The sequence below is a fragment of the Herminiimonas sp. KBW02 genome (genome assembly GCF_003852535.1).
GTDB lineage: Bacteria > Pseudomonadota > Gammaproteobacteria > Burkholderiales > Burkholderiaceae_D > Oxalicibacterium.
Genome location: NZ_QAJP01000004.1, coordinates 230,686 through 288,356 on the forward strand (window position 1 = coordinate 230,686; position 57,671 = coordinate 288,356).

Annotated in this window: 52 protein-coding genes and 2 tRNA genes (2 of these 54 only partly in view); 26 read left to right on the forward strand and 28 right to left on the reverse strand. The window is 53.6% G+C overall.

Annotated features, from left to right (window positions below; all coding sequences use genetic code 11):
* On the forward strand, window positions 1-156 hold the end of the coding sequence (murB, locus tag DBR37_RS05485; RefSeq protein ID WP_124573475.1) for a UDP-N-acetylmuramate dehydrogenase. It extends 873 nt beyond the left edge of the window; 156 of the gene's 1,029 nt are visible here — the last part of the coding sequence; its start codon lies beyond the left edge, outside the window; the stop codon is at window positions 154-156.
* Between the two features lie 9 nt (window positions 157-165).
* Window positions 166-474: a DUF1294 domain-containing protein gene (locus DBR37_RS05490; protein WP_124573476.1), complete on the forward strand. Its 309-nt coding sequence runs from the start codon at window positions 166-168 to the stop codon at window positions 472-474.
* A gap of 72 nt (window positions 475-546) precedes the next feature.
* Here DBR37_RS05490 and DBR37_RS05495 read toward each other — a convergent pair whose 3' ends face one another.
* From DBR37_RS05495 to DBR37_RS05535, 9 genes are all read right to left on the reverse strand, one after another.
* Window positions 547-1,851 carry a histone deacetylase gene (locus tag DBR37_RS05495; protein WP_124573477.1) on the reverse strand — a complete coding sequence of 435 codons (1,305 nt, stop codon included), beginning with the start codon at window positions 1,849-1,851 and terminating at the stop codon, window positions 547-549.
* A 21-nt stretch (window positions 1,852-1,872) separates the two neighbouring features.
* Window positions 1,873-3,531, reverse strand: coding sequence for a hydantoinase/oxoprolinase family protein (locus DBR37_RS05500; RefSeq protein WP_124573478.1), 1,659 nt, complete (start codon window positions 3,529-3,531; stop codon window positions 1,873-1,875).
* A 461-nt stretch (window positions 3,532-3,992) separates the two neighbouring features.
* On the reverse strand, window positions 3,993-5,027 hold the full coding sequence (gene trpS / locus DBR37_RS05505) for a tryptophan--tRNA ligase (protein ID WP_124573479.1): 1,035 nt from the start codon (window positions 5,025-5,027) through the stop codon (window positions 3,993-3,995).
* Between the two features lie 92 nt (window positions 5,028-5,119).
* Complete coding sequence (locus DBR37_RS05510) at window positions 5,120-5,434, reverse strand: pyrimidine/purine nucleoside phosphorylase (protein ID WP_012078710.1); 315 nt, start codon at window positions 5,432-5,434, stop codon at window positions 5,120-5,122.
* Window positions 5,435-5,481: 47 nt separating this feature from the next.
* Window positions 5,482-6,822 (reverse strand): argininosuccinate synthase, encoded by a 1,341-nt coding sequence (gene argG, locus DBR37_RS05515; protein WP_124573480.1) that lies wholly within the window; start codon window positions 6,820-6,822, stop codon window positions 5,482-5,484.
* A gap of 73 nt (window positions 6,823-6,895) precedes the next feature.
* Window positions 6,896-7,810, reverse strand: a complete 915-nt coding sequence (gene argF / locus DBR37_RS05520; RefSeq protein ID WP_124573481.1) for an ornithine carbamoyltransferase — start codon at window positions 7,808-7,810, stop codon at window positions 6,896-6,898.
* A 98-nt stretch (window positions 7,811-7,908) separates the two neighbouring features.
* Window positions 7,909-8,802, reverse strand: coding sequence for a ribosome small subunit-dependent GTPase A (gene rsgA / locus DBR37_RS05525; protein WP_124573482.1), 894 nt, complete (start codon window positions 8,800-8,802; stop codon window positions 7,909-7,911).
* Window positions 8,802-9,164 carry a 4a-hydroxytetrahydrobiopterin dehydratase gene (locus tag DBR37_RS05530; RefSeq protein WP_124573483.1) on the reverse strand — a complete coding sequence of 121 codons (363 nt, stop codon included), beginning with the start codon at window positions 9,162-9,164 and terminating at the stop codon, window positions 8,802-8,804. Before DBR37_RS05530 ends, rsgA begins: the two co-directional genes overlap by 1 nt.
* Window positions 9,165-9,175: 11 nt before the next feature.
* On the reverse strand, window positions 9,176-10,435 hold the full coding sequence (locus tag DBR37_RS05535) for a M48 family metallopeptidase (protein ID WP_124573484.1): 1,260 nt from the start codon (window positions 10,433-10,435) through the stop codon (window positions 9,176-9,178).
* A gap of 50 nt (window positions 10,436-10,485) precedes the next feature.
* On the opposite strand from DBR37_RS05535, the gene orn reads away from it, so the two are divergent.
* Window positions 10,486-11,073, forward strand: a complete 588-nt coding sequence (gene orn / locus DBR37_RS05540; protein WP_124573485.1) for an oligoribonuclease — start codon at window positions 10,486-10,488, stop codon at window positions 11,071-11,073.
* Between the two features lie 64 nt (window positions 11,074-11,137).
* Here orn and DBR37_RS05545 read toward each other — a convergent pair whose 3' ends face one another.
* Window positions 11,138-11,842: a UPF0149 family protein gene (locus DBR37_RS05545; protein WP_124573486.1), complete on the reverse strand. Its 705-nt coding sequence runs from the start codon at window positions 11,840-11,842 to the stop codon at window positions 11,138-11,140.
* A gap of 133 nt (window positions 11,843-11,975) precedes the next feature.
* Here DBR37_RS05545 and DBR37_RS05550 point away from each other — a divergent pair, with 133 nt between their 5' ends.
* From DBR37_RS05550 to DBR37_RS05560, 3 genes are read left to right on the forward strand one after another with little or no spacing between them, the layout of a single operon-like run.
* Window positions 11,976-12,968 (forward strand): serine/threonine protein kinase, encoded by a 993-nt coding sequence (locus DBR37_RS05550; protein WP_124573487.1) that lies wholly within the window; start codon window positions 11,976-11,978, stop codon window positions 12,966-12,968.
* A gap of 7 nt (window positions 12,969-12,975) precedes the next feature.
* Window positions 12,976-13,722: a sulfite exporter TauE/SafE family protein gene (locus DBR37_RS05555; protein ID WP_124573488.1), complete on the forward strand. Its 747-nt coding sequence runs from the start codon at window positions 12,976-12,978 to the stop codon at window positions 13,720-13,722.
* A gap of 45 nt (window positions 13,723-13,767) precedes the next feature.
* Window positions 13,768-14,850: a GGDEF domain-containing protein gene (locus tag DBR37_RS05560; RefSeq protein WP_124573489.1), complete on the forward strand. Its 1,083-nt coding sequence runs from the start codon at window positions 13,768-13,770 to the stop codon at window positions 14,848-14,850.
* Between the two features lie 37 nt (window positions 14,851-14,887).
* On the opposite strand, the gene DBR37_RS05565 is transcribed toward DBR37_RS05560, so the two are convergent.
* Together DBR37_RS05565 and DBR37_RS05570 are read right to left on the reverse strand one after the other, a co-directional pair.
* Window positions 14,888-15,226 carry a hypothetical protein gene (locus DBR37_RS05565; RefSeq protein ID WP_199739048.1) on the reverse strand — a complete coding sequence of 113 codons (339 nt, stop codon included), beginning with the start codon at window positions 15,224-15,226 and terminating at the stop codon, window positions 14,888-14,890.
* 149 nt (window positions 15,227-15,375) lie between these two features.
* The gene (locus tag DBR37_RS05570) at window positions 15,376-16,947 is read right to left on the reverse strand and encodes a response regulator (RefSeq protein WP_233588287.1); all 1,572 of its coding nucleotides are present in this window, start codon (window positions 16,945-16,947) and stop codon (window positions 15,376-15,378) included.
* Between the two features lie 385 nt (window positions 16,948-17,332).
* Here DBR37_RS05570 and DBR37_RS05575 point away from each other — a divergent pair, with 385 nt between their 5' ends.
* The 3 genes from DBR37_RS05575 to DBR37_RS05585 are packed head-to-tail and all read left to right on the forward strand — an operon-like array spanning window position 17,333 to window position 20,193.
* The gene (locus tag DBR37_RS05575) at window positions 17,333-17,953 is read left to right on the forward strand and encodes a hypothetical protein (protein ID WP_124573491.1); all 621 of its coding nucleotides are present in this window, start codon (window positions 17,333-17,335) and stop codon (window positions 17,951-17,953) included.
* A 2-nt stretch (window positions 17,954-17,955) separates the two neighbouring features.
* Window positions 17,956-18,651 (forward strand): hypothetical protein, encoded by a 696-nt coding sequence (locus DBR37_RS05580; RefSeq protein ID WP_124573492.1) that lies wholly within the window; start codon window positions 17,956-17,958, stop codon window positions 18,649-18,651.
* 12 nt (window positions 18,652-18,663) lie between these two features.
* On the forward strand, window positions 18,664-20,193 hold the full coding sequence (locus tag DBR37_RS05585) for a peroxidase (RefSeq protein WP_124573493.1): 1,530 nt from the start codon (window positions 18,664-18,666) through the stop codon (window positions 20,191-20,193).
* A 66-nt stretch (window positions 20,194-20,259) separates the two neighbouring features.
* Here the strand turns inward: DBR37_RS05585 and DBR37_RS05590 are convergent, their stop codons facing one another.
* Window positions 20,260-21,270 carry a catalase family protein gene (locus DBR37_RS05590; protein WP_124573494.1) on the reverse strand — a complete coding sequence of 337 codons (1,011 nt, stop codon included), beginning with the start codon at window positions 21,268-21,270 and terminating at the stop codon, window positions 20,260-20,262.
* A gap of 114 nt (window positions 21,271-21,384) precedes the next feature.
* Between DBR37_RS05590 and DBR37_RS05595 the strand changes: the two genes are divergently transcribed.
* The 7 genes from DBR37_RS05595 (at window position 21,385) to DBR37_RS05625 (ending at window position 36,340) form a co-directional block, all read left to right on the forward strand.
* A complete protein-coding gene (locus DBR37_RS05595; RefSeq protein ID WP_233588288.1) occupies window positions 21,385-26,541 on the forward strand; it encodes an AAA family ATPase in 5,157 nt (1,718 codons plus the stop codon).
* Window positions 26,542-26,549: 8 nt separating this feature from the next.
* Window positions 26,550-28,658: a response regulator gene (locus DBR37_RS05600; protein WP_124573495.1), complete on the forward strand. Its 2,109-nt coding sequence runs from the start codon at window positions 26,550-26,552 to the stop codon at window positions 28,656-28,658.
* Between the two features lie 213 nt (window positions 28,659-28,871).
* Window positions 28,872-32,600, forward strand: a complete 3,729-nt coding sequence (locus tag DBR37_RS05605; protein WP_233588289.1) for a hypothetical protein — start codon at window positions 28,872-28,874, stop codon at window positions 32,598-32,600.
* A gap of 320 nt (window positions 32,601-32,920) precedes the next feature.
* Window positions 32,921-34,093, forward strand: a complete 1,173-nt coding sequence (locus DBR37_RS05610; protein WP_124573496.1) for a tetratricopeptide repeat protein — start codon at window positions 32,921-32,923, stop codon at window positions 34,091-34,093.
* 95 nt (window positions 34,094-34,188) lie between these two features.
* Window positions 34,189-35,349: a murein L,D-transpeptidase family protein gene (locus tag DBR37_RS05615; protein WP_233588326.1), complete on the forward strand. Its 1,161-nt coding sequence runs from the start codon at window positions 34,189-34,191 to the stop codon at window positions 35,347-35,349.
* Between the two features lie 246 nt (window positions 35,350-35,595).
* Window positions 35,596-36,000: a glycine zipper 2TM domain-containing protein gene (locus tag DBR37_RS05620; protein ID WP_124573498.1), complete on the forward strand. Its 405-nt coding sequence runs from the start codon at window positions 35,596-35,598 to the stop codon at window positions 35,998-36,000.
* Between the two features lie 85 nt (window positions 36,001-36,085).
* Window positions 36,086-36,340 (forward strand): hypothetical protein, encoded by a 255-nt coding sequence (locus tag DBR37_RS05625; protein ID WP_199739049.1) that lies wholly within the window; start codon window positions 36,086-36,088, stop codon window positions 36,338-36,340.
* A 125-nt stretch (window positions 36,341-36,465) separates the two neighbouring features.
* On the opposite strand, the gene DBR37_RS05630 is transcribed toward DBR37_RS05625, so the two are convergent.
* The 3 genes from DBR37_RS05630 to DBR37_RS05640 form a co-directional block, all read right to left on the reverse strand.
* Window positions 36,466-36,843 (reverse strand): hypothetical protein, encoded by a 378-nt coding sequence (locus DBR37_RS05630; protein ID WP_124573499.1) that lies wholly within the window; start codon window positions 36,841-36,843, stop codon window positions 36,466-36,468.
* A 113-nt stretch (window positions 36,844-36,956) separates the two neighbouring features.
* Window positions 36,957-37,409, reverse strand: a complete 453-nt coding sequence (locus tag DBR37_RS05635; RefSeq protein WP_124573500.1) for a universal stress protein — start codon at window positions 37,407-37,409, stop codon at window positions 36,957-36,959.
* Between the two features lie 93 nt (window positions 37,410-37,502).
* Window positions 37,503-38,714, reverse strand: coding sequence for an MFS transporter (locus tag DBR37_RS05640; protein ID WP_124573501.1), 1,212 nt, complete (start codon window positions 38,712-38,714; stop codon window positions 37,503-37,505).
* A 359-nt stretch (window positions 38,715-39,073) separates the two neighbouring features.
* On the opposite strand from DBR37_RS05640, the gene DBR37_RS05645 reads away from it, so the two are divergent.
* Together DBR37_RS05645 and DBR37_RS17135 are read left to right on the forward strand one after the other, a co-directional pair.
* Complete coding sequence (locus tag DBR37_RS05645) at window positions 39,074-39,505, forward strand: hypothetical protein (RefSeq protein WP_124573502.1); 432 nt, start codon at window positions 39,074-39,076, stop codon at window positions 39,503-39,505.
* 36 nt (window positions 39,506-39,541) lie between these two features.
* Window positions 39,542-39,712, forward strand: coding sequence for a hypothetical protein (locus tag DBR37_RS17135; protein ID WP_158610230.1), 171 nt, complete (start codon window positions 39,542-39,544; stop codon window positions 39,710-39,712).
* 89 nt (window positions 39,713-39,801) lie between these two features.
* Here the strand turns inward: DBR37_RS17135 and DBR37_RS05650 are convergent, their stop codons facing one another.
* From DBR37_RS05650 to DBR37_RS05670, 5 genes are all read right to left on the reverse strand, one after another.
* Window positions 39,802-40,008, reverse strand: coding sequence for a DUF6494 family protein (locus DBR37_RS05650; RefSeq protein ID WP_124573503.1), 207 nt, complete (start codon window positions 40,006-40,008; stop codon window positions 39,802-39,804).
* Between the two features lie 56 nt (window positions 40,009-40,064).
* Window positions 40,065-40,727 (reverse strand): thiaminase II, encoded by a 663-nt coding sequence (tenA, locus tag DBR37_RS05655; protein ID WP_124573504.1) that lies wholly within the window; start codon window positions 40,725-40,727, stop codon window positions 40,065-40,067.
* 46 nt (window positions 40,728-40,773) lie between these two features.
* A complete protein-coding gene (locus DBR37_RS05660; protein ID WP_124573505.1) occupies window positions 40,774-41,472 on the reverse strand; it encodes a TenA family protein in 699 nt (232 codons plus the stop codon).
* Between the two features lie 39 nt (window positions 41,473-41,511).
* Complete coding sequence (locus DBR37_RS05665; protein ID WP_124573506.1) at window positions 41,512-41,841, reverse strand: nucleotide pyrophosphohydrolase; 330 nt, start codon at window positions 41,839-41,841, stop codon at window positions 41,512-41,514.
* A gap of 75 nt (window positions 41,842-41,916) precedes the next feature.
* Complete coding sequence (locus DBR37_RS05670) at window positions 41,917-43,374, reverse strand: carboxylesterase (protein ID WP_124573507.1); 1,458 nt, start codon at window positions 43,372-43,374, stop codon at window positions 41,917-41,919.
* Between the two features lie 308 nt (window positions 43,375-43,682).
* Here DBR37_RS05670 and DBR37_RS05675 point away from each other — a divergent pair, with 308 nt between their 5' ends.
* Window positions 43,683-43,892, forward strand: coding sequence for a hypothetical protein (locus DBR37_RS05675; protein ID WP_124573508.1), 210 nt, complete (start codon window positions 43,683-43,685; stop codon window positions 43,890-43,892).
* A 188-nt stretch (window positions 43,893-44,080) separates the two neighbouring features.
* Complete coding sequence (locus DBR37_RS05680) at window positions 44,081-44,407, forward strand: hypothetical protein (protein ID WP_124573509.1); 327 nt, start codon at window positions 44,081-44,083, stop codon at window positions 44,405-44,407.
* A 148-nt stretch (window positions 44,408-44,555) separates the two neighbouring features.
* Here DBR37_RS05680 and DBR37_RS05685 read toward each other — a convergent pair whose 3' ends face one another.
* The 5 genes from DBR37_RS05685 to DBR37_RS05705 all read right to left on the reverse strand — a co-directional run bounded on the left by DBR37_RS05685 (window position 44,556) and on the right by DBR37_RS05705 (window position 48,639).
* Complete coding sequence (locus DBR37_RS05685; protein WP_124573510.1) at window positions 44,556-45,083, reverse strand: hypothetical protein; 528 nt, start codon at window positions 45,081-45,083, stop codon at window positions 44,556-44,558.
* Window positions 45,084-45,379: 296 nt separating this feature from the next.
* Window positions 45,380-45,455: transfer RNA gene (locus DBR37_RS05690), tRNA-His, on the reverse strand.
* Window positions 45,456-45,562: 107 nt separating this feature from the next.
* Window positions 45,563-46,417 carry a glutamate racemase gene (murI, locus tag DBR37_RS05695; protein WP_124573511.1) on the reverse strand — a complete coding sequence of 285 codons (855 nt, stop codon included), beginning with the start codon at window positions 46,415-46,417 and terminating at the stop codon, window positions 45,563-45,565.
* Between the two features lie 37 nt (window positions 46,418-46,454).
* A complete protein-coding gene (locus DBR37_RS05700) occupies window positions 46,455-47,993 on the reverse strand; it encodes a fumarate hydratase (protein ID WP_124573512.1) in 1,539 nt (512 codons plus the stop codon).
* 25 nt (window positions 47,994-48,018) lie between these two features.
* The gene (locus DBR37_RS05705) at window positions 48,019-48,639 is read right to left on the reverse strand and encodes a YqhA family protein (protein ID WP_124573513.1); all 621 of its coding nucleotides are present in this window, start codon (window positions 48,637-48,639) and stop codon (window positions 48,019-48,021) included.
* 189 nt (window positions 48,640-48,828) lie between these two features.
* Here DBR37_RS05705 and acs point away from each other — a divergent pair, with 189 nt between their 5' ends.
* Together acs and DBR37_RS05715 are read left to right on the forward strand one after the other, a co-directional pair.
* Window positions 48,829-50,811 carry an acetate--CoA ligase gene (acs, locus tag DBR37_RS05710; RefSeq protein ID WP_124573514.1) on the forward strand — a complete coding sequence of 661 codons (1,983 nt, stop codon included), beginning with the start codon at window positions 48,829-48,831 and terminating at the stop codon, window positions 50,809-50,811.
* A gap of 173 nt (window positions 50,812-50,984) precedes the next feature.
* Window positions 50,985-51,075 (forward strand) — tRNA-Ser (locus DBR37_RS05715).
* Between the two features lie 539 nt (window positions 51,076-51,614).
* On the opposite strand, the gene DBR37_RS05720 is transcribed toward DBR37_RS05715, so the two are convergent.
* On the reverse strand, window positions 51,615-53,345 hold the full coding sequence (locus tag DBR37_RS05720) for a TIGR04141 family sporadically distributed protein (RefSeq protein ID WP_124573515.1): 1,731 nt from the start codon (window positions 53,343-53,345) through the stop codon (window positions 51,615-51,617).
* Window positions 53,346-53,782: 437 nt separating this feature from the next.
* On the opposite strand from DBR37_RS05720, the gene DBR37_RS05725 reads away from it, so the two are divergent.
* Complete coding sequence (locus tag DBR37_RS05725; protein ID WP_124573516.1) at window positions 53,783-54,277, forward strand: hypothetical protein; 495 nt, start codon at window positions 53,783-53,785, stop codon at window positions 54,275-54,277.
* A 310-nt stretch (window positions 54,278-54,587) separates the two neighbouring features.
* Here the strand turns inward: DBR37_RS05725 and DBR37_RS05730 are convergent, their stop codons facing one another.
* Window positions 54,588-55,040, reverse strand: a complete 453-nt coding sequence (locus DBR37_RS05730) for a hypothetical protein (RefSeq protein WP_124573517.1) — start codon at window positions 55,038-55,040, stop codon at window positions 54,588-54,590.
* A 608-nt stretch (window positions 55,041-55,648) separates the two neighbouring features.
* On the opposite strand from DBR37_RS05730, the gene DBR37_RS05735 reads away from it, so the two are divergent.
* The 3 genes from DBR37_RS05735 to DBR37_RS05745 form a co-directional block, all read left to right on the forward strand.
* A complete protein-coding gene (locus DBR37_RS05735; protein ID WP_124573518.1) occupies window positions 55,649-56,254 on the forward strand; it encodes a recombinase family protein in 606 nt (201 codons plus the stop codon).
* A 62-nt stretch (window positions 56,255-56,316) separates the two neighbouring features.
* Window positions 56,317-57,192 (forward strand): hypothetical protein, encoded by an 876-nt coding sequence (locus DBR37_RS05740; protein WP_124573519.1) that lies wholly within the window; start codon window positions 56,317-56,319, stop codon window positions 57,190-57,192.
* 476 nt (window positions 57,193-57,668) lie between these two features.
* Window positions 57,669-57,671, forward strand: partial view of a hypothetical protein gene (locus tag DBR37_RS05745; protein ID WP_124573520.1) — the start only. Its footprint extends 2,370 nt past the window's final position; the window shows 3 of its 2,373 coding nt (coding positions 1-3); the start codon lies at window positions 57,669-57,671; its stop codon lies off the right edge, out of view.

The window sequence follows — 57,671 nt, forward strand, 5'->3', positions numbered from 1 at the left end:
GCAGGCGCAGCCGGGGTCTATGAGAACCAGGCGCTGGTGCTGGTGAACCGTGGCGGTGCCAGCGGTGCCGACATCGCACAACTGGCTGCAGCAATACAGGCCGATGTGGCGCAACGCTTCGATGTGCAGCTGGAACCTGAACCGATTTTTCTTTGAGTTCTAATAATGGATAGCAAGATTTTATTGCAGGTGCTGGGTAGTTATTTCACACTCAGTCTGTTGAGCTTTGCCGCGTACGCGATCGATAAATCGGCTGCGCGCAAAGGCACGTGGCGCATTAGCGAAAACAATTTGCATGTGCTGGATTTCCTCGGCGGCTGGCCGGGCGGATTTGTGGCACAAAGAATGTTGCGGCATAAAACCAGCAAAGCCTCATTCCAGCGTATTTACTGGGTGACGGTGGTGCTGCATTGCGCGTTGGTGGGGTGGTTGCTGTCGCCGTATGGCAGCGATGTCTTGCGGAGTTTGGCTTAATTCATACAGACAGTGTCGGTTCCAGAAAATCTACACTGAAACTGACACTGCCTTTGCTCTGTTCAGAGCGTCTTACTTGGACAAGTAAATATCCTTGTCCTTGTCTTGCAGGAAGACTTGCGTATAGCGTCCGATAGTCGCATTTGCGTATTGATCTTCACCATAGCTACGGCACGGTGCACATGCATAACGCGGGATTTGCACCGCCAGGATGTGGTTGCGGGTATCGTTGCAACGCGAATCGATGACTACCGTACCACCGCAATCCGGGCAGGAACGCACCGTTTCATTGATGTTTTCGCGGATGCCGTCGGTGTCGTAATATACGTCCATGCTGCGCTTGTGGAATTCCTGTTCCGGATAAACCTGCTCACGCAACTCATGTCGGTTGTTCCAGTGATGGAAGGTCGCGTCTTTCAGTTTTTCCAGATAGGCGGTGATGTTGGCCGGTTGCTTCTGACTTTCCGCATCGTAGTCCGGTTCCTTGATATGGCTGAAGTCCATGCCTGCCATCGCCAGGATGATGCCGGTGTTGATATAAGGCAGCGCCGTTTCTATCGAGTAGCCACCTTCCAGCACGGCCAGGTCCGGTGCCAGTCGCTGATTCAGTACCGCGTAGCCACGCGCGGTGAATTTCATGTTGGTGATCGGATCGGAGTAGTGGTTATCCTGTCCGGCCGAGTTGATGATGAGGTCGGGTTTGAATTCGTCGAGGATAGGCATGACGATTTCATCCAGCACATACAGGAAACCTTCTTCGCAGGTGTCCGGTGGCATCGGCAGGTTGATGGTGGTGCCGAAAGCATTCGGGCCGCCGAGTTCATCAGCAAAACCGGAGCCAGGGTAGAGCGTACGACCATCCTGGTGCATGGAAATGAAGAGCGTATTCGGATCGTGCCAGAAGATATCCTGCGAACCGTCACCGTGATGGCAATCGGTATCGACGATGGCGATTTTCTTCACGCCATATTTGTGGCGGATGTACTCGACCATGATGGCTTCCATGTTCAGCGTGCAAAAGCCGCGGCTGCCATGTACCACGCGATAAGAGTGGTGGCCGCAAGGGCGTACCAATGCAAATGCATTGTCCACTTCCTTGGTCATCACCTTGTCTGCCGCCGTGATGCAGCCACCGACCGCGATCAGGTGCGATGCATGCACGATTTCATCGATACCTGGCACGCAGAAATGTACGCGCTGGATATCTTCGACGGTAGCGACGCCGGGTTTGAATTCCTTGATGTTGTCGAAATCCAGCAAGCCTTCTTCAAACACCTGATCCTGCGTGTACAGCAGTCGCTCTTCACGTTCCGGATGTGTGGGTGAAATCGCATAATCAAATGCGGGGAAAAATACCAAACCTGTTTTTTTAGTCACGATGTGTTCCTCACGCTTTGCTTATTGTTGTTGCTTGATAAGTCCGGGTTTGATCTGCAAGCGGACACGTATATTTTTGCCGGTAGTGGCGTAGCCATGAATGACGTTGAATGATTGCAGGTCCGCGACTTCGACTTCAAGGTCTTCATCACGTGCACCGGCAGCCCGGGCGATTTCCAGCAATCGTTCCTTGCCAATCTCGACGATTTCATCGACGCTGGTGCGCGAAGAAATTTTCTGTTTGCGGCCGTCTTCGGCGAAGCTCAGTTGCTGCGATTCGGTATCGGCCAGCAAATTCAGTTCGACCGTGGTGCGTGCCATCGCTGCACCGCTGGCATTGATCACTTCCGAGTCCTGCGGCACGATGGCCGGCAAGGCCAGCAACGCACCTACCTGTTCGGCGATATAAGGAGCAGGGCCGCCGACGGCGATCAATTGTTGCGGTTGCAGGACTTTGCCTTCCAGTAGTTCATGGATGGTGTACACCGGTTTGCTGTTGACCTCTGCAATCATTTCATTGACCTTGGTCGCGATGCGGCCGCACATGGTGTCGACGATCGCTTGCGCCACCTGTTGTGGTGTTTGCTGCAGGCTGGCCGCCAGGCCTTCCATCGCACGCAGCGCCTTGGCCGGGTCGCCGATGTTGGCGCGACCAAGTACGATCAATGCATCAGTAGGTGTCGGGAATGGGCCATCGAATGCCATGGCCGAACCTTTGCGTTCCGGACCGATTTGCAATCCGCCATCGACGACCTGTACCTGGCTGTCGCCACCGAGTGCCATCGAATGTGTGAGCAAGCCGCGTATCAGTGTCTTGTGTCCTTCGATCTCTACGCCTTGTGGTTCCAGCAGCGGTGCGCCATCGGCGAACAAGGCGATGTCGGTGGTGGTGCCGCCGACGTCTATCGATACCGAGTCCGCCGTCGAGCTGACGAAAGGCAGTACGCCCATGATGGTCGCAGCCGGGCCGGACAGGATGGTTTGCACCGGATACTTGCGCGATTGTTCGACGCCTATGGTGCCGCCGTCTGCTTTCAGGATGAAGAGCGGGACATCGACGTTCAGTCCTTGCAGGTAGCTGGCCAATTGATCAACCATACGGCTGTGCAGGCGCCAGATCGCCGCATTGAGGTAGGTGGTGGCGATGCGGCGCGGGAAGTTCAGCACGCCGGATTGATGGTGACCCAGCGAAACATGACTGGACTGGCTATCAAAGTAGGCGCCGACTTCCTGCTCGTGTACCGGATTACGGGTAGAGAATTTGCCGATCACGGCCAGGTTCTCGATCTTGTCCTTGCTGAATTGCTGTTTCAGGGCAGCCAGCTCATCGTCGTCCAGCGCTTCTGCTTCTATGCCGCGATGATTCATATAACCGGCGATCAGCGTGGTCTGGTCAGCCAGCGGCAAGTCCCTGGGCGACACGCCCGGGCCGTTCATGACGATCAGGCCGACCGGATCGAGCTGGTTCTGCGCCACTGCATTGGTAGAGATGGTGGTGCTGAGGACGATGCGATGCAGTTGCTTGATATCGTCAGGCGTAGCGACAGCCTGGGTAGCGCGCATGACGCATCCGAGGATATCGTTCTTGTCGGTCAGTACTTTGGATTTGCGGATAATTTTGCGGTTTTGCATCAATACCGAATCGGTATGGGTGCCGCCGACATCAATTCCAAGAATCATGCTTTTCTTTCTTAGTTAAAACACAGCGGGTAGGTCAAGCGATATTAGAACTCATTTCATCAATATCCGTGAGATGCGTTCTTACCAAAAGCGGTGCTGGCAAGGCGTGCGACGCGTCGCATAGCGGGCTATGCGCAAGGAGCACAACGCGGCCAGCGCCGCTTTTGGTAAGAACCCGAAGGGAACGGGCTATTTGGGCGTATTGCTGCGTTGCGCCGCTTGCCAAGGGGACCACCCTTGGCTGCGCGACACGCCTTGCACTACCTCCCAAATAGCCGCGTTCGCACTCGCGGATATTGATGAAATGAGTTCTAGTTAATTCAAACTGGCAGAGAGCAATCTTTAACAGCGTCATTATGGTGGAAGGCATGCAGGGCCGTCCAGACGGCACCGTTTATGAAAAAGCCCGCCTTCATGACGAAGCCGGGCTTTTTGTAAGCTATGCAATCAAATGCGCTAGCTTAGTCAAAGTAGTTCAGTCCCATTGAAGCATTGACTTCAGACAGTGTTTTGGCTGCGACTGCACGTGCACGCTCGGTACCGCGTTTGAGCATGGCGAGCACTTCGCCTTTGTCTTGCGCATATGTTTCGCGGCGGGTACGTATCGGCTCTATCATCGCTTGCAGCTGCGCTTCCAGGCGGCGCTTGACCACGCTGTCACCCAGACCGCCACGGCGATAATGCGCTTTCAGCTCTTCTACTGCAGCCTTGTCGTCATCAAAAGCATCGAGGAAGGAAAACACGACGTTACCGTCAACCTGGCCGGGATCTTCGACCTTCAGGTGATTCGGGTCGGTGTACATCGCATTGACGGCTTTTTTGATCTCTGCCGCAGTGGCGCCCAGCGCGATCGAGTTGCCGAGCGATTTGCTCATCTTGGCTTTGCCATCGATGCCAGGCAGGCGGCTGGTGGCGGACAGCAATTCCTTGCATTCGACCAGGATATCCTTGCCGACCACGCTGTTGAACTTGCGCACCAGCTCATTGGTTTGCTCGATCATAGGCAACTGGTCGTTACCGACTGGTACCAGGGTCGCCTTGAACGCGGTGATGTCTGCGGCCTGGCTGACCGGATAAGTCAGGAAGCCGGCCGGGATGTCGCGTTCAAAATTGCGCAGGCGAATTTCTTCCTTGATGGTCGGATTGCGCTCCAGGCGCGAAACCGTCACCAGATTCAACAGCACCATCGACAGTTCATACAGCTCAGGGATCTGCGACTGGATGAAGATCGTGGATTTCTCCGGATCGATACCGACCGCCAGATAGTCGAGCGCAACTTCGAGGACGTTTTCGGTCACGCGTTGATGGCGGCCGACGTTATCGGTCATCGCTTGCGTATCCGCCAGCAGGATGAATTGCTTGTGGGTGTCCTGCAGTTCCAGGCGCGACTTGAGTGAGCCGATGTAGTGGCCGAGGTGCAAGGGACCGGTCGGGCGGTCGCCGGTCAGGACGATGGCAGGGGAAGCGGCTGCTGCCGATGGGGCGTTCGAAGACATGTTTACTCCGTGATATGCGACTATGCGTCCGGCAAAAAAGCACAAAGACCGGTTGGTTTATCCGGTCTTTGGTTTGCGTCAGACGAAATTTTTTAGACGAAGTGGCAAACGTAGTCCAGGGTATCGATGGTTTCGATATCGAAGCTGGAGTTGGCCGGGACGTTGAATTGCTGACCACCTTCATAGGTTTCCCAGTCAGTTGCGCCAGCCAGACGGATGCGGCATTTGCCTGCATTCAATTCCATGATTTCTGCTGCGCCGGTGTTGAACTTCAGCGTCGATGGGAAAATCACGCCTATGGTTTTTTTGGTGCCGTCAGCAAACAGGACGCTGTGCGATACGCATTTGCCGTCGAAGTAGATATTGGCTTTCTTGATGACGCTGACTTGATCGAATTGTGTGCTCATGAGATCTGCTCTGATAAGGGATAAGTTAAAAATTATTCGTCTAAAAATTATTTGTCGCTGTCTTTGGCTATGCGCGGCAAGGACACCGAAGTGTTACCGGTCAGCAGGCCGACATCGTTGTAGATACCGAGTTTTTGACGGGTGTCGGTGATGTCCAGATTACGCATGGTCAGTTGGCCGATACGGTCAGCTGGCGAGAATGGCGCATCTTCGACTTTTTCCATAGACAGACGTTCCGGCGCATAGGTCAGGTTGGCCGATACGGTGTTGAGGATGGAGTAATCGTTACCACGACGCAGTTCGATGGTGACTTCACCGGTCACTGCACGTGCGACCCAGCGCTGTGCGGCTTCACGCAACATGATGGCTTGCGGATCGAACCAGCGGCCTTGATACAGCAGGCGACCGAGACGACGACCGCTTTCGCGGTATTGCTCGATGGTGTCTTCGTTGTGGATGCCGGTCACCAGGCGTTCGTAAGCGATGAACAGCAAAGCCAGGCCCGGAGCTTCGTAGATACCACGGCTCTTCGCTTCGATGATGCGGTTCTCGATCTGATCGCTCATGCCGAGGCCATGACGACCGCCGATGCGATTGGCTTCCAGCATCAGTTCGACCATATTGGTGTACGGCACGCCGTTCAGTGCAACCGGACGGCCTTCTTCAAAGCGCACGGTGACTTCTTCACGTTTGACTTCGACATCGTCACGCCAGAACGCGACACCCATGATAGGTTCGACGATCTTCATGCCGCTGCTCAGTTCTTCCAGGTCTTTCGCTTCGTGCGTAGCACCGAGGATGTTCGAGTCAGTCGAGTAGGCTTTTTCTACCGACATTTTGTAGTCGAAGCCGGACTTGATCAGGAATTCCGACATTTCCTTGCGGCCGCCCAGTTCCTGGATGAAGGTGTCATCCAGCCATGGTTTGTAGATGCGCAGCGCCGGATTCATCAACAGGCCGTAGCGGTAGAAACGTTCGATGTCATTACCTTTGAAGGTGCTGCCGTCGCCCCAGATATCGACGTTGTCTTCTTTCATCGCAGCGACCAGCATGGTGCCGGTAACAGCGCGACCCAGCGGGGTGGTGTTGAAATAAGTCACACCTGCGGTCGAGATATGGAACGCACCGCTTTGCAGAGCTGCAATACCTTCAGCCACCAGTTGTTCACGGCAGTCGATCAGGCGTGCCAGTTCAGCGCCGTAAGCTTTTGCCTTTTGCGGAATCGCGTTGTAGTCGGTTTCGTCAGGCTGACCCAGGTTCGCTGTGTACGCATATGGAATCGCGCCTTTTTGACGCATCCAGTGCAGGGCTGCGCTGGTATCCAGGCCGCCGGAAAAGGCGATGCCTACTTTTTGATTGACGGGAACGGATTGGAGGATATTCGACATGGTGTTTGCTTCGCGTACTTGGTGTAGTTAGGTCAGTGGTGACTGAGCGGGGAAATGGTTGTGTGGTATCTGATTAATCTAGTCGACCGAGGACGAGGTATTCGAGCAAGGCCTTTTGTACATGCAGGCGGTTCTCTGCTTCATCCCAGACCACGGATTGCGGTCCGTCTATGACTTCGGCTGCGACTTCTTCGCCACGATGTGCCGGCAGGCAGTGCATGAACAATGCATCCGGCTGCGCGCGTTTCATCTTGGCGGCATCGACGATCCAGCCGTCAAAGGCTTTCAGGCGTGCTGCGTTTTCTTCTTCAAAGCCCATGCTGGTCCAGACGTCGGTCGTGACCAGGTGCGCCCCGGCACAAGCGTCCGATGGCGATGCATGCAGCGTGTAATGCGTGTTGTCCATCGCGACCAGGGACTGGTCGATTTCGTAACCTTTCGGCGTCGAGACATTGACGTGAAAGTCGAATACCTGCGCTGCCTGCAGCCACGAGTACAACATATTGTTGGCATCACCGACCCAGGCGACCGTCTTGCCCTTGATCGAACCGCGATGTTCGATAAAGGTAAAGACATCGGCCAGTACCTGGCAGGGATGATGTTCATTGGTCAGGCCGTTGATCACCGGTACGCGCGAATTCGCAGCGAAACGCTCGATGATTTCCTGGCCGAATGTACGGATCATGATGATGTCGCACATGCGGGACATCACTTGTGCTGCATCTTCTACCGGTTCACCGCGGCCAAGCTGGCTGTCGCGGGTGTTGAGGTAGATCGCTGCGCCGCCGAGCTGGTGCATGCCGGCTTCAAAGGACAGGCGGGTGCGGGTGGAATTCTTTTCGAACACCATCACCAGCGTACGGTCGCTGAGCGGATGGTAGGGCTCGTAGTTCTTGAATTTGCGCTTGATAACACGGGTACGTTCTATGACGTGCTCGAATTCATCCAGCGTTAAATCGGAAAACTGCAGAAAGTGTTTGATTGCCATAATTGAAAACGGCGGCTAGGTTGGCGCCTGCCGCCGATTGTTGTAACTGCTTCAATTATAAGGGATTTCGATCTAAAAGCCAGCTTTAAGGCCGGAGCCTAGTACAGCTTTTGTGATGATTCATGCAATAACTGCAGGTAGAGCGCATGCCGCATAGGGGCAATGGCTCCGTCCGCAACTGCGGTACGGATCGCACATTCAGGCTCATTTGTATGATGGCAGTTATAAAACTTGCAGTGTCCCAGATACGATGCAAATTCCGGGAAAGCGCGCTCCAGCATGCCTTCGGTCAAATGATAAAGACCAAATTCCTGGAAACCAGGCGAATCGATAATCGCTGTTTCGTCATCAATTGTGTACAAGCGTGTGAAGGTCGTCGTGTGCTTGCCGGTATCGAGCGCGGCCGAGATTTCGCGTACTGCAATGTCGGCATCCGGCACGATCAGGTTGATGATCGACGATTTACCCATGCCCGACTGTCCGATCAGGATGGTCGAATTGCCTGTTAATAATGGCAAGAGTGCGGCACAGGTCGCTTCCGGTTGCGTGGTGGCTGATACTTCATGTACCGGATAGCCGAGGCTGGCATAGAAGGCGACGCGTTGCCGGGTTTTCTCCAGCGAGGCGACGACGTCTATCTTGTTAAGGATGATGTGTACCTTGACGCCCGCTGCTTCGGCGGCCACCAGCGAACGCGATACCAGGTCATCGGAAAAGCCCGGTTCGGTCGCCACCACGATGAAGAGTTGCGACACATTCGCGGCCAGCAGCTTGGATTTGTACTGGTCGGAGCGATACAGCAGGGTGTCCCGTTCGGTGATTTCTTCGATCACGCCCTGGTTGGCCGAGGTCAGTTTCAGTTTGACGACGTCGCCTACTGCGACATCGCTCTTTTTGCCACGCGTGACACATTGCAGTTTCGCGCTATCGGTTTGCACCAGATAGTGGCGGCCATGTGCGGCTATGACGATACCGGTAATGAGTGTGGTCATCAGGATGCAGTCCGTGCTACTGACTGCGCGTAAATCGCATCGAGTTTGGCAGCGCAAATGAAATCGTTGAGCGACAGGCCACCCAGGCCGTTATTCACGGAATGGGTGTCGTATTTCACTACGCATTGTTTATAAGTGATGACCAGCTCGGGATGATGGTCTTCCGTGTGGATGGTGTAAGCGATGGCATTCACAAAAGCCAGCGTCCGGTAGTAATTCTGGAAGGCATAGACCCGTACGATTTTGCCGTCTTGCAGCTGCCAGTCAGGCAGTGCCTGCAAATAAGTCGCGACTTCCGTTGCAGGCAATGCCGACGTTTGCGGTCGGCATGTTTGCAGGCGTAAGTCGGCGGCGCTGTTCATGATGTCCAGATTCAACCTGCCGCCAGCAGTTTGTTGATACGCACTGTGGCAGGCGGATGGCTATCGTAGAACGCCGAATGCAGCGGATCAGGCGTCAGCGTCGATGCATTGTCTTCATACAGTTTGACCAGTGCCGATACCAGGTCTTGCGAATTGGTATGTTGCGCGGCGAATGCATCTGCTTCAAATTCATGTTTGCGTGAGCTGAGCGAAGTCAGCGGCGAGAACAGGAAGGAGAAGACCGGCAAGACCAGTGCAAACAGGATCAGTGCCATTGCATCATTGCTGGCGCCCATCATCGGTTCGACGCCGAGGCCGGTGTAGAACCAGGTCTGGTTTTTCAGGTAGCCGAGCACGGCGAGGAAAGCGAGCGAAGCGGCAAACATGACGACGATGCGCTTGACGATGTGCTTGAGTTTGAAATGGCCGAGTTCATGTGCCAGTACCGCTTCGATTTCATGCGGGGCCAGGCGCTCCAGCAAGGTGTCGAAGAAGACGATGCGTTTCGCCGCACCGAAACCGGAAAAGTAGGCATTGCCGTGCGCGCTGCGACGCGAGCCGTCCATGACAAACAGGCCGCTGGCCTTGAAGCCGACACGTTGCATCAGGTTTTCGATACGGGTGCGCAGGTTTTCATCTTCCAGTGGCTGGAATTTGTTGAACAGTGGCGCAATAAAGAGCGGTACCAGTACCAGCATCAGCATCTGGAACGAGCACCAGAGTATCCATGCATACAGCCACCACAGGTCGCCGGATTGCTCCATCAGGACAATGGTGACCCAGACCAGGCCGAGGCCGAGAGAGAGCGAGATGACGGTGCTTTTCGCCAAATCGGTAAAGAACAGGCGCGGCGACATGCGATTGAAGCCGAAGCGGGCTTCCAGTACGAATTGACGGAAGTAATCAAACGGCAGTTCGATCAGGCCGGAGATCAGGGCGAAGGCCAGTACCAGCGCCAATTGATAGCGATAGCCGGGGCCGAAGATAAACAGCGCGCTTTCCGACAGCCATTGCAAACCGCCCATCAGCGTAAAGCCGATCAGGGTGGCGGCGTTCAGGATCACGATGAACAGTGCGAATTTGGTTTTGGCGACCGAGTAGTCGGCGGCCTTCTGATGCGCTTCCAGCGGTATTTTCCCGACGAATTGCGGCGGCACGGCGGCACGATGCGCCTGTATGTGGCGGATGTGGCGCGAGGCCAGCCAGAAACGTACCAGCAGGCTGATAAGCAGAAAAGTGACAAACAAAACGGTAAACGCGAGGGATGACATTCTTTTCCTGTGAGAAAATGGCGGATTGAGCAGGCTAAAGGAAAACAATTATGTCACAAGCTACTGAATTAGAGTCGTCATCTGCCACCCCATTGCGCCCGAATGAGTTCAACCTGATCTGGGTCGATATGGAAATGACCGGACTCGATCCAGACAATGACCGCATTATCGAAGTTGCCGTCGTGGTAACTGATTCGAACCTGAACATCCTGGGCGAGGGCCCGGTATTTGCCATCCATCAATCAGATGAAGTGCTGGATGGCATGGATGCCTGGAACAAGGGTACGCACGGCCGCTCCGGCCTGATCGACCGCATCAAGGCGTCCACCGTGACCGAAGCCGAAGCGGAAGCCGCGCTGATCGAATTCCTGAAGAAATACGTCCCTAACGGCAAATCGCCGATGTGCGGCAATACCATCTGCCAGGATCGCCGCTTCATGGCGCGTGGGATGCCGAAGCTGGAAGCCTTCTTCCACTATCGCAACCTCGACGTCTCTACCTTGAAAGAGCTGTGCCGTCGCTGGAAGCCTGAGCTGGTCAACGGCTTCAAGAAACATCAAAAGCACACCGCGCTGGCCGACATCCTCGAATCGATAGAGGAATTGCGCTACTACCGCGAGCATTTCATCAAGGAATAATGCAGGTCATACCTGACGTAAAAAAGCCGGCTAGTGCCGGCTTTTTTATGAGTCACTTATTTGATTACTCTGCGCTGTCGGCATTCGCCGCGCCGCAGCATTTTTTATACTTCTTGCCGCTGCCGCACGAGCAATCATCGTTACGGCCGATTTTCGGTTCTTCGCGCTGTACGGTTTTAACCGCGGATTTGCGATGTGGCAGCCAGAACTTGTGGATTTCCGGAATCGCGGATTCGATTTCGATGGTCAGCTTGTGGCATTTGACCGGATTATCGACCAGCACCATTTCTTCTTCTTCGATTTCTTCCGCACCGAGCAGATAGATAGGGCGCATCAGCGGCGCGATATTTGAGGTATTGATCGGCTCCCAGGCTTCGGCGCGCAGACTCATGCCCAGATTGAAGCCCCAGGCCCACGCTTCACCATCGAGTACCGGCTTGCCTTCCCATTCGTGTTCGCAGAACAGCGGTTCGTATTCTTTCGGTGCGACTTCCAGCGTGATGGCGATTTCATTCATGAAACGTGCGATCAGGCCGACGATGCGATCGTATTCCTTGTCGTTCTTGAATTTCGGTACCGCTTCCGCATTTTCGCCCCAGACATGCGGCAACCATTCGACCAGCGGTACTTCTTCAGGGCCGACCACCAGTGCGGTCAGGTAGCCGTGCAGCGAATCCATCGCCATGCAGTCGTCTGCAGTGCGGTCGGAAAGCAGGAATTTGTCGAGTTCGTCGAATTCCTTGTCGGAGAGGGGCTGGTCGAGATGCATGGCGGGATTTTCTTCAATGATGATCAGGGCGACAGTGTACCAGTACCCCTTAGCCTAAGCGATGGCTGCACAGCAATGAAATCTATTGATATTGAGTAAGAGGCTATGAGGCGCGGCACCGTACAATAGGCAAATGAATGATTCCACCCCTTTGTCCTTTTCCACACTGACGCCGGATTGCGTACTCGATGCGCTGGAAAGCGTCGGCCTGTATAGCGATGGTCGTTTGCTGGCTTTGAACAGCTATGAGAATCGCGTCTATCAGGTCGGCATGGAAGATGGACCGCCGCTGGTTGCCAAATTTTACCGCCCCGCACGCTGGACGGACGCTGCCATCCTGGAAGAGCATGCCTTTGTCCATGAGCTGGTGGAAAGCGAGATCCCGGTGGTACCTGCCACCGCGCTGGCCAACGGCAAGACCTTGCATGCGTTTGCCGGTTATCGCTTTGCCGTCTTTGCCCGCCACGGCGGGCGCGCACCTGAACTGGATGATCCGGCTACCCTGGAATGGCTGGGACGTTTCATCGGCCGCATCCATGCGGTGGGCGCATTAAAGAACTTCGAGCATCGTCCGGCGCTGAATATCCAGACCTTTGGTATCGAGCCACGCGATTATCTGCTGGCGAACAATTTCATTCCCCCCGATTTGCTGGATGCGTATCGCAGCGTAGTGACGCAGGCGCTGGATGGCGTGCAGCGTTGTTACGAGCGGGCGGGAGACGTTTCCACTTTGCGCCTGCACGGCGATTGCCATTGCGGCAATGTGCTGTGGACCGATGCCGGGCCGCACTTCGTGGACTTTGACGATAGTCGCAGCGGACCGGCGATACAGGATTTGTGGATGCTGCTGTCCGGTGAACGACGCGATATGGTGCGGCAGTTTTCTGACTTGTTGGCGGGTTATGAAGACTTTGCCGAGTTTGATACACGCGAACTGCATTTGATCGAAGCCTTGCGTACCTTGCGCCTGATCCATTATGCCGCATGGCTGGCGCGGCGCTGGGATGATCCGGCGTTCCCGGTTGCTTTCCCCTGGTTTAACACGCAGCGTTACTGGCAAGACCGGATACTGGAATTACGCGAACAGGTCGCGTTGATGGACGAAGCGCCGCTGTGGACAAATTGATCGTCTGATGGACGCCATCTATCTCTTCATCATTGTGGGTGGCATCGCTGCAGGCTTCGTGCAAGGCCTCTCTGGCTTTGCCTTCGGCATGACAGCCATGTCGTTCTGGGCCTGGGGTATGGATCCGGTGATAGCGGCATCGCTGGCGGTATTTGGCGCGCTGACCGGGCAAATCATTGCAGCGTTCACCGTGAAGCGTGGCTTCGACTGGCAGTTGTTGTTGCCATTCTTTGTCGGCGGCGCCGTCGGTATCCCGTTCGGAGTGTTGCTGCTGCCACTGTTGAATATGGATATGTTCAAGGCCATGCTGGGTGCGATATTGATCGTTTGGTGCCCGTCCATGCTTTTGGTGTCGCGCTTCCCCAGACTGAAACCGCAAGGGCCGCTGGCTGACGGTGCGATAGGCCTGATCGGTGGAGTGATGAGCGGCTTCGGCGGCTTTTCCGGCATCGTGCCAACTTTGTGGTGCACACTGCAGGGCATGGCCAAGGACAGGCAGCGCGTCATTATTCAAAACTTCAATCTGGGCGCTTTGACATTCACGATGCTGGCCTATTTATATAAGGGCCTCATCACAGTCAGCATGCTGCCTTACTTTGCCGTGCTGGTGCCGGCGATGCTGATACCTTCGTTGTTGGGTGCAAAGCTGTATCATCGGATTTCCGATGTGGCGTTCCGGCGGCTAGTGTTGAGTTTGCTTACGCTGTCCGGCATTGCATTATTGAGTTCATCCTTACCCAAACTGCTAAGCTAAACGCAGCCGCTAATAAAAATCGCGATAAAGAAGATGGTCTGATCTATGCCTAGCTTGAGTTGGTTATCCAGTCTTGCCCCACAGCCGTCCGCGATAGGTACCGAACTTGGTCAGGCCAGGTTTCGCGTCCTGAATGTCACACCTTTTTGTCTGTACCTCATCCTCGCCTGGTATTTCCGCTGGCAGACAGTGCCGCTCAGTGTGGTGCTTGGTGCGGTTGGCTATATCGCCTACGCCATGATCTGGGTCGCGGTCGTCCGTTACTCTGTCTTCAGTACCAATGTGCGTCGTACTCTGGCCACCATATTGGATCAGGCTTTACCCGCGCTGGGCATGTATCTGGCGGGTTTCCTGGCCGGGCTGGTGGCGTGGGTGCCAGCGCTGGGTGCAATCGGCAACGGTCTTCGTTTCGGTACGCGCTATACCTGGTTGTCGTCGGTATTGGGCGGGACGCTGATGTCTGTCGCGTTTTATTTTTCGCCGGAGTGGCGTTCGATACCCGGCGTTGCGACTGGCATCATCCTGATTAATGTCCTGGTGCCGCTATATGTCGTCGTGCTGGTCAAGCGGCTGGAACAGGACAAGCAAGCATTTGAGCAACGCGCCGCACACTTCGAAGAAGCGACCAAGCATGATCATTTGACCGGCTTATTGAATCGCGCCGGGTTTGCCGATGTGTTCGATGATTTATTCAGGCCGCCCAAAGCGCGTATCGAGAGCAAGGAAGTGAGCGCAGTCCTGTTGCTGGATCTGGATGGATTCAAGGCGATCAATGATGGCTGCGGTCATGCCGCCGGAGATGCAACCTTGCAAAAGGTTGCGTTCGCCCTGACCGGGTGTGTCCGCGCGTCGGACCGGGTAGCGCGACTGGGCGGCGATGAGTTTGGCATTCTGTTGCGCCATGTCAGCCATCCACAAGACGTTGAGCTGGTGGCGGAAAAAATACTGGCTGCGATCGTTGCAGTGAGCGCGCCACGCAGCGATCTGAGTCTGGGCGCCAGCATAGGAATTTGTGTGTTGCCTCATCCCGACCTGCAAACCTACGAAGAGATCATGCAGGCAGCGGATCGCCTGATGTATGAAGCGAAAGCAGGCGGGAAAAAGCAATTCCGCAAAATGGCGGCCTGATCTCCGGTTCGCCAGATCGCTTCAGGCCGCAGCAGCTTCAGACTTTTTGCGCGTTCCTGGTCAATGCATCCAGCCTGGCGATGACTTGATCTACATCGGCGTCGCTGTTGGCGATCAGTACTGCATGTTCGATCGCATCGTCACGTTTGGTGCTGGCGAAATAGTCGAGCAGGTAATCACCATTTTCCGTTTTGGATACATTGCGGCTGTCATCCTTGGCCAGGCGTCTGGCGTACCAGACAGCGTAGCCGTTCGACTCTTCACAGCAATAGACTTCGGCCGAATGATGCGGGCCCAGCGGATACACTTCCGGATCGGTGTACCAGACCGTCTTGCGCCAGAGGTGATTCTTTTTCGATTCAGGGATAGGACTCATGTTCTTGCTTACTCCGGCTTGTTTCATCGTTAGTCAGGCTAGTGCGGCTATTGTAGTGATATGTGGCACCGGACAGGAATAGAAATACTTCCCTGTCGTCAGGAATTCAAATTTAAGGTGGGGTAGTCTCTTGCTGTCAGAGCTTGGTTTCAGAGCTTATTATGCGCCCCTGGCGGCAGCTCTACATGCGGCGCGGTACGGGCCAGCATGTCACGCAGTTTCTTGTCTATGCGCGCATATTCAAGTTCGATTTCCGTCAGACGCAAGCTGGCATCGCCGAGGATGTTGTTCTTCGCCCGGATTTCCAGTTCGCGACACAAGGCCGCCAGCGTGGTCGCACCTATCGAGGAAGTACTGCCGCACAAGACGTGGGCAAACTTGGCCACTGTCGGCGCATCATTGGCCAGTATCGCTTCATGCAGGAAGACAAAACGCTTGGGACTATCGGTCAGGAACAGGTCCACCAGTTCAGCAAAGTCAGCGCCAAACATTTCCTGCGTGGCTTCCAGTTCATCATCATTACGCACCATAGAACGCTCCGTCGAGGCTGGCTTTAACCAGCGACTCAGCATGTCGCTTAGCGGACGCATGCGTATCGGTTTAAAAATAAAGTCATCCATGCCTATCGCCAGGCAGGTGTCACGTTCGCTGCGGTTGACGCCTGAGGACCAGCCTACTATTGGTACATGTTCGTCGCCGGTTTCGGCTGCGCGCAGCAGGGCAGTGGTCTGATAACCGTCCATATTCGGCATCTGGCAATCCATCAGGATCAAATCGTAATTCCGGATGTGCACCATGCGCAGCGCCTGTTGTCCGTCGCCGGCAGTATCGACCTGGCAGCCAAAACGCGCCAGCATGCGCTCGGCAATTTGCAGGTTGACCGGATTGTCATCTACTGCGAGCACCCGGGTATGGGTATACACATGCGCATTATCGGAGACGAGATAATCGGTATTCAGATGTACGCCGGCGCAGACGAAGCGCGGTGCATCCTTCTTGGCTATGCAACTGCAGAGCAGGCTCAGGGTATCGAGCAACATGGTTTGCTGCAGCGGCTTCGGCAGCCATGCGGAGAAACCGGCTTGCGCCAGGCGGTCTGCATCATGTTGCGTATGTTCATCGCTGATGAGTACCACCAGCGTGTCACGGTACAAAGGTGAGCTGCCTATCGCGGTTCCCAGTGTTTCGCCATCGATGCCAGGAATGTTTTGATCAAACAGGGCGATGCGGTAGGGATCGCCTGCAAGAGCCGCACTTTCCAGTGCCGCCAGTGCGATTTTCGGTACTTCAAAGCCTTCCACCCGCGCACCGCGCTGCTGTAGCTCACGTATCACGTGCGCACGCACTTCGGCATTGCTGTCTATGAGCAGCATGCGGACGCCGTTCAGCGAACCGAGTGCACCCTGGGCTGGCTGGTTGATGCCGAGGTCGGTGTTCGATTCGAGCAGTTGGGCAACATTCAGCAGCAAGCGGTCGGCGCTGCTTTGCGCCAGGTGGACCATGTCGCGCTGATCCGCTGTCAGATCGTTTTGCCGGATCATTTCCAGTGCGCCGATGATGCCGTTCATCTGACTGTTAACCGTGCGTTGCAGATCCTCGAGCAAACGCTCGTCCAACTGTGTGTTAGTCAGTGTGCTGTTCTGGCCTTCCCGGCGACGTGCTATGCGCAGGCGCTGCGCAGAACTGATTTTTTTTGTTATGAACGGCAGATATGAAGACATGGTTTCCCGACGGGTTGTCCTGCATCGTAAGCTGGGCCGGCAAAGGCTGGCTGCAACGAAAGAATATATCAAAGCACGGTTTCAAGCGTAAACCTAAATAAAAACCCGCGCTTGCCCCGATATTTAGCCCACCTTGGAATTGCAAAAAACGCATTTTTTCATGTAGTCTTGCGAAAGTTATTTTCCGTGCGGAAATGCTATTGAAGGAAAAGATTGCAATTGTCTGTGCCGGATCGGGGCCGGTATGCCATAGGCGTACCGAGCATAGGGCCTAAGTAGCCCCTTGCCGACGGATGCGCAGACATGTTTGGTAAAGCGAGCGCATTTGGTATGCGGTGGCATACCTGTGCGCTTTTTATTTAGCAGCTGCAAATAGGGGAAATGCATGTCCAACATTGCTGGGAAGGCATATGCCATGAACGTGATCACGCCGATCCGTTGGTATATGACCTGGATTAATAAGGTGATTTTCTGGGTAGCGCTGAGAAAGCCAGCCACCCTCAAGGGTTTGATCACGCTGTCGCTGATACATTACGCCCGCTGGGTCATCATCGGCAAGAATCAGTTTCCGCATCTGGATGAGCGCCAACCGAAAGAAAAGCTGAACTATGCGTATATGCTGTTCTTCAGTAATTTCAACGGTAGCTGGGCGCAATACGTCGATTCCTTCACGTTTGCCATTCCGAGCGGACTGGATCTGTTCTGGAAATGGAATATCCGCTATCCGAAGTCGGTCCCGCTGACGCCATTTCACTCTTACATACAATTCAATCAGGTCCAGACTGACCACTACTACAACGCCTATCCGATGGCGGCTGCGAATGATGTCAAGGCGGCCAAGACACTGAAAGCCGAACTGATCGCTTTCGACGCCAGTTATGGCCAGGCGGAACCTGAGCAATTCCTGAAGCAGTACAAGGCCCTGTTGCGCAGCCTGCAGCATGACCTCGGCGATATGCAACCGACGCCGATCGTCAGCCTGGCAGATCAGGCGAAGGGGGAATAAGCATGGGTAATGTCAGCAATAACGCGTATGCCATCACCTGCCTGTGCCCGATCCAGAAAGGCCATATCGGCGGTACCGCGTACAGCGATGAAGTGCGTCGTCGCCTGCAGGATTGGGGTCTGAACGAAATGAGCCCGATGGCCAAAGTGCCGCAAACCTATTTGTGTCGCTACTTTGTGCTCGACGATGTGTACTACGAATCGCTGCCCGGCACCGATTTCGGCGGAACCTGGTACGACTTCCTGTCCATTTTCTCCGATCGTTTCCGCCGCGCCGCCTTGCCGGAAGAAGATCATCTGCAATCCAAATACCTGGTGTGGTGCTGCAATATCCACGGCGATCCGGATGCTTACCTGCGCGATATGTGGAACGCCATCAGTGATGACATCCGTCACCTGTGGGGCTTCTGCTATGGCTTCGAGCATGTCTCCGACGCCGACAGCTTCATTGCATATATCAAAAAGTGCCAACTGAAAGCGGCCTTGTTCTTTGTCGGTTCGAATGATGAACCGCTGCCGGAACAGCTGAAGGGACTCTATCTGAAGCAAGAGTTCTCGCGCTTCGTGACTGAACATCAGGGTTTGCCGGCGGCTGAATTGCAGCAGGCTTATCAGGCATTTATCCAGCGGGTAGCACCGACGAATCTGCAGGAGCCGACATGGCTGCCCGGGCAATCCACTGTACAAAAACAATCGTAGAAGGATCTTCTTGTGAGTAAAGTTCTGGACTTGATGGATATCCAAGGCAACGTGATACGGGCCTATGGACGCTACAACTTTCCGTATGCACGTTATGTATTTCTGAATATCCGCGATGGTGCGCGCGGACGTGAGTTTGTACGCCTGGTGACCGAACAGGTCACCACTGCCGTGAATTGGGGGCAGGGACCGAATCCGATAGAAAAACCAATGTCGACTGTGAATGTCGCCTTCACTTATCCCGGCCTGAAGACGCTGGAATTGCCTCGTGCTTCGCTGATCGGCTTCCCGATGGAATTCGTGATGGGTATGAAGAAGCGGGTCGATATCCTGGGCGATGACAAGCGCAGCGCACCTGAGTATTGGGACCCGATCTGGAAAGAGAGTCGCGAACATGACCGTCATAAAGACGTGCATGTGTGGATCTCGATCAATGGCCAGACGCGCGCCGCCATGCAGGAGAAGTATGAATGGCTGCAAAAGATCGTGCATGACAGCGCCGGTGGCGTGGCTATTCTGTCCGGTCATCGCGGCGACGATGGTGCCGAGCATTTGCCGTTCCAGGACGTGCATGCAGTCTTTGAAGACGGCAAGCCGACCAGCAAGGAGCATTTCGGTTATACCGACGGCATCGGTGATCCGGTATTTGAAGGTTTGCCGGGCAAGCCGGAGCGTGTGGTCGGGCGCGGCAAGCAGCTCAAAGGCGGCAAGTGGGCGCCGCTGGCAACCGGTGAGTTTATCCTTGGTCATCGCGATGAAGCGGAAGAGTATCCGATTGCACCTGCACCGCAACTCTTGTCACGCAACGGCACCTTCATGGTGTATCGCAAGCTGCATGAAAACGTCGGCACCTTTAACTCCTATCTGGAGCAGGAAGGCGCGAAATACCCGGGCGGCAAGGAATTGCTGGCGGCGAAGTTCGTCGGCCGCTGGCGTGATAACGGTGCGCCCATCGTGTCGGCCCCGGATGCGGCCAGCAAGGCGCAATGGGATGCCAGGTTTGCCGCGGCCACGCCGGCCGAGCGTGATCGCATGCTGAGTGGCTTTACCTTCGATGATGATATGGATGGGTCGAAATGTCCGTTCAGTTCCCATTTGCGACGCATCAATCCACGTGCATCACTGGAACTGACGCCGAATGCATTCGATACGCCAGGTGCGCTGGCCAATCGCCGTCGTGTGATACGGCGTGGCCTGCCATATGGCGAAGTGAAGGATGCGGCGCGCGATGACGGCAACCATGGCATCGTGATCATGATGATCAACTCCAGCATCAATCGCCAGTTTGAGTTCGTACAGCAGCAGTGGATTAATTACGGTAATGATTTCCGCGCTGCCAACGACAAGGAAATCATCCTCGGTAACCATGATGATGAACATCCGAGCAAGGCGGTGTTGCAGGTTCCGGCAGATAGTGATGAAGCACCGTACTTCTTGTCCAAGATTCCACGCCTGGTGGAAACGCGCGGCGGTGATTACTTCTTCATCCCGAGCATGACGGCATTGCGCATGATCGCGAAGGGTATCGTCGATCCGACCTGATGCGGGTACGGAAAGAAAAAGGGAAGCCAGAGCGGCTTCCCTTTTTTATTTCAGCTGGCAGATGGATCAGATGTCCCAGCTGGTCGGTTCTTTGCGCACCACTTTGTTGTACTCGTGGCGGAAGGTCGAAATCGCGTTGTAGACGATTTTGCGGGCGCGGTTAATGCCGCCCAGCGGACGATGCGCCGGCAGGCTGTGCCACGGCGTATAGGACAGGTTCTCGCCGAAGACACGCTGGGCCTCGCTGTCGAATTCCTGCTGCAGTATGCGTATGGTCGCCACTTTGCGGAACGGCGACTCACTTTCTTTCCATTCCTTGCCTGGGTCTTCGATCGGCATGCTGTCGGCATTTGTTTGCAGCTGTACCGTGAAGTCGAACGAGGCCTCGCCTTGTGCCAGTTGGCGCACCATCGCCTGGCGCAGGTAATCCGGGCCTAGATTCGACGGTACGGTGTCAGGGGCGCTGACGTGCGGAATGGCCGAGTACTTGACGGCGGTATTGCCGAATAAATAGGGTGTGGTGCTCCAATAGCGCATTTGCAGTGGATTGGCGAACTCCTTCAGCGAAGTCACCAGATTCCAGATTACGCGCCAGTGCGTCGCAAAGAAAAAGATTTTGGCGAAGATGCTGCCGGTCATCGCTTTGATCAGCGCATCGAATTCCTCGACGTTCTTGGTCACGAAGACATTGGTGCTGATGACGATGAAATCCTGGGTTTGTTCGTGGCGCTCGCTCTCCAGCAATTTGTCACCGGCTACGCCCATCAGTTTGATCGCCATGCCACGAATATCGCGTGCCTTGTCCGGCTGTATCGTGCCGTCCTGATTGGAAAAGCGGATCCAGGCCTGGTAAGTGCGTGCCTCGGCAAAAATACCGACACGTAATTCAGCTGGCAGGTCGCTTTCAACTGTGAATTCAGCCTTGACCACACCGTGCATCTTCGGGTGTGCATCGCGGCGCATAATGCCGGTGGGGTTGTCGCGGATGATTTTGGCTTTGAGACGGGCGGAGAGGTCTTCTATGTATTGTTTTTCGCCAGCCGGGATGGTTTCTTGCGCGAGTGTGTTGTCTGACATAAATTAATTGTAGATTTGATACCACATCATGGCCGCGCACTAGAGGTTTCAGCTATATTACGCGGGGCGGTTGAGCAAAGTACAGTTGCCTATCATTAACTGTAATTAACTTTTTTGCAAGACGAACTGGCACCCTTTGTCGCCAACATTGCGATGAACCCGGAGCATCAAATTAAATTTCCACAGCAATCTGCCTGGTCACCATTACCGAAGCGCGCGAGTCAGACGCAAGTCGGCTTGCATCGCGCGATGTTTTTTCGTGTCTCGCCGATTGCGCACGAGGCAGACGCTGAACATAGCGAGGTTGTTGCTTACGACCTGAATGCTGCCTTGCACTTATTCGTCGCCCTGATCAAAGGCTTGAACGAACTGCATAAACGCGTCGATCTGCATCAGGCCGTGTGCCTCGCCAATTTGCGTTTGCTGCAGGATGGATCGGTGGAGTTCCGTAATGACGCCACGGTGCCGCTGGCGTATAGCTCACCGGAACAAACCGGGCGCATGAATCGCCAGGTCGATTACCGCAGCGATTACTACTCGCTTGGCATTGTGTTGTACGAACTCTTGAGCGGGCATTTGCCGTTCGAGTCGGACAGCGTGATGGAGCTGGTGTATAGCCACATCGCGAAGAAACCGTTGCCACCGAGTCGCTTTAATCCGGCTATCCCGGATGCCGTCGGCAATATCGTGCTCAAGCTGTTGGCCAAGAATGCCGAAGACAGGTACCAAAGTCTGGAAGGCTTGCTGGGCGATATAGAAAAATGTCGCATCGCCTTGCAGGAAAGCGGGGCGGTACAGCCTTTTCCGCTGGCGCAGCAGGATGTCTGCGACCGCCTGCAGATATCACAGAAATTATATGGTCGTGATTGCGAATATGCGCGTCTGCTGAGTGCCTTCAAGAATGTCACGACCGGTACCGCCGAGCTGGTGCTGGTCACTGGCTATTCCGGCGTCGGCAAGTCCTCGCTGGTGAATGAGATTCATAAGCCGGTGGTGGCGCAGGGCGGTTATTTCATTTCCGGTAAATTCGACCAGTTCAAGCGTACCATCCCGTACTCGGCCTTTAACCAGGCTTTCCGCGAATTGATGCGGCAAATATTGACGGAAAGCGAAAGCCGGATCGCCGACTGGCGCGCCAAGTTATTGAAAGCGCTGGGGCCAAACGGGCAACTGATCATCGATGCGATTCCGGAGCTGGAATTCATTATCGGTAAGCAGCCACAAGTACCTCTGCCGAGTGCCACGCGCAATAGCTTTAACTACGTGATGCAAAATTTCGTCAGCGTGTTTACGCGTGTCGAACATCCTATCGTCTTGTTCCTGGATGACTTGCAATGGGCAGATGCCGCATCGCTCAAACTCATCAGCTTGCTGATGCGAAACCTGAATGACCCATGCCTGTTATTGATAGGCTCCTACCGCAGCAATGAAGTCGATATCGCGCATCCGCTGAATCTGACGATAGATCAGATCCGCAAGGACGCGAATGTCACCACCATAGAACTGAACACCCTAACTGACCTCAGCATCCTGGAAATGGTGGCGGATACCTTGCAATGCGAGGAAGCAGAAGCGATTTCGCTGGCGAGCCTGATTTATCGCAAGACCCTGGGCAATCCCTTCTTCATCGGGCAGTTCATCAAGAGTCTTAATAGCGATGGCTTCCTGTTCTTTGAACATGGCCACTGGCGCTGGAACATTGCGCAGATTGAAGAACTCAACATTACCGATAACGTGGTCGATCTGCTGACCAAGGAATTGCGACGTCTGCCCGAATCCACACAACGCCTGTTGACGATTGTGGCCTGCATAGGCAGTCGCTTTGATTTGCAGACACTGGAAACCGTCAGTCAGCGCTCCAAGCAGGAAATCGGCGAGCTCTTGCACGATGCGATCCAGACCGGTCTGGTCTTGCCGGCCGAGCATACGGTGGCGGCCACCGCGCTGGTTTCATATGTATACCAATTCCGGCACGACAAGGTGCAGCAGGCGGCGTACGAAGGTATCGCCAAATATGAAGCAGACGCCATCCATCTGGAAATTGGTCGTCTGCTGCTGAACAGTCTGACAGAAGAAGAAAAAGAAGAGTCGATCTTTGAACTGGTCGATCACCTGAATCAGGGGCGCTCTTTACTCACCGCGGCTAGCGAGAAAGAGAAGCTGGCGGAACTGAATTTGCAGGCAGCCAAGAAGGCGCGCAAAACAGCTGCTTTCGATGTGCATCATGATTGCATCGATATTGCGAGCGAGTTTGGCCGTGTACATATCTGGCGTGAAAAGCAAGTCTTCATGCACGAGCTGTACATGGAGAAAATCAATGCAGCTTTTGCGCGCGCCGACTACAAGGAAATGGAAAAGCTGTGCCAGATTGTTTGCGAGCACAGTGAAACGCCGGGCGAAATCATCGCGGCAAAAAATTATCTGATTCGTTGCTACGGTGCGATTTATAAGCCACAGGAGTTGATGAAGACAGGGATAGAGATGCTGGAAATTGCCGGTATCAGAATCCCGCCCAACCTGAATGAACAGCATATCCTGCTGGCCCGGATGAAGTTGAAAGTGGCGCTGCGCGGTCGTGATCCGCTGGAGCTGGAGAACTTGCCGCCGGCAACCGATCCGGTCTACCTGCTGCAACTGCACGCGACCATGGCCTTCCTCGGGTATGGTTTCACTTATCTGGCCGGTTCCAATGCCGTGTTATGGGTGGCACTGGAAATGGTCAGGCGTTCCATTCATTACGGTTCTTCACCGAACTGCGCCTATGCGTACGCAGTGTGGGGCCGCACCCTGGTCGGCAAGCTGGGCAAGATCTCCGAAGGCTACAAATTCGGTAAGGTGGCGGCGCAATTGGGCGGCGAAAAAATATCGCTGGGTGCGGCCGGTATTTTCCACGGCATCATCCGGCATCATCGCGAACACCTGCGCCTGTCGCTGGAGCCCTTGATGGATATCTACGTCAAGGCAATGGAAACCGGTGACCGGCCCGGCGCGATGGTGGCCTTGTCATTCTCCGATGCGATACGCTTCCAGTCCGGCGGCAATGTGCAGGAAGCGCTGCACACTATACGCAAAGACCTCGATATTTATCGCAAGATGGATTACGCCGCTTTGCTGGGCGTCATGATCCCCTGGGCCTTGCTGTTTTCACGTCTGGTGGGGGAGTCGATAGCCGATATTACGCAGGGGCGGGACCAGGAAGATTATGTGCAGTCGCGCAAGAACGCTGCCGATCCATGGGGTATCTTTTATGTCCGCACGATACAGGCGACAGGCGAATATTATTTCGGCGAATTCGTCAAAGCGCGCCTGCATTCAGCGGAAGCGATGGAACTGCCCGGCTTCCATTTCGGTACGCCGTCATCGGCCTTCCTGATGTGGGTGCACTCGCTGTCGGATCTGGCTTTATGCCGCCCCTACGATGCACATTCGTCGGCGACTTTGGCGCGCGTCAAAGTGTGGCAGCGTCGTTTTAAGGAATGGGCCGATCATGCGCCCATGAACTACCGGCATAAATGGCAGCTGGTCGAAGCGGAGCGCTACCGTGTCAGTGATAAGAACAGGCTGGCCGAGCAGGCTTATGAACTGGCCATTACCGGCGCGCGCAAATACGGTTTCGTCAACGATGAAGCATTGGCGCACGAATTGACCGGCAAGTTTTACCTCAGCCAGGGTAAGGATATCAACGCGCGCATGCATCTGGAGCAGGCGCATGCGCGCTATGAAGAGTGGGGCGCCTTTGCCAAAGCGATGCAGATGGAAGAGGCTTATCCGATATTGCTGGCACGTGTAATTTCGCGCCGCCGTGAAGATAACCGCGATCTGGAAGTCGCACGTGAACGGCAGGTCGATATACAAACAGTCATCAAGGCTTCGCAAACCTTGTCCGGCGAAATCCAGCTCGATAAATTGTTGTCCAAGCTGATGCGTTTGCTGATCGAGAATGCAGGCGCGCAAAAAGGTGCACTGTTATTGATGGAGCATGGTCGCTTGTACATACAGGCGGAGGTCAGCGCCGACGGCACTATCGTCGTACAAAAAGGCGTGCCGCTGGAAAACAGCACGACATTAGGCCTGGCGGTCATCAATTATGTGAAGCGCACGCACGGCAATATCGTGCTGGGTGATGCCGCTAACAACAGTCAATTCAACGGTGATCCGTATATAGAACGCGAACGCCCCAAGTCGATACTATGCCTGCCGCTACAAAAGCAAGGTCAGCTGGTTGGCGTGCTGTATATGGAAAACAATCTGGCGATCGATGCGTTTACACAGGAACACACCGAGCTGTTGCAAATTCTTTCGACGCAAATTGCGATCTCGCTGGAAAACGCCGGTTTGTATAACGACCTCGAGCAAAAAATCGAAGCGCGTACCCAAGCCCTCAGCCTGAAAAATACTGAGTTGCACGACACCCTGAATTCCTTGCGCCGTACACAGAAGCAACTGGTTGAATCGGCCAAGCTGGCTTCGCTGGGACAACTGGTGGCAGGCGTTGCACATGAAATCAATACACCGCTGGGCGTCGGCGTTACCGGTGCTTCCACGCTGGCGGAAGAGACCAGCAGGTTGCAATCGCTATTCCAGAGCGGCACCATGAAACGCTCTGATCTGGATGCGTATGTCGGCACGGCAGGCACGATCAGTAAATTGCTGCTGTCGAATATGGAGCGTGCGGCCACTCTGATACAGAGCTTTAAGGATGTGGCGGTAGATCAGACCAGCGAAGAGCGACGTACCTTCTTCCTGAAGGCTTACATCAATGAAATCCTGTCCAATCTGAGTCCGATGTTACGGCGCTCCGAACACCGGATGACGGTGGTTTGCGATGCGGCGATTGAAGTGGATACCTATCCGGGTGCCTTGTCGCAAGTCATTACCAACCTGGTCATGAACACGCTGTTCCATGCTTTCGCTGACCAGACGCGGGGAGAAATTCAGATCCTGGTACAGGGTACAGGTACGAATGACGGCACAGCAGAAAGCGAACTGCTCGAACTGCGTCTGTCGGATAACGGTAAAGGTATCCCGCCGGAACATCTGGCTAAAATCTTTGATCCTTTCTTCACCACGATGCGCGGACGCGGCGGCAGCGGCCTCGGTTTGAATATCGTGCACAATCTGGTGACAGGTACCTTGCAGGGACAGATTAGCGTCGAAAGCCAGGAGGGTGTGGGAACCACCTTCATAGTGCGCTTTCCGCGCAATCCGCTGGAGGTAGCGGCAGATGCGCTCAAGAGCGAAGTCGATAAGGACGGTACAGCTCATGCTTAGGACGCGCAATGTTTGACGATTTTTCATTTGCCCCGGAAAAAGAAGGCGGCAGCGGCGACGGTGGCTTACCGTGGAAAATCCTGATCGCGGATGATGAAGAAGAAGTGCATCAAGTCACTGCCGTAGCAATGATCGATGTGCGCTTCAAGGGGCGTCCACTGGAATTCCTGCATGCGTATTCGGCGGCAGAAGCACGACAGGTACTGGCGCAGCATCCGGATATGGCTATCATCCTGCTTGATGTGGTGATGGAGGAAGAGGACGCCGGACTCCGTCTGGTGCGTCACATCCGCGAAAAAATGCGCAACCGCAGCCTGCGTATCGTCTTGCGTACCGGGCAGCCGGGACAGGCGCCGGAACGCGATGTGGTGATCGATTACGACATCAATGACTACAAGGCCAAGACCGAGCTGACGCGACAAAAACTCTTGACCTGCATTATCTCGGCGCTGCGTTCCTACGAAGATATCCTGTTGCTGGAAAAAGGCCGTAACGGGCTTGAGCATGTGGTGCATGCTGCTTCGGCCTTCCTGCAGACACCGTCCGAGCAGGCATTCGCGATGCAAATCCTGAAGCAGGTCAACCTGCTCATCCAGCATCCGCTCGATGGTTTGGTCACGCGGCGCCCGCTCGGTAAAGATGGCTTGGTGATCGTGACTTCGGTCGGCAAGGTCATCCGTACCGAGCCTGCCGTGCTGGATGCGGTGCAGAGGGTGCTGGCGACGCAAAGAAATATTTATAGCGACATATATGTCGGCCTGTACATTCAGACGCTGAACGATGCCAATGAATATGTCATCTGGTGTCCTTTGCAGCGTTCCCTGTCGGAGATCGAGCATAGACTGATAGACGTGTTGTGCACGAATATCGCTGCTGGTCTGGCCAATGTGCAGCTATATGAATCCCTGCTGAACCTGAGTCGTAACCTGGAACAGCAAGTAGTGGAGCGCACGCGCGATTTATCGATAGCCAAAGATGACGCGGAATCGGCGAACCGGGCAAAATCCGAATTCCTCGCCGTCATGAGCCACGAAATCCGCACGCCGATGAACGGCATGCTGGGCATGATGCAGCTGGCGCTGGCCGAAACCTCGGATCGTACTCAGCGTGAACATCTGGAAACCGCGCAATATTCTGCCGAAGCCCTGCTCAGCATACTCAATGACATCCTGGACTTCTCCAAGCTCGAATCGGGCAGCTTGCAATTTGAAGCGGCGCAGTTCGATCTGCGCAAAACCATGGATAGCGTAATTAACCTGATGGCATCGCGCACCAGCGATGCCTCGCTCTCGCTGAGGGTCGAATGTCCGGCCGAGATACCGCTTTTTCTGGTCGGCGATGCCAATCGCTTGCGTCAGGTCTTGCTGAACCTGATTAATAATGCGCTCAAGTTCACCGAGCAGGGCGGGGTGACGCTGAAGGTGGAGCTGCTGAACCAGAGCAGCAGCCAGGCACGTGTGCGTTTTACCGTGATCGACAGCGGCATCGGCATCGCGCCGGATGCGCAGGCGCGTTTATTCCAGGCTTTTTCGCAGGCCGATAGTTCTATTTCGCGGCGCTTTGGCGGTACCGGTCTGGGTTTGTCCATTTGCAAAAAAATCGTCGATATGCAGGGTGGCAGCATCGGTGTGCACAGTACCGAAGGCAAAGGCAGCCAGTTCTGGTTTGAGCTGCAGTTCGGTATCGGCGGCGAAACCGAAGTGGCGGCTGAAGTATTGGTGGCCCCGGCCACAAGTACGCGGCAATTACACATCCTGCTGGCCGAAGATAATGAAATTAACCAGAAAGTCGCCGCCACCTTGCTGAGAAAGGCTGGTCATACCGTAGAAATAGCGCAAAACGGACTGGAAGCATTGCAGGCGGTACAAAACGGCGCATTCGACGTCGTACTGATGGACATGCACATGCCGGAAATGGATGGCCTGGCAGCCACCCGTGCCATCCGCAATATGCCCGGGCCGGTTGCGACCTTGCCCATCGTCGCTTTGACAGCTGCTGGTGCATTGTCAGATATACAAATATGTATGGATGCCGGGATGAACTACTTCCTGGTAAAACCCTTCCGCATGGAACGACTCAGTAGCATCCTGCACGAGCTGTCCATCGCCCATCGTTAGAGAGTTCTGGGGCGGCTAGCCGCTGTTTTTCTGGTTCTTTATTCAGCTGTTAACGTCCTGTTCCTCCGGTTTTTCATTGCATATCGCCGAAATGACTCGGCTTTCCCCCTCTTTTTCCGGCCTGATTTGCCAGCGACCCCTTGATAATGCTCATTAAGAAATTCCGGCGTAAATACACGAAAACAGCCGGAAACCTTATTCAAACGGGGATCCATGATGGAAATGAACCAGGCACTGCGTAAAAATCTTTCACTGCAAGCGACGGCTGCAGAGAACGACGACGTCATAGACAGCACGATAGATGTGCCGAAAAGTGGCGCACGTGTCGGCGGCATGGATCTCAAGGCGATACGTGCAGCGATTGCCAGGGTGGAGGCAGAAGCCAAGGCTACCGTCACAGCCGAAAATCGCGCCTATGCTGAAGCGCATGCCCGTTCACTGGCCGAAGATCGCGTACAGACCGATGCCGCAGCCATCGCCGAGGCTAATAAACATGCACGTGCCGCGGAAGAAGCCATCACCGCCAGCCGTGCCCGCCTCGAAGCCGAACGCAAGGCACGTGCCGCGAGTGAAGCGCGCACCATTGCCGTTAACAAGGAAATTGCCGAGCTGCGCGCCCGTACTGAAGCAGATACCCAATTGGGCATCATCGCCATCGGTCGTGCCAAAGCCGAACAGCTGGCGCGCAAGCGTACCGTTGAGCAAATCACCGAAGAAACCGAACTGAGTGCACGTGCAGCTGCTGCTGCCGAGCAATTGGCGCGTGAAACCGAAGACATGCGTCGCCAGGTTGCAGATAGCATAGCCGCGACTGAAATCGCCACCCGCGCAGCGCAGGAAGACGCTGAAGAGCGTGCGCGCCTGGAATCGCGCGTAGCCGAACTGGCACGTGAGCATGCACGTCGTGAAAAGCTGGCGCTCGAAACCAATAAATCGCTGCTCAGCACACGGCGCGATGCCGTCATTCTGAGCCAGCAACGTGAAGAAGCCGACAGCAAGGCACTGGCCACCATGCTCAGCCGCGTGCCGGCGGAAGTCCGTGCGCGTGAAGAAGCACTCTCGCGTGCTGCGACTGAACAAGAGCAGCACAGTATTGCGCAAGCCCGCCTCGAATCCGAACAGCGCGCACTGGAAGCAATCCAGATGCGCATGCAAGCCGAAACCGAAATGCAGGCGGCAGCGGCACGTCGTGAACACGTAGAAAAAATGGCGTCAGTGGCAGCCCAGTCGCGCCGTGAAGCGGAAGAACGCATACGCGTGGCGACTGAAGCGCGCATACAGGTTGAAAAGGAATTGCAAAGTTCCGCCGTCGCACGGGTAGAGGCCGAGCATCAGGCAGATGAACAAGTGCGTGCGCGTATTGCGGTAGAAGCGCGTGGCGAAGAAGAAGCACGTCAACGCGAAATCGCAGAACAGCAAGCAGTTGCTGCGGCCCGTGTACGTACCGAAGAAGAACTGCGTGCACGCGAACTGGCTGAGCAACGCGTGGCAATGGAGCGTGCCGCAGCATCGATGGCAGCAGCCCGCACCGCATCCGAAAAAATCGCGCTGGACCGCGCAGCAGAACGCCTCAAGCTGCAACAGCAACTGGCAGAAACCGCATCGCAGAAAGCGGAAGAAACGCTGGCTTTGGCGAATGTGGAACGGGAACGCGCCGAGGCGGAGCAAGTTGCACTGGCTGCAGTACAAGCGAAAAAACAAGCAGCAGCAGCCGTAGCCGCCAGCGTCGCAGCGAACGCGGAAGCGGACCAGGAACAAGTCGCCTTGCTGCGTCTGAAACAACAGGCAGAGCAGCAAAACCTGTCGGCGAAGGAAGCAGAAAGCGCGGCCATCAAGCTGACGCTGGAGCAAACCACGACGGAAGCCAATCACAAACGCGCGGCCGCTGACGCAGCACTGGCAAAAGCACATGAAGCAGTGAAGCTGGCCAAGCTGCAGGAACAACGTTTGCAGGACGAGCAAAAAGCGTTGCAGGTAACGCAGGAAAAACTGGCTGCTGAACGTGCGCATGCCGATGCGGTGCAAAAGGAATTACTCAGCCATCGTCAACGTATTGCAAAAGAACAGGCCGCCAAAGCTGCATCCGAAGCACGTGACCGCGCGAATAAGGAAAGCGCAGTCTTGCTGGCGGCGCAAGAGCAAGCTGATCAGGACTTGCGCGCGGCACATGAAGCTGAGCAAATGGCCCAGCAACACGCGTTGGCACAGACCAAAGCGCAAACAGAAATGCAGCGCAAGGCAGCACGTGCCGAGCTGGAAAAAACCCGGCAGATGGTAGAGCTGACCCGCGCCGAACGCGAACGCGCAGAAGCGGAAGAACTCGCAGTGCAGGCGCTGGAAGAAAAGCGTCAGATCGAAGCGGCAGCGCAAGCGGAAGCCGAAGCACGTACCGCAGCAGAATTGCAAAAAATGGAAATGCTGCGTCAGCGTGAACTGGAAGAGCGCAAAATTCGCACAGCCAGCGAAGCAGAATGCGCAGCCACCCGCGCTACCCTGGAACAGACCAAGGCACGTGCCGAATTCCAGCAGGCTGCTGCACTGGCATCGGAGCAACGTGCTGCGCAGGCACTGGAACTGGCGCAACAGGAACAGGCGCGCAGTGCCGCCGAGCAGCAAGCGCTGGCAGCAATGCAGCAAAAACTGGCGCTGGAACAAAAAGCGCGGGTAGAGGCGGAAGCGCGCATCCTGCTGGAACACGAACAAGCCAATACCCTGCAGGCGCGTAGCGCAGCGGAAGAAGCATTGCGCGCATCGAGCGCAGCACGTCTGGCGTCTGAAAAGCAAACACTGGAAGCGGCCGAGCAACAGGCCGAACTGCAACGCCAGGCTGCCGCGGCGGCTGAAGTGCGCGCGCAGCAAGCGCAGGAATTGGCGAAAACAGAACGCGAGCGTGCCAATCTCGAGCAGCAGGCGATGAACGCGATTGAAAAGAAACTGCAAGCCGAGCAACAGCGCGCGCACGCTGCGGCCTCCTTGCTGCAAGCAACACAGGAAAAAATGCAGGCAGAGCAGGCTGCGCTGGCGGCAGCCGAAGCGCGTGCACGTGCCGAGCAGGAGCAAACCAGCATCTTGCGCAGCCGTGAGCAGGTACAAGCTGCATTGCGTGCAGCGACCGAAGCTGCGACTGCCGCCGAGCAAGAAGCGCTGGAAAAAGAAACGCAGCAAGCGGAAGCGCAACGCCTGTTGACGGAACTGGCGGAACGCAAGGCACAGGAAGCAGCCGAACTGGCGGAAATCGAAGCGCAACGCATCAGCGCCGAACAACAGACGCTGGAAATGCTGCAGGAACAGCAGCAACTGGAATTGCAAAAAGCTGAAGCCAGCGAAATCGCTTTGACGGCGATGCAGGAGAAACTGCAAGCGGAACAACGTGCCTGCACTGAAGCCGAACAAGCAGCGATTACAGAACTGGAAGTAGCCGAACTGGCGAATCAGCGTCTGGCAGCGGAGACCGAAGCACGCGTGGCGCAGGAAGCGCAACTGGAAGCGGAACGCATTGCGCTCAGCTACGCTCAGGAACAGGCGAAGTCGGCTGCCGCTGCACTGGAAATGTCGAAAGTTAACCAGGCACGCCTGGAGCGCGAACAAGCTGAAGCGCAGGCTGTGGCACACGAATTACTGCAACGTATCAGCACCCAGGGTGAGCAAAACGAAGAGTGGCGCATGCGTGCCGAAGCGGTACTGGCGGAGTCCATGGTCGCGCTGCCGGGCAAATCCCGTGCTGGTGCATGGATGGCGGTAGCAGCGGGCTTTGCCCTGTGCGCTGGTCTGGCCGTGTGGGCGGTGCAGGGCGGCGGCTTGCAAATGTCGGGCGCTAAACCTGTGGCGCATGCTGTTGCAGCACCTCAGGCCGCCAACGTGGCAGCGAACGTCGCCGCGCCGGTCGCCAATCTGCAAATGTCTTATGCATTGACCGCATTGCCTGCCGCACCAGCTAAATAAACAGACCGCGTTTACGTTTAAAGCCGCAGCACAGGCACAGGGAAGGTCAAGGGGGGAGAAGGAGATACAGCATGCATGCTGTATCTCCTTTTTTATGTGCGGCGTATGTCATCGCAAGCATCGCCCGCCATGCTTGCAGCTACAAATCAAATCCGGCAAAATCGCCGCGCCCGGGGAAATTGTCGTTACGCACCGAATAAACCCTTGATAACGTAGTCATCCAGCCACATTTCCTTATAGCAATCGATAGTGGAAGCCGAGCGGTTTGTCGTACTATATCGGCTGTGCGCATTTACCCTACAACCATAATAAGGAAAACCATGTTCTTTGCGTCGCGTCGCACCCCTCATACAGGCCTACGCCACGCGTTGAGCCGTGCCCTCGTCTCTATCGGTTTTGTTGCAGGTTTTTATGCTACTTCGGCGATCGCCGATGAATTGTCGGATGTGTCCCAGTTGTTGCGTGCCGGTCAGCATGCACAGGCATTGACCAAGGCCGATGCCTTTCTTAACAAGAACCCGCGTGATGCGCAGATGCGCTTCCTGAAGGGCGTGATTCTGACCGAGCAAAACAAGTCGGCAGAGGCTATCGCGATTTTTACCAAGTTGACAGAAGATTACCCTACGCTGCCTGAGCCATATAACAACCTGGCGGTGCTGTACGCATCCGGTGGTCAGTACGATAAAGCACGTACCGCGCTGGATATGGCGATACGCACCAACCCGACTTACGCGACCGCGTATGAAAATCTGGGTGATGTACATGCTAAATTGGCAAGCCAGGCATATGACAAGGCTTTACAGCTCGATAACAACAATACCGCGGCCAAGTCCAAGCTGACGATGGTGCGTTCTCTGGTGGGCAATACCACTGGCGGTACCAATCCTAAAGTAGCGGTGGTCGCAGCAGCGCCGACCCCGGCACCCGCACCAGTACGCGCAGAACCAGTGAAACCGGAACCTGCACCAGCACCCAAGCCGGTAGTCAAGGAAGTACCTAAGGTCGAAGCCAAACCGGAAGTGAAGCCGGATCACAAGGCGGAACAATTAGCCGAACAAAAAGCAGCGCAACTGGCAGCACAAAAAGCCGCGCAGAAAGCCGAAGCTGATGCCAAGCGCGAAGCCAAGGCGAAAGCGAATGCTGCTGCTGACGCTGAGCGCGAACAAGTCCTGAGCGCAGTGAATGCTTGGGCCAAGTCCTGGAGTGCACGTGATGTGAAGGGCTACCTCAACGCCTACGCCAGCGACTTCGTTTTACCAGCCGGACAGTCGCGCAAAGACTGGGCGGATGAACGTCGCGCCCGGATTGAAGACAAGGGCCGTATCAGCGTGAAGATAGAAACACCGCAAGTTAGCGTCAGCGGTAACACGGCTACTGTAAAATTCCGTCAGATTTACGATTCTGATCGTACCAAAGCCAATAGCCGCAAAACTTTGGTCATGACCAGACAAGGCAATAAATGGCATATCAAGCAGGAGCGTTCGGGTAGCTGATGGTTTGTTTGTGCACACAGTTGCGATTTATCGCACGTCGTATCGGATATAAGGCAAGTAGTGCTGCTTTAGGCGTAGTAGTCGCCGCCAGCGTTATGGCGACGCCAGCCTGGGCCAATGGCAGCAAGCCAGGGGTGCCGGCGCGTCTTGATCCGGAAATCATGCTGATTGATGTTTATAAAGCATTGGCGGCAAATCGTTTGCGTGATGCACAGGCTAAAGCTGATGCACTGGTGGCGGCTTATCCTACCTTCCGTCTTGGTCACCTGGTGCGTGGCGACTTGCTGTTGCTGCACACACGGCCTATCAAAACTTTTGGTGCAGCACCGAATGCGCCGGCCGACAAGCTGAACAATTTGCGCGATGAAGCGATCGTTCGTCTGAAATCCTTGCGCGAACGGCCCGACCCGGAGATGATTCCGCGCGCCATCCTGCAAATGCGTGACGACCAGAAGAATGTATTGCTGGTCGATGCAAAACGCTCGCGTTTGTATGTCTATCAGCGCGTCAACGGCCAGTTCAAGCTGACCAGCGATTACTACATCAGCCAGGGCAGACTGGGCGTCAACAAATTCAAGGAAGGCGACCAAAAGACGCCGCTGGGTGTGTACTACATCACCGCACGTTTGCCGGGTGCACGCCTGCCTGAGTTCTATGGTCCGGGTGCATTGCCGATCAATTATCCGAATGAATGGGATAAGGCGAATGGCCGCAGTGGTTCCGGCATCTGGCTGCACGGTACGCCATCCGATAGTTATAGCCGTCCGCCGCTGTCTTCCGATGGTTGCGTGGTGTTGACGAATCCCGACCTGAAAGAATTATCGGCGTCGGTCGAGATCGGCAATACGCCGGTCATCATCAGCGAAGATCTGAAGTTTGTCAGCAAGGCGAAGTGGGACGCGGACAGACAGGCTGCCAACAAAATGCTGGAAAGCTGGCGTGCTGATCTGGAAACCACGGATCCTGAATTGCTGCGTCGTCATTATTCGCGCAACTTCAAGGCGATGCGTGGACAGAACCTGAACAACTGGCTGGATAAAGTGCAGCAATCGAATCTGGGTGCGCGCAAAATCGGCGTGAGCTTGCGTGATGTGACGCTGTTCCGTTATCCGGATCAAAAAGACCAGAAAGAATTAATCGTTGCCGCTTTCACACAGGAAGCGACGATAGGTAAAGGCAGGCACGTTACGCGCAAGCGCCAGTACTGGGCGAAAGAAGGCGCGCAATGGAAAATCGTTTCCGAAGTTAATCTCTGATTTTGTTGTCCTGCTGAATTAAATACGGATGCGATTGTTGCATCTGTTATCACTTCCTCTCATCTGCAACATCCTGCAAGCGCCAGACGACCACGTCTGGCGGCAGCGACCGGTCTTCATACTTCTTTACAATTGTAAAAGACTATTTCCCTCGTGGATTTTGCACAGGCGATCTATATAGTGATTCCATGACGAAGCGATTATTGAAACCAAATCTGGTTTCCGCGACGGATAAAAGGAAACGCCATGTTGCATAAGAAACTGATCGGTATTGCCCTGATAGCGACTGCTGCAGTGTCGACCACTGCCTTTGCAGATAATCGTGGCGTCAACACGGCACTCGGTGCTGTAGTCGGTGCCGTCATCGGTAACAGCATAGGCGGACAAGACGCAGCGATCGTCGGCGGTGTGCTGGGCGCGGTAGTCGGTGCGAGTGCATCTTCCGGTCGTCGTGATGATCGTTATTACGGTCGTCAGCCGCAAGCGTATTACCAGCCACAGCAACAATACTATCGTCCTGTACCGGTATATCAACGTCCGTACTATCGCGACGGCTACGCCGAGCGTGATCATTATCGCGGACAGTATTACCGTGGCAATGAACGACGCGTGGACTACGAACCATATGGACGTGATTACTATCGTCGCTAAGTCGTACGACAGGATGAATGCAGGCAGGTATCGAATATACGCTGTGATGCACTCTTAACAAGCAGCTCGAAGAAAGGTGGTTGCGATGAAATCCATTACACCAGGCATGGCGAAACGCCTCACAATTTCGCTGGTAGCGCTCGCCGCACTTGGTGGTTGTGCGGTAGTACCTTATAACGATGGTTACTATGCACAGCCAGGTTACGTTACGGGGCCGGTATACGCGGCACCAGCACCTGTGTATGTGACGCCGTCGATTAACCTCGGCTTCCAGTACAGATCGCGTGGTTACTACGGTGGCCCACGCTACTACGGTCACGGTTATCGTGGCTGGAGATAAGCTGACAAGTAAATACGCCGAAGCTAACTGCCGGGGCAATAAAAAATGGCTAGTCCTGAAAGACTAGCCATTTTTTAATTTGTACATGATCGTTAAACGATCACATTACCTATTAAGAGCGATGTTTAACGATGACCGTGGTGCGGTCCGTTGTAACGTGGGCCTGGCCGATAATGCGGGCCGTAGTACGGGTAATAGCGCGGCGCACTGCGATACACGATCACAGGAGGTGGTGCGTAATAGACAGGTGGCGGCGGTTGATAAACCGGAACCGCGCTGCCGTACACCACTGGTGGGGCGTAGTAATTGGAATAGTTATTCATCGGTGGCGCATAGTACATCGGTGGTGGTGCATAGTAGCCGTAGCCGCCATAACCGCCGCCGCCCAGGCCAACGCCCACATTCACTGACCAATGACCGCCGCCCGCCATTGCCGGTGCCGCAGCCAATAAGGCTACGCCTGTAATCAGGCCGGCAAGGGAAAGCTTGGTAATATTTTTCATGACAATCTCACTGATGATGATTGTATTTAACGCTCAAACGCCGCGCGCTGCCACAGCTATTTGGTAAAGACTGTAACAAGATGTGTCTTCAGTCTGCCTTTAATGACTTCCTGCTAATTCGGATCGCTGGCCACCAGCAGGCTGCAGCGAATTTTTTCGACCAGCAAGGCATCGGTAGAACCGCGCCACCAACGCATCGCCAGTGACTGCTGACGGGAATGGCCGACGATCACCAATTCTATGCCTAACTTATCCACCAGGTCGGAAATCATCGGTACCGGTTCACCCACTTCCAGATGCGCCTGCACAGTTAAACCGGCATCGCGCAAATAATTCAGGCCGATGTTCAGTTCATCTTCCATTTTTTGTCGCTCCGCTGCGATTTCCTCTTCGACGCCGAGCATGGAAACCATGGCGTATTCGCCGATGACAACGGATTGAGGAGGACTGACAACTACCAGCAAGTGCACTTCGGTAGCAGAAGTCGGCGCCAGCCTGACACATTCTTGCAAAGCGGAACGGCTTTCGGGCGTGCCATTGTAAGCGACCAGAATTTTGCGATACATATAGCCTCCTGATAAGCGATAGTGTGCAGTATCAGTATATCGCTAACGACAGTTGCCGCAAGCAAATCGCTGGGGCGGCGCATGGCCGCAGTCTCAGTTCTTGGCGGCCTTGAGGCGACTGAAATTGAGGCCGGTCAGCAGCACGCCGATCGCGCCTATGCAGATAACGGTGGTGGTTCCTATGAGGCCGACCATCAGACCGGCGATGCCGACGCCGACCGATTGCCCCATATAAAAGCAGGAAGCAAAGGTGGATACCGCCGCACCGCGTCGTTCAGGTGCCATTTGGGTGGCATTGATCTGCAAGGTGTTGTGCAGCATGTAAAAACCCAGACCGGCAGCGAAGCAGCCGGGTATCGCCCACCACCAGACCGGCGCCAGTCCTATCGTCAGGAAGGAGAGGGCAATCACCACGCACCCCCAGCGCGCCAGGCCTTTTTCACCAAGGTCACGCACCAGGCGGCGCGAAGTGCTGGCATACAGCAAGCCGCCGAGACCGAACAGCATCACCAGCGATGCTGCATTGGTCAGCGACAGATGGTGCACATGGTGCAGATGGGATGCGATAAACGCAAATGCACCGTACAGGAAGCCGCCTTCGAGGAACACCGTGAACAGAACCACGCGCGCCCAGGGCGTAGACAAGACCTGTCTGAACTCATTGATCATGCGGCGTAAGACTGCGCCTTCAGCCTTGTGTGTAGTCAGCGCATAGGCCGGCAGGCGGCGATTGTAGGAAAACAGCGTGATGCTGATCAGCACGAAGCACAATGAAATACCGAAAAACGGCACGCGCCAGCTCAGGTAGTCGGCTGCGAGGCCGCCGAACAAGACGCCGGCGGAAATCCCGACAATCTGGCCGATCAGGAATTGCGCCAGCACCGGTTGCCGCTCATCGTAGGGAACCACGTCGCCTATCCAGGCCATGGACAGCGGAATAATCGCCGCCGCGGTAGCGCCTGCCATGAAGCGCGCGACCAGCAGCAACGGATAGTTGGGCGCCAGGGCGCACAGCAATGAAGTCAGGGCGCAAGCCACGCAGGCGCAAGCCACGACGAAATACTTGCCGAAGCGGTCGCCGACCGGGCCAAAGAATAGTTGTGAAATACCGTAGGCGATGGAGAAAGCGGTAATGACGTAAGACACATTCCCGAGGGAAATGCTGAATTCCTGCGCCAGGCGCGGTAGCAGCGGATCAGTGACGCGCAGCGAAATCGCGCTGCCAAAGGCGGCCAGTGAAAGGGCGGGAATAGCAAGTTTGGGGATGGCCGCAGTGGTCTTAACAGATGTTTCGTCGTTAGGCATGGTGCGTTATCGGGTGAGGGCTGAGCGAGTTAATCCTGACGCACAAGCCTACAGGAAATTGCGCGCGTATTTAAATGCCGCGCACGAAATTGCCAAAAGACAACAGGAGGGTTGACAGCTGTCTTCAGATGGCATCTGACATATCGTATTTATGGCAGAAAGTTTGCATTCCTTCATCTTTTCCTACACGAACTTGCGTCTCTGTCCTATATGAGTGCTTGTTGCCCGCAGCTACGATACTCATACCCTGCTGCAGATTCTGTAAACGATGAATCAAAAGCGGGGCAGGGACGGTGCAGCATGCGGGTGTTCTGAATAAGACAGATTTGGCGACAAAATAAATCAGATCAGAGGTGATCATGTCCATTCTTCCAAGCACAGCAGACGACACATCGGCAATGTTCAAGCAAATCATCGCTGAGCGTCCGGGCGATATCGAGTGGCCGGGATACGTGAATACACGTCAGGAAATTGCCGACCATCAAGCCGAACGAACCGAAAAAATCCTGAAACGAAAACGAATGGAAGCGCTGCGTTATCTGGGGAATAAAATCCAGAAAGAAGGCTATGCATACAACAAGACCGAACCCAGCATCTTTACGCCGGAGTTCGTGCACGCATTGGGTGAGGAGAATTCCCTACAGAGGAAGAAACGTAATCCATGGTTGGGAAAGAAGCAAAAGATGAGCCGAGACAGCAATGAAAAAACATGGCATGCACATGCCAATATTTTGGCTTTCGGGCCACAGATTACAGTAGGTAGCGACCAGATTATCAGCACCTTGCCGTGATGCTGTGACACCCATTTTTTGAATCGAGAACCCACTATGAAAAAACTTCACTACACGCTGCTGGTATGCGCGGTTACCGTTATCGGTGGCTTGTTCATCGTCACGCATGCGCGACAGGCCCTGGCAGAAAGCACTCCGGGCCAATTTGCAGAGCAGACGCAAATCAATGAACTGGTCAGTATCGCGATTCCACCGTACAAGTGGTAAGTGTCATAGCAGGACGTAGAGAAATAAAAAAAGGATGTGCAGCGATGCACATCCTTTTTTTGTGGCTGATTAGTCAGCGTTGACGGTCGTTATTGCAAGTGTATTTCGCCATCAAAGCTGACATTCAGTTTGATGCCAGCTACCTCCAGCGTCACTTTGGCTGGAAAGGATTCCGTGCCTTTAATGCTACCGCCGGCTATCGCAGCAGCAACCGCTTTCTCGATTTCATGCTGTGAACTGACGCCCACCATTTTTAAAAACTTGCGCATGCTGAGGTTGAAATTTTCTTCGTCCATGGCGATCTCCTGTCAGGTGATGGGGAAATGAGTTCTAAGTATTAGACTACACTAAATCAGACCGGCCATTGCTCCAGACGGTATGCCGAATCCCAGAACATCCATTCCAGTTTGGCGGCATGCGTATAGGCAATATGCATCTCGTTGCGGGTTTCTTCACTGGCAACAGCCGCCACGCGATCCACGGTAGCGATCACTGCACGCACCAGGGTATGGAATTCATCGCCAGCGTAGGTGGCTATCCAGGAATCGTAGGGATTGTTCTTGGCGGCACGCCCGATGATGTCGCGGCCGACTTCTGCGTAAATCCAGAAGCATGGCAACAAACCGGCCAGCGCCACCGGATAGGACTTGCTCCATGCATTGGCCAGCAGGAAGCTGCTGTAGTGGTGCGTGGCTGGCGACAACGGTGTGGCAGCGAAGGTATCCGCACTGACGCCGAATTGCTCCATGAAATCCTCGTGCAGGCTGCGCTCAACCACCACCGCACCGTGTGCGGCACTGGCGAACTGCACTACTTCGTCGGCATTGTCGGCCTTGGCAGCGGCGATGGCCAGCGCGCGACCAAAAGCGACCAGATAGTGCGCATCCTGGATCATGTAATGACGGAAACGTTCTTTGCTCAGGGTGCCGTCAGCGAGTTCCTGGTTGAATGGCATGGTGCGGATTGTTTCAAACAAGGCCGCATTCTTTTTCCAGATTTCAGCAGTAAAAGACATGGTCTTCCTTATAGGGGGTGCCCGCAACAAATAAGCGGGCGGTGGTTCAAGAATATTGCAGCGGGCTGTAGACGTGATCGAAGAAGTCACGTTCCAGTTTGACGGCGCGGCCAAACATATCGGCGCTGCGTGCCTGTCCTGCCGCATTCAGAGCTGCGCCAGTGCGATCCAGTTCGGAGCGCAACCAGCCTATGAACTCAGCGAAGGCCGGATTGTTATGCAGTGTGATCCACTCGGCGTGGATGAAGCGTGGCGGCAAGGGCACATCCGGACGGTCGGCCCAGCTCAGGTACAGCCACTCGGCAACTACCAGTACCGACAGACATAGCGGATAGATCTGGCTCTGTGCAGCTTCCGTCATCAAGTCCTGGAAGGCTTTGGTTTGCGGCGTCAGTTGCGGCGCATTGCGATGTTGGGTCGGGAGGCCAAGTTCATCGAAGGCGCGCAGGAAGTAGGTGTTTTCATCGCTGGTAATCATGGCAGTGAAGCGCGCCAGGCGCACGCGCGATTCAAAGCGATCCGCGCTGGCGATTGCAGCACCCAGCAGCGCGACAAAGCGATCAATGAATTGGTAATCCTGTACCAGATAGTGTTGCAGTACATCGGTAGCGACGTTGCCGGCAAACAGCTCATCGATGAAACGGTGATTGATGGCGGCATCCCAGTTGTCCTGGTTTTGTTCACGCAGCCATTCGGTAAAAGTCGTAGCTGGATTTGTTCTGGAATTAAAAGGTGTATCTGTCATGGGAAATATCAGGGTGATTCAAATCTTGGGTGACGGCTATTACAGCGGCGGATATTTTTTGGCGTTCATTACCAGCTTGTCCTGGATCGCAGCATTCAGATCGACCTTCAATACCGAAGCCAGGCGTATCAGGTACAAGGCGACGTCGGCCAGCTCTTGCCGCACGTGTTCGGCTGTTTCCGGCGCTTGCGCGACGTGCCAGGAATCTTCCTCGCTGCGCCATTGAAAAATCTCAACCAGTTCGCCCACCTCGCCGGTCAGCGCCATCGCCAGGTTCTTCGGTGAATGATGTTTGCGCCAATTACGTGCATCGGCAAATTCTTCCAGCACCTGTTCCAGTGCCTGGGTGTCGATCAGGGTTTGCGTCATGATAATGCGGCTCGGTGAAGATCCTCAGTGTGGACCAATACGCAATGATAGCCTAATGCCCGGGCGAGCCCTCAATCAGCGCTTGTTCGGGAGACTTAAACCTTCGTCTATACGCTCCATCATGTAGGGGAAGAACGGGTTCGACGTCAGGCGCGTCAAGGCATCCTGACTGACGATCAGTGCGCCGCGTTCGCCGCGTATCGCCATCGCGCCGAGATTCACGCCGAAGTCATCGCTGTTATCCGGTTGCGTGCCATACAGCGGATCGCTGAGTGGAAAAGGCAAAGCCAGGTGCGATAGCGAAAACACATCCGCCGGGAATGCCAGGCCGAGGGCGCGGCGTTGCTCGTTTGTGCTCTGCGCTGCTGTACTCAGTTCCTTTACATCCCGTGTATCGCTGCCTGCATTCGTAATCACGGTAGACCTGAAATTGCGTGGCGCTGGTGGTAGCAAGCGATCTGCCTGCAGATGATTGCCGGAACGCAGCAATGGACCGAACTTGATATAGCGATTCAAATCGAACAGCACCAGCTCGCTGTCATTGTCCGGCAATCGTGCATACAAACTGTTGACGACTGAACGCGTACTGACCGTGTAATCGACGATAGACTGGAAGGTGAGTATCGGCGGCAGTTGTTGCAGGCGTCCTTCTTCACGCACGATATGCGCTTGCAGATTGCGCGTCAGCAAAGAGGACTGACTCGCTGCATTCACCGGGAAAGAATTGTATTTGAATGGATTGAACTCGGGCACGATATCCAGCCACGCAGCCTTTGCAAAGGCCGGGAAAATCTTGGGCCAGCCGAACACACCTGCGAAGCGCGCCAGTTCCGTCACACCTATCATGGGGGCAATCAAGACCAGACGGTCAGGTCGCGGCAGCTTCGCATCGTCCAGCGTTTCCAGTGTGTACTTGAGCGCCAGTGCGCCACCGTTGGAGAAGCCGACTATCTGCAGCGGCAAGGGGGCAGGTACGCGGCGTCGCGCTTCCCGCACTGCGAGATGTGTCGCTGCCAGCCAGTCTTCCCATTCAACATCTGTCAATCCTGCCGGTACGGTGCCATGTCCCGGCATGCGTATCGCAACCACGACGTAGCCGCGTTGCTGATACAAACTGGCGATATGACGCAGGCTGTATGGTGCATCAGTCAAACCATGCAAGAGCACGACTGCACCACGCGGACTTTGTTGCGGTTCGAGCAGGAAGGAACGATTCCAGTCCTGCTTGAAATGTCCGGGGTAGATAGGACTATCCGGGTAGTAGCGATTGCCGGGTACCTTTACGTCTGCCTCCAGCTTGTCTGTGACTTCTCTTTTGACTTCATCAAACACTGCGTTCTCAGCGGCGATATACGCAGCCCAATCTGCTTGCGCTATTTCCTTGCGCGACATCTCATGCGGCACATGTGTATGCCAGAGTTGCAGTGACGGTCCGCCATGCACGTCATACGCACGTACTGCGAGCATGGTGATGAGTGCGACACTGACGATGAGTACAGTGAGTTTTAATAACTTGCGCAAGCAAGGTTTCATCTTTGCTTCTTTCTCATGATTCGTACACCTGATTGCACATGATGTCTGCTGTTGTGTGTGCATAAATTTTGTTGCAGCACACACATCGTATGTCATCGCACATATACGTAGAAACCGCAGCCGTATTGGCATTGCGCGGAGGTGACCGTAAGTGGATTCCACAATTTACCATTTTCTTAACATCTCATATATTCACATCAGAGGCTTCAGTGGCGTATGCAATGTTCGTCGTGTAAGTACGCGTGGCAGACGTAGGTGTTAGCGTGCGTTTGCAAATACATAGAATCATTTATCAAGAAGGAAGAGCAATGACTAAAGCATTATTCGCAGCATTCGCATTGGCTATGTTGTTGGCTGGTTGCGGCGCAGAAAGCCACACACCTGCAGCGCCTGCAGCGGCACCAGCAGCAGAAACAACAAGTGCAGATCCAGCGGCACCATTGAGCGCTGAAGAAGCTGAAAAAGAAAAAATCCGCAAACAAAACGCTGCTGCTGAAGCTGCATTGTCCGGTCACTGATCTGCTTCTGATCAGAGAAATAAAAAGCCGTCGCATGCGACGGCTTTTTTTATGCGCGCGAGCAACGCAAGCATCGAATGTGCATCGCCTGGCAGCTTAGCTACCATATGTCCTCAAGGCGATACAAAAAAATCCTTAGTGACTACTGCTTTGAAAAGTGAATTTAACCGACCTTTTGGGAAGTGAAAATGAATTTGGCAGAGATAGTCAGCCAGTTCGAATCAGGTGAAGCCGGTACTGATGCATATGTGGAATTGCGTGCACAATGCCTGTCACTCATAGAGCAAGATTCCGCTAACGCTGCGGCTTATTTCCTGATCGCGAACTTCGCCCGTTCCTACGTTATCCTGTACGAAGAAGAAGCCGTCACTGTCGACATCGCACGCAAGGCAAAAGCCACGATGCTGGATTATCTGCAACGTATCGTTGCGTCGCAGAACGGTGGTGCCGAAGCGCGCCTGGCAGCGCTCAATGCGATTGCTGTTGATTACCAGCGTAGCGAAAAAATCTTTTAATAGAACGCTCGTTGAGCCGGGAAGTCATCGTGCATCGTTGCGCGGTAGGGAAGGTAGCGATATTGTGCTGTAGACCCAGGGCAGAATGTCGGCATTATTATTGCAGTGGCGGAGTGTTCTTGCCGGTGATGAAGAGAAGATGGCTGATCTAAAGGCCCTGACCGCAACGCACAAGATCGCTGCGCGCCTGAATTATTTGCTGCCCAAGTTGTTCGGAATATTTGCGCAACTGCTCTGCTGTTTGGCGTCCACCCTCAATATCAGCAGGCGTGCGCTCCCGCCCATATTTAACCGCTTCTAGATGGTACGGAATTTTTGCTTCGCTATTTTGTTGTTGAGTCGTGAGTGAATTAATTTCGTTGGCCAACCGATTGCAAATTGAGCGGTTATAAGTGGAATTAATTTGAAGCAGTTTTTCATGATCCCCATGCAATTGGTCATACCTTATTTGCAGATCGCCAATGGCATTTTTTGAAGCCTTGTAGTCATGAACGACTTTTTCATGCTCTTGCTTAGAAATGTAGCTGTTGCGAATAGTCTCCTCTGTCATGAATTGTCTAGATGGAGCAAACTTATATTCAAAGTGATTCATTGCCAGCACTGCAGTTTCAATCGTGAGCATGATGCCAAAAACGACAAGCGCAATATGCGTGCCAAAGTATTTAGAAATATCCACAATTGTTTCCGCAGAGAAATATTCAATTGTAACGAAAATATCTTACCTATCCCCGAATATAGGTTGCATGATTTTTCGTGATGAGTTCGCTCTTTCGCGTCGGGTTTGTGAAGTTAATCTAACGCGGAGATGCTCGAGCTCGTTTTTAAAAAAACGAAGCTGTAGATTTTTGCTGAACTCAGGAAAGAAAATGACGCGAAAAATTAGAATCGCCGTTGTTAAATTACGGATCGCGTTGTGAATTTTGGGAATTGGATTTCAGCGAAGACATAACATGCTGATTTTATGGGGGTCAGTGGGGTGGCTGATGGGGCTCGAACCCACGACAACAGGAATCACAATCCTGGACTCTACCAACTGAGCTACAGCCACCACTGATTTACAACTATCTGCCTTGCAATGTTCTGCAGGACAGCTGCGCATTATACAAAATTCATACGCAGCTGGCAAATCAATTCAAGAAATCAGGTGAAATTTTCTTAAGCCGCTGTTTTGGCGGGCATTTCCGTCACTGTCGGGTGCTGGTTCAGCAGGTGAGCGAAGGCGCTGACCAGGGCATCGCGGCTGCCAGTGGTAAAGGCTTGCAGCGAACCAGGCGTGGTTTCAAAGCGCTGCAGGCCACGTTGTTGCAGCAGGCGCTCGAGCTGGCGTGAGACGGCTTCGCCGGTATCGATGATGGTGACCGGTACGGCACTTTCGCGCTGCGCGATGGCTTCTATGGTCGGCTGGACAAACGGGTAGTGCGTGCAGCCCAGTGCCAGCGTATCGGCGCCGCCTTGCAGCAGCGGCGTGACATAGCGCTCCAGCATGGCGACGGTTTCCGGCGTATCCAGCTCGCCTTTTTCGATTTGTTCGACCAGGCCGACGCAGGCTTGCGTCAGGAAGCTGATGCCGGTGCTCGTGCTGATCTGGTCGCGCAGGGCGATGAAGCGGCTGCTGGCGAGGGTGCTGGCGGTTGCCAGTACGCCGGCTTTGCCGCTTTTGCTGAAGACCGCGGCCGGTTTCAGGCCGGGTTCGACGCCGACGATGATCAGTTTCGGATAATGCTGGCGCAGCGCTTCGATCGCTGCCGCCGTTGCGGTATTGCAGGCAACGACAATCGCCTTGATGTTCCTGGTAGAGAGGAAGGCTGCGATAGCCAGCGTGCGTTCGATGATGGCGGCGTCTGACTTGCCGCCGTACGGCGCATGGCCGGAATCGGCGAAACACAGCAAATGCTCCGATGGCAAACGCGCCTGGATATGGCGCAGTACCGATAAGGCACCGACGCCCGAATCGAAGATTCCTATCGGTGCGTCGGCTGCAACTGGGTCAGGATAAGCGGAAAAACTCACAGTATCGTTTAGCTCTATGTAGTCGGAATATGCCGGATCAGACTGCAGAAACAGGAATCTCGTTCAATCGGATCTTCTCGATTTTTTCTTTCCATTCCTTAGGCCCGGTGTTGTGCACCGAGGTACCAGTGGAATCGACGGCGACCGTGACCGGCATGTCCTGCACATCGAATTCGTAAATCGCTTCCATGCCCAGATCCGCGAAGCCGAGTACCTTGGCGTTTTTGATTGCCTTCGATACCAGGTAAGCGGCACCACCGACCGCCATCAGATAAGCCGATTGATGTTTCTTGATTGCTTCAATTGCGGTCGGGCCGCGTTCTGCTTTACCGACCATCGAAATCAAGCCGGTTTGCGCCAGCATCATTTCAGTGAATTTATCCATGCGGGTTGCTGTAGTCGGACCAGCCGGGCCAACTACTTCGTCACGCACCGGATCAACCGGGCCGACGTAGTAAATGATGCGGTTGGTGAAGTCGACCGGCAGTTTTTCGCCTTTGGCCAGCATGTCTTGTATGCGTTTGTGTGCAGCGTCACGTCCGGTCAGCATCTTGCCGTTCAGCAGCAGGGTCTGGCCTGGTTTCCACGATGCGACTTCTTCCTTGGTCAGCGTGTTCAGGTCTACGCGTTTTGATTGTTCGGTGTCTGGCATCCAGTTGACTTTAGGCCAGTCGGACAGCGCAGGCGGATCCAGATAAACCGGGCCGGAGCCATCGAGTACGAAGTGCGCATGACGGGTGGCCGCGCAATTCGGGATCATGGCGACCGGTTTCGATGCTGCATGCGTAGGGTGCATCATGATCTTTACGTCGAGCACGGTGGTCAGGCCACCCAGGCCTTGCGCGCCGATGCCGAGGGAGTTGATCTTGTCGCACAATTCGATACGCAATTCTTCAGTCTTGTTTTGCGGGCCGCGTTTTTTCAGCTCGTACATGTCGATGTCTTCCATCAACACTTGTTTCGCCATCAGCATCGCGCGCTCTGCAGTACCGCCTATGCCTATGCCCAGCATGCCCGGCGGGCACCAGCCGGCACCCATCAGTGGCACGGTTTGCATGACCCAGTCGACCAGCGAGTCGGATGGATTCAGCATGACGAATTTGGTTTTGTTTTCCGAGCCGCCGCCTTTGGCCGCGACTTGGACGTCGACCGTATTGCCTGGCACCAACTCCACGTGCACGACGGCAGGGGTGTTGTCCTTGGTGTTTTTACGCTCGAAATGCGGATCGGCGACGATGGAGGCGCGCAGCGTGTTGTCCGGATGGTTGTAGGCCTGACGCACACCTTCGTTGACGGCGTCGGTCACCGAGCCGGAGAAGCCTTCAAAGCGCACGCCCATGCCCACTTTCAGGAAGACATTGACGATGCCGGTATCCTGGCACAGCGGACGTTTTCCTTCGGCGCACATGCGCGAGTTGGTCAGGATTTGCGCAATCGCATCCTTCGCTGCCGGGCTTTGCTCTGATTCATATGCGCGTGCCAAATGCTGGATGTAATCCTGCGGATGGTAGTAGCTGATGTACTGCAAGGCTGCTGCAACGGATTCGATTAAATCGTCTTGTTTAATGATGGTCATGGCAGTGTCGGCTAGAGAAAGAGGATTAATGGGAGTCGCTGATGGCAGCAGTCTGAGCCATGATGCGATCACTGTAGGCAATCGCCATGGCGGAGAACAGGAACACTATATGTATGCCGGTTTGCGCCAGCAAGGTCTTGGTATCGTAAGCAGCAGCGTTGATAAAGGTCTTCAGCAGGTGGATAGATGAAATACCGATGATCGCAGTTGCCAGTTTTACTTTCAGTACGGACGCGTTTACGTGCGACAACCATTCCGGCTGATCCGGATGACTTTCCAGGTTCATGCGCGATACAAAGGTTTCGTAGCCGCCGATGATCACCATGATCAGCAGGTTGGAAATCATCACTACGTCGATCAGGCCCAATACCACCAGCATGATAGTCGTTTCATTCAACTTGCTCGGTTTGACTGCGCCCGGGATCGCAACCGCGTCCAGAATGTGTTGCAGTGAATCAGGATTGCCGAGTACGGCGCCGATCAGATCGGATAATTCAACCCAGAAATGAAAAACATAGACGCATTGCGCCAAAATCAGACCCAGATACAATGGCAACTGTAGCCAGCGCGTCATGAAAATAAGTCTCGCCAGCGGCGGTATAGGCTGTTTTGTTGGCAATTCGTCAGTAGATGCAGATGGTTTCATGAGATGCGGTGGAGTAACGAGGGATAAAACGGAAGACTGCATTTTACACGTGCAGACCGTTTTCCTGTGCAGTACGGCTAGCCGATTTCAGCTTGTCGGGGCCTGACCACGAGGTCACAATCGTGTAAGGCTTCAGTAAGCGTAAAAGCATATTGTGAGTAACAAATAAAATCCATATTGGAGGGGACAATGTCCAGCATCGAGAGCTTCAAACAAGAGGAGCGGGTATTCAATCCGCCTGCAGATTTCGTAAACAATGCCGCCATCAGCGGCATGGATGCGTATAACGCTCTATGTGCTGAAGCCGCGGAAGACTACGAAGGATTCTGGGCGCGCCTGGCGCAACAGAACGTCATCTGGAGCAAACCTTTCACCAAACGACTCGACGAGTCGAACGCACCTTTCTATAAATGGTTCGAAGACGGCGAGCTCAACGTCTCCTACAACTGCCTGGATCGTCACCTGACCAACGGTAACGCCGACAAAGTCGCGCTGATCTTTGAGTCGGACGACGGCAAGGTGACACGCGTCACTTACAAGGAACTGTATGAGCGCGTCTGCAAATTTGCCAACGGCCTGAAAGAACTGGGCATACAAAAGGGTGATCGCGTCATTATCTACATGCCGATGTCGGTAGAAGGCGTCGCCGCGATGCAAGCCTGCGCCCGCATAGGCGCAACGCACTCGGTCGTATTCGGTGGCTTCTCGGCCAAATCGCTGCAGGAACGCATCATCGATGCGGGTGCAGTCGCCGTGCTGACATCTGATTACCAGGTACGTGGCGGTAAAAACTTGCCACTGAAATCCATCGTCGATGAAGCGCTCGCGCTCGGCGGTTGCGACACCATCCGCAAAGTGGTCGTCTACAAACGCACCGGCGGCGAAATGAAATTCGTCGAAGGCCGCGATATCTGGCTGCACGAGCTGGTAGAAAAGCAAGCGACAGAATGCGCGCCGGTAGCAGTCGGTGCCGAGCATCCATTATTCATCCTCTACACCTCCGGCTCCACCGGCAAACCAAAAGGCGTGCAGCACTCGTCCGGCGGTTACCTGCTGTGGGCGATGTTGACCATGAAGTGGAGCTTTGACATCAAGCCGGACGACGTCTACTGGTGTACCGCCGACATCGGCTGGATCACCGGCCACACTTATGTCACTTACGGACCGCTGGCATGCGGCGCGACGCAAATCGTATTCGAAGGCGTGCCTATGTTCCCGAACGCAGGTCGCTTCTGGGACATGGTGCAAAAGCACAAAGTCACCATCTTCTACACTGCGCCTACCGCGATCCGTTCACTGATCAAGGCAGCTGATGCAGATCCGGCCGTGCATCCAAGCAAATACGACCTCTCCAGCCTGCGCTTGCTGGGTTCGGTCGGTGAGCCTATCAATCCGGAAGCATGGATGTGGTACTACAAAAACATCGGCGGTGAACGCTGCCCGATCGCCGACACCTTCTGGCAAACAGAAACCGGCGGCCACGTCATCTCGCCTATGCCGGGCGCAACACCTATGGTGCCGGGTTCCTGCACCTTGCCGTTGCCAGGTATTGCAGCGGCAGTAGTGGATGAGGCAGGGCATGACCTGGCGAACGGCAAAGGTGGCCTGCTGGTCATCAAGCGCCCATGGCCATCGATGATCCGTAACATCTGGAACGATCCTGAACGCTTCCAGAAAAGCTACTTCCCGCACGAGCTGGGTGGCGGCACCTATCTGGCAGGCGACGGCGCGATCCGCAACGAAGAAACCGGTTACTTCACCATCACTGGTCGTATCGACGACGTGCTCAACATCTCCGGCCACCGCATGGGTACGATGGAAATCGAATCGGCGCTGGTTGCCAATCCTATCGTGGCGGAAGCTGCGGTTGTCGGCAAACCGGATGAAACCACGGGTGAGTCGATCTGTGCTTTCGTGGTGCTCAAACGTACACGTCCGAGTGGCGACGAAGCGAAGCAAATCGCCAAGGAATTGCGTGACTGGGTAGCCAAAGAAATCGGCCCTATCGCCAAGCCGAAGGAAATTCGCTTCGGCGACAACTTGCCGAAAACCCGTTCGGGCAAAATCATGCGTCGTCTCTTGCGCGTATTGGCCAAGGACGAAGTCATCACGCAGGACATTTCGACCCTGGAAAACCCGGCCATCCTTGAGCAACTCAAGCAGGCACAGTAAAAACAGCAGTAAAAAAGACTACCGGTAGTCGCCAAAAAAGCCGTCGCAGCTAGCCGCTGCGGCGGTTTTTTTATGGGGGAAGGGATGGGAAAGCAGGAAAACGGGCATTTTTCAGGAAAATTTTGCTATAATCAGCGGCTTCGCTAAAAAGTAGTCCGCGAAGACCAGATTCAGGAGAGATGGATGAGTGGTTTAAGTCGCACGCCTGGAAAGCGTGTGTAGGTTCATAGCCTACCGGGGGTTCGAATCCCCCTCTCTCCGCCACAGATATAAAAGCATTTTGAATCAATGACTTACTGAATTCAAAATCGCACAAAACCACACACATAAACCACACACGTTTTTGTGAAAATAAAGCTCCAGCGATGGGGCTTTTTTACATTGTGTCTTCTCCTCGCTACATTTCCTGTGCCCTAAAAAATCTCCGGTTTTACACAGTGCTTGTTTGAATCTAAGCTGCCACTCGTTCGTCTATTCGGGCGGGCTTAAAGGACACTTAGGGAGAACACATGCAGATTCAAATTGGTAACGCAAGAATTGAAGCAAGCGGCGCATACGTTTATATCAAAGCGTTTGGCCGTGAGGTCTTCGTAAAGAGGGAGCCGGGGCAGCCTTGGCAGCCACACGTAAAACGGCATACTACGGCAGGATTGGAGTTGTGGGGAATTGGTCTGTATGCGGCGATATCTAAGTAATAAGCTTTGGTGTTACACGTCACCTGCGACCTTTTGCTGTGATTTTTACGGTCGCAGGTTACTTTGTCTAACTAATCAATACGGCTGGAAAAAACCGATAACTCTGCATTAATGCTTAGGCGGCTTTTTTGGTTTGATTTTTTTCTTTACCAGAACACCAGCGTCTACATCGATTTTCGATATGTACACTTCGTATCCCAAGGTATTCAATGATTTCAGGGCTTGTTTTAGACTAACTTTGGCAAAGAACGGAAGTTCATTTGGCAGGGATTTTGTCGTGGCAATTGCGTACACAATTTTTAATTTCGAGATGTCCGGACGTGCGCTGCAGTTTGTTAACTTCATACCGGCAGATAATTTTAAGTTCAATCTTTCTCTGAATCCTTGATCAGCAACATAACTGTGTGCGGATACGTACCCTTGAGAAAAAAGATGGCTGAGCGTCTGCGAACTTCTGTAGTATTTAACGTGAATTACGTCAGTGTCATCCTTGGTTAAGTCACAAAATTCAATCTTGTCTGACTTTCCGCCTATAGGAATATTTTTCTTATCCCAAAGGTGATAGGTTTTATCTCCCGACGCAACGGCAACGTTATATTCTCCCTCTCCATCATGAGCGAAAGTTGGTAGAGAATGTCCATATTGGTGTAACCGTTCTTTGAGATATTTGTCGATTTTCTCAGCAAAATCTTTGGCGACTTTGTACCAAACTCCATTTCTTAAAATGTAGTCTTGCGTTCCAATTTTAATCTCAGCATATAGACATTTATAAACAGGCCAAGAGCGAATTGATTGGTATTCGTTATTGTTAACATGCACGTAGTGTGTGCGCAAGACATCTGTCGTAATCTCAATAAGTGCGTCATCGGAATCTTTTTCTTTTGGTTTGACCTTACGATTTATGTGTTCAATAAAATGTTCAAAATCGAGAACCACATGTCTAGGGGTGTTACTGTGACAATCGAAGGAGTATCCAATTTGGCCTTCCCAATCGACAACCTCCGGCTCTCCTAAATAGAGCGAGTTGTTTGGAACAGTCTTAAGTGCGTCATTGAGTTCAAGATCGCATATTTGTATTTCTTCGTGGTCACGTACACGATAAACATTATCAATCCAGTCAAAATCTTCCGGCAGCTTGGCTTCATATCTTGATAAAGACTCTTTGAGGATCGCTGATAATTTATCTAGTGATGTCTCAGTGACGAGTGTGAGTGCGTCTCGTCCAGTGATGTGAGAACCAAACACCGGAACGTTACAGGCACCTGTGAGGGCGTAAACAAGCTCCATTTCAGAGTCAATATGTAAATCAAAAATTGTCACTTCACGTGGACTTTGCGTCCTCGAGTTCAGCGGATTATGGTCATAGCTTGACTTATCTAAGCTTCGTAATCGGTCAGGATCGACTGAGTTCAAGGTGACTTTAAGGCCGAAGTCTCTTTCGAAATATTCATCCTTCAAAAGGTGAAAGCCCGTACCGAACGAAAGCGCAAATAGACGGCCATGTTCCTGGACAATAAGAACACCGCCAACACTATTGGGACGCCCAAAGAAACCATCTTCAAAAGTCTGATGCGAAGTGAATAGTTTTGTCCAAGGAGGAAAATCTCCTGGAACTTCTCTCTTCATGTATAGAACGGCAGAACCGTGAGCCAATTCTATTTCAGCGCTTCGACCAATATTTTCTGTCTTTAAAGCCAAGGTAGCGTCTTTGCAATTTTCCTTAGCTAAGTAAATCGACAATTTCTCTTTACGTATCCGTTTTTTAATTTCACCTGCTATTGTCGGTAATATCGCAGTTGCTTTAAATGGGTCAATCGCATTGGCTACATACTCCTCCATCTGGCTCCCCTCTAGTTTTACACCTGTATGTTCTTTGAAAGGGGAGTAGCCCTATTCAATTTTTATTATGGTCAAATAAGTGCGGCCTCTTAGTGATAAGAACCGCTCGATGAAGTACAGCTATGGGTTGATCTTAACGTTGACATTAAATCGGCGACCATGTGTTTCGATGATGATTTTTTTTCATTGTTTTCCCATAAGTTGCAGCAAGCGTCGCCACTAACGCAGACTTAGTATAGGTCGAGCGCAGTGTTCGCGTATCCCATGTTTATGGGATGCACTATGCTTTCTTGATTGCAAATCCGATTGCGGGGTTTTTCTTTTTCTTTTTGCTGAACGTGGCCGTAACAATGCAAATGTGATGCCACTAAGAGGAAATTTAAGGCATTAACAAGTATTGCAGGATTACAATAATAAAAAGCTAAAGGGAAGAACTGATGCAGAAATTAATCGACGAACTAACCAACCCATTTTGGTGGTTGAGTATAGTCATAGTGGGTGTCTTCACTAGCTTGATGTCTTCATATCTTATAAGGTACTTGGACAAATGTTTTTCGCGTACCTCTTCATGGTGGCATAGTCGCTCAGAAGAAAAGAAAGCCGAATGGAAAGAACAAGTAGATTGGATAAGACAGTCGGAGAAGAATCTACTAATTCAATCGTTTGAGGAAACGCGGCAACGACTAAGAGCGATCTATTTCTTGTTGCTTGGCTGCTTACTTGCGGTCTTAGCGTCCATTCTCGCTCAGTATGATCATCCCGGCGTTAAGTACATGGTTATGTTCGGACTAGCAATGAGTACGTTTAATGCCTTGGTAGCGACTTATGCGTTTTTACAAGCCACCGATCATCGCGAAAAAATTTATCAAGCGTTGAGACAGCCAAAGAATGAAAACAAGATTGAGCTGGTTAGCGTGACGCCGAAACAGTAATAAAAGCGGTAAATAATTTGGCATAAAATTTTGAGTGATCCCTCGATAAAGAATGATCGCCGCCTTCCCCCCGTGGGGGTGCCTCTTCGGCCAATTATCGGTAGACCATTCCATCGTCCCCAAGCCACCCGAAGGCTTCACTAAACACACCTTCAGCAAGCATCAGGTCGTGGGCGTCTCGGACATCGAACGGTCGCCCGTAGTGCTTCTCGAATAGAGGAGGGAAAGCGGACGCGAAGGTGTCTCGAGTACAGCCGTGAGCGACTAGTTCTGTGAGAATCAAGGAGGAATTGGCAAGGGTAGCACTCAACTACTTACGCGCCTCAGCGCTAGTGACATCTGCCATTAAACCGGCAGTCGTCAGATCAATTCTGACTTCATAACTACGAGTAAGCTTCGCGTCCACCTCAACCTTTTTCTCGCCGTACTTCAGTTCGGATGGTCGGAACTGTTCAGAGCCTCGCGTCATCGTCGTCAAGCTAAATACATGCAAATCAGGACTCATCCAGAGTCGTACCGCCTCACCAGCATGGAGGCTAGCTAGGGGTTCTCCGTTTACCCACACGTTCAGCGACCCGAGTACGCCTTGGATTGCTGCATCTTCACGTATGAAGACAATTCCTACCGTCCCCGGTTTCTCTTGCAGCAGCGCCGGTTTCATTACACGATTGTAAGGAACACCTTTCGCATCGTTGACTGCAAGTTGCTTTGAAGCGCATCCGGTCAATGCCAAGACTAGTGTCGCGATTAAAAATCTTTTCATCTGTCAGTCCGTATAAAAATCAAAATTGTAATGCTTTCCATTTGGAAATAATAATGAATAGTTAACACGGACAAGCAGCCGCTCGTTTGTTTGCCACCTCGGTGCTCATCCTTCTTCTGATTCACCGCTTGAGCCGCCACACCAAAGCAAGAATTCCAATCAATGCCGTAAGGATGATTAGGAATGCTGCGCCGATTGGATGTTGGTCAAAGATGACCACTAGTTTGCCTACTGCGTCAAAAATGTCAGCAAGATCGAGCGACATCATTTCTCCAATAAAGAACCCACCGGCACCTGCAAATAGATCAAGCAGATGCACCCTTACACACTGGAAGCCTTCAATACGACTGCTTCGGGATGTGCACTTTTATATTTTGCAGGAACACTTGGGTCGGTTTCCCGACTGTTTTCCGGTTTTGCACTCGTACTGCCAGAAGGTTACCGAAGCCGGAGTCCAATTTCTTTATGAAACATTTCATAGGTTCTTTTGGGTATACCTAAATGGAACCAATCGGCAGGTACCTTAATGGTGGTTCGGTAATAGCCTTTACAAACCCAAAACGAACCGACATAATGCGAACTATCCAAAACGAACTGAAGGGTTCCAAATGTTTGTCCGCGCCTATCTTCGCGCTTCCACATCTGAGCAGGACGCGGATCGTGCTCGCCGTGATCTGGAGGAGTTCGCCGCATCTCATAAGCTAAAGATCGCCGCCTTCTATAAGGAGAATGAATCAGGTGCCAGTCTCAAGCGCCCGGAGTTGTTCCGGCTTCTTGCTGATGCCCATGAAGGTGACATTCTGTTGATCGAACAGGTGGATCGTCTTTCGCGTTTGAACGCTGATGATTGGGACAAGCTGAAGCGTGAGATAGAGACAAGGCGAGTACGAGTGGTGGCGCTAGACCTTCCGACCTCATTTATGATGATTAGGGACGCCGATGAGATGACCGCACGAATGATGTCAGCGTTGAACAGCATGATGCTCGACATGCTAGCGGCGATAGCTCGAAAGGACTATACCGACCGAAGAAGGAGGCAGCAGCAGGGAATCGAAAAGCTGAAAGTGGCAGGGGGCTACAAAGGGCGTAAAGAAGACGCTCCGCGTAATGAGCAGATCGTGCTGATGCTAAAGGAAGGAAAAAGCTGGAATCAGATCATCGCTGCTACTGGATGTTCCCGTTCGACCCTATCAAGGCTGAGGCAGCGGGTCTAGGAAGATGCTTACTAAGAAACGGTTACTATTGTTATTAAGATGATGACTAATGTGGAGAGGCAATGTATTTAGGGGAAATCGTCGCTGGGTTGAGTTTATTGGACAAGGCAAATGGTATTTGGAAAAAGTACCGCAAAGAACAGACGCCAACTCCTGAATCACTTGCGGCAAGATTCATTCGATTATTTGAAACGCATGGTGTACATCGAAACCAAATTCCACGGTTTTTTGGTCATGCTATTTCTCCTCAAGATGTGCAAACAGAGGCTGGCCTCCTTGTAAAACTCGATGAGACAGTTCTCGAGTCAGCTTGCGCTATGTTCGCTGTGCGCCGCGAGTGGCTAGATGGGGCTGAACCTCAGGCGCATCATTGCTATGACTTTTATAGGGAGCCATTGCAATTTCTGAATTTTATCCAAGGTCTTAAGCAATCAAATCCCGATGGGCAAATAAGTGGAGTCTTGATTGCTCCTAGAAAAATAGACACATATCCTGAAGCTATATTGATCCTACAAGAATCAATTGGCACGATAGGTGACAAGACAATTTATCGCCATTACCTTTGCCATAACTGGAATTTCACTTATTGGAAAGCCCGCGCATATCTGACCGCGTGTGTGGCTATTGCATGGAAGGCCAATGTTTTTATTCACGGTGCATATTTAGATCAGCCTCAAATTAATAAGCTATCTGCAGGTGAAGGCCTAATGGGTTGGCAAGGAGAGGGCATATGGCACTTTGGAATAAAGCGTTGGAATCCAGAAGATATGGCATTAAACCCGGATGTTTTTCTTAAAGGAGTCGATCCCGAAAAGGACAACTATGGCATCAAGAAAGCTCTGGAGCTATGGCTTGATTTGGAGAAGGAAGGCTTTATGCATGCTGGGTTTGATAGCGATGCTCGGCTGTTGTTTAAAGCAGCATTATTGAAATATTGAGCTAAACGGTTTGGTCGCTCCTTCGATTAGCAGCACGTTCCAAAGCGTTCCTCGTGTGGTACGCCAATTGGGAATTCGCTAGGCCACCTTTCTGCGTCGCAATGAGCAGGGTCTTGTGCTCCCGAGGGGGACCCGCCGAGTCGGACATAGTTCGCGCCCGGAGACCAATAGCGGCACGTTGCTGGAAGCGAGTGCGAAGTTGGTGCTTTAATCTTAAAAATTCTCAGTGAGCCAGTAGATAAATCTATTTATTTATTATTTTGATAATATATTAAAAGTCTTTATAAATCAATTGGTTACGGTGTGGTAGCAATTAGCCCTCCCTATTGGTACTAAGTGTCATTTTCGACACCTGTGTCACATTAAAAAATGGCACAGCCGATTGCCCAAATCGCTGACCACTTAGGTCGGTATCAGCAAGCCTCGCAAGATTCGTCCTTCCGAGGCTTTTTCTATTCCCAAACCGAAATCAAAATATG

What these genes read in the sequence shown, in the direction of transcription:
- DBR37_RS05490 (WP_124573476.1), top strand. Translation starts at nt 166, where the DNA reads ATGGATAGCAAGATTTTATTGCAGGTGCTGGGTAGTTATTTCACACTC.
- DBR37_RS05500 (WP_124573478.1), bottom strand. Translation starts at nt 3,531, where the DNA reads ATGATTCTTGGAATTGATGTCGGCGGCACCCATACCGATTCGGTATTG.
- trpS (WP_124573479.1), bottom strand. Translation starts at nt 5,027, where the DNA reads ATGTCTTCGAACGCCCCATCGGCAGCAGCCGCTTCCCCTGCCATCGTC.
- DBR37_RS05510 (WP_012078710.1), bottom strand. Translation starts at nt 5,434, where the DNA reads ATGAGCACACAATTCGATCAAGTCAGCGTCATCAAGAAAGCCAATATC.
- argG (WP_124573480.1), bottom strand. Translation starts at nt 6,822, where the DNA reads ATGTCGAATATCCTCCAATCCGTTCCCGTCAATCAAAAAGTAGGCATC.
- argF (WP_124573481.1), bottom strand. Translation starts at nt 7,810, where the DNA reads ATGGCAATCAAACACTTTCTGCAGTTTTCCGATTTAACGCTGGATGAA.
- rsgA (WP_124573482.1), bottom strand. Translation starts at nt 8,802, where the DNA reads ATGACCACACTCATTACCGGTATCGTCATAGCCGCACATGGCCGCCAC.
- DBR37_RS05530 (WP_124573483.1), bottom strand. Translation starts at nt 9,164, where the DNA reads ATGAACAGCGCCGCCGACTTACGCCTGCAAACATGCCGACCGCAAACG.
- DBR37_RS05535 (WP_124573484.1), bottom strand. Translation starts at nt 10,435, where the DNA reads ATGTCATCCCTCGCGTTTACCGTTTTGTTTGTCACTTTTCTGCTTATC.
- orn (WP_124573485.1), top strand. Translation starts at nt 10,486, where the DNA reads ATGTCACAAGCTACTGAATTAGAGTCGTCATCTGCCACCCCATTGCGC.
- DBR37_RS05545 (WP_124573486.1), bottom strand. Translation starts at nt 11,842, where the DNA reads ATGCATCTCGACCAGCCCCTCTCCGACAAGGAATTCGACGAACTCGAC.
- DBR37_RS05550 (WP_124573487.1), top strand. Translation starts at nt 11,976, where the DNA reads ATGAATGATTCCACCCCTTTGTCCTTTTCCACACTGACGCCGGATTGC.
- DBR37_RS05555 (WP_124573488.1), top strand. Translation starts at nt 12,976, where the DNA reads ATGGACGCCATCTATCTCTTCATCATTGTGGGTGGCATCGCTGCAGGC.
- DBR37_RS05560 (WP_124573489.1), top strand. Translation starts at nt 13,768, where the DNA reads ATGCCTAGCTTGAGTTGGTTATCCAGTCTTGCCCCACAGCCGTCCGCG.
- DBR37_RS05565 (WP_199739048.1), bottom strand. Translation starts at nt 15,226, where the DNA reads ATGAGTCCTATCCCTGAATCGAAAAAGAATCACCTCTGGCGCAAGACG.
- DBR37_RS05570 (WP_233588287.1), bottom strand. Translation starts at nt 16,947, where the DNA reads ATGTCTTCATATCTGCCGTTCATAACAAAAAAAATCAGTTCTGCGCAG.
- DBR37_RS05575 (WP_124573491.1), top strand. Translation starts at nt 17,333, where the DNA reads ATGTCCAACATTGCTGGGAAGGCATATGCCATGAACGTGATCACGCCG.
- DBR37_RS05580 (WP_124573492.1), top strand. Translation starts at nt 17,956, where the DNA reads ATGGGTAATGTCAGCAATAACGCGTATGCCATCACCTGCCTGTGCCCG.
- DBR37_RS05590 (WP_124573494.1), bottom strand. Translation starts at nt 21,270, where the DNA reads ATGTCAGACAACACACTCGCGCAAGAAACCATCCCGGCTGGCGAAAAA.
- DBR37_RS05600 (WP_124573495.1), top strand. Translation starts at nt 26,550, where the DNA reads ATGTTTGACGATTTTTCATTTGCCCCGGAAAAAGAAGGCGGCAGCGGC.
- DBR37_RS05605 (WP_233588289.1), top strand. Translation starts at nt 28,872, where the DNA reads ATGATGGAAATGAACCAGGCACTGCGTAAAAATCTTTCACTGCAAGCG.
- DBR37_RS05610 (WP_124573496.1), top strand. Translation starts at nt 32,921, where the DNA reads ATGTTCTTTGCGTCGCGTCGCACCCCTCATACAGGCCTACGCCACGCG.
- DBR37_RS05615 (WP_233588326.1), top strand. Translation starts at nt 34,189, where the DNA reads ATGGCGACGCCAGCCTGGGCCAATGGCAGCAAGCCAGGGGTGCCGGCG.
- DBR37_RS05620 (WP_124573498.1), top strand. Translation starts at nt 35,596, where the DNA reads ATGTTGCATAAGAAACTGATCGGTATTGCCCTGATAGCGACTGCTGCA.
- DBR37_RS05625 (WP_199739049.1), top strand. Translation starts at nt 36,086, where the DNA reads ATGAAATCCATTACACCAGGCATGGCGAAACGCCTCACAATTTCGCTG.
- DBR37_RS05630 (WP_124573499.1), bottom strand. Translation starts at nt 36,843, where the DNA reads ATGAAAAATATTACCAAGCTTTCCCTTGCCGGCCTGATTACAGGCGTA.
- DBR37_RS05635 (WP_124573500.1), bottom strand. Translation starts at nt 37,409, where the DNA reads ATGTATCGCAAAATTCTGGTCGCTTACAATGGCACGCCCGAAAGCCGT.
- DBR37_RS05640 (WP_124573501.1), bottom strand. Translation starts at nt 38,714, where the DNA reads ATGCCTAACGACGAAACATCTGTTAAGACCACTGCGGCCATCCCCAAA.
- DBR37_RS05645 (WP_124573502.1), top strand. Translation starts at nt 39,074, where the DNA reads ATGTCCATTCTTCCAAGCACAGCAGACGACACATCGGCAATGTTCAAG.
- DBR37_RS17135 (WP_158610230.1), top strand. Translation starts at nt 39,542, where the DNA reads ATGAAAAAACTTCACTACACGCTGCTGGTATGCGCGGTTACCGTTATC.
- DBR37_RS05650 (WP_124573503.1), bottom strand. Translation starts at nt 40,008, where the DNA reads ATGGACGAAGAAAATTTCAACCTCAGCATGCGCAAGTTTTTAAAAATG.
- tenA (WP_124573504.1), bottom strand. Translation starts at nt 40,727, where the DNA reads ATGTCTTTTACTGCTGAAATCTGGAAAAAGAATGCGGCCTTGTTTGAA.
- DBR37_RS05660 (WP_124573505.1), bottom strand. Translation starts at nt 41,472, where the DNA reads ATGACAGATACACCTTTTAATTCCAGAACAAATCCAGCTACGACTTTT.
- DBR37_RS05665 (WP_124573506.1), bottom strand. Translation starts at nt 41,841, where the DNA reads ATGACGCAAACCCTGATCGACACCCAGGCACTGGAACAGGTGCTGGAA.
- DBR37_RS05670 (WP_124573507.1), bottom strand. Translation starts at nt 43,374, where the DNA reads ATGAAACCTTGCTTGCGCAAGTTATTAAAACTCACTGTACTCATCGTC.
- DBR37_RS05675 (WP_124573508.1), top strand. Translation starts at nt 43,683, where the DNA reads ATGACTAAAGCATTATTCGCAGCATTCGCATTGGCTATGTTGTTGGCT.
- DBR37_RS05680 (WP_124573509.1), top strand. Translation starts at nt 44,081, where the DNA reads ATGAATTTGGCAGAGATAGTCAGCCAGTTCGAATCAGGTGAAGCCGGT.
- DBR37_RS05700 (WP_124573512.1), bottom strand. Translation starts at nt 47,993, where the DNA reads ATGACCATCATTAAACAAGACGATTTAATCGAATCCGTTGCAGCAGCC.
- DBR37_RS05705 (WP_124573513.1), bottom strand. Translation starts at nt 48,639, where the DNA reads ATGAAACCATCTGCATCTACTGACGAATTGCCAACAAAACAGCCTATA.
- acs (WP_124573514.1), top strand. Translation starts at nt 48,829, where the DNA reads ATGTCCAGCATCGAGAGCTTCAAACAAGAGGAGCGGGTATTCAATCCG.
- DBR37_RS05720 (WP_124573515.1), bottom strand. Translation starts at nt 53,345, where the DNA reads ATGGAGGAGTATGTAGCCAATGCGATTGACCCATTTAAAGCAACTGCG.
- DBR37_RS05725 (WP_124573516.1), top strand. Translation starts at nt 53,783, where the DNA reads ATGCAGAAATTAATCGACGAACTAACCAACCCATTTTGGTGGTTGAGT.
- DBR37_RS05730 (WP_124573517.1), bottom strand. Translation starts at nt 55,040, where the DNA reads ATGAAAAGATTTTTAATCGCGACACTAGTCTTGGCATTGACCGGATGC.
- DBR37_RS05735 (WP_124573518.1), top strand. Translation starts at nt 55,649, where the DNA reads ATGTTTGTCCGCGCCTATCTTCGCGCTTCCACATCTGAGCAGGACGCG.
- DBR37_RS05740 (WP_124573519.1), top strand. Translation starts at nt 56,317, where the DNA reads ATGTATTTAGGGGAAATCGTCGCTGGGTTGAGTTTATTGGACAAGGCA.